Origin of the sequence: Hydrogenophaga sp. (genome assembly GCF_019635465.1) — a bacterium.
Classification (GTDB): Bacteria; Pseudomonadota; Gammaproteobacteria; order Burkholderiales; family Burkholderiaceae_C; genus Hydrogenophaga.
The window spans coordinates 1-56522 of sequence record NZ_JAHBZK010000011.1 but is presented as its reverse complement, the minus strand read 5'-3'; the positions used below and the strand labels follow the sequence as shown (position 1 = coordinate 56522).

52 protein-coding genes (1 of these 52 running past the window's edge) are annotated in these 56522 nt (G+C 68.2%); 34 read left to right on the top strand and 18 right to left on the bottom strand.

The features are described 5' to 3' along the window. From KF871_RS11595 to KF871_RS11560, 8 genes are all read left to right on the top strand, one after another. Positions 1-592, top strand: partial view of an intradiol ring-cleavage dioxygenase gene (locus tag KF871_RS11595; RefSeq protein WP_291142328.1) — the 3' portion only. It extends 284 nt beyond the left edge of the window; 592 of the gene's 876 nt are visible here — the last part of the coding sequence; the start codon falls outside the window, past its left edge; it ends in the stop codon at positions 590-592. A 26-nt stretch (positions 593-618) separates the two neighbouring features. Further along, entirely contained in the window at positions 619-1716 is a 1098-nt protein-coding gene (locus KF871_RS11590; protein ID WP_291142326.1) for a C4-dicarboxylate TRAP transporter substrate-binding protein, read from the top strand. Positions 1717-1861: 145 nt separating this feature from the next. After that, positions 1862-2428, top strand: a complete 567-nt coding sequence (locus KF871_RS11585; protein WP_291142323.1) for a TRAP transporter small permease subunit — start codon at positions 1862-1864, stop codon at positions 2426-2428. Further along, the gene (locus tag KF871_RS11580; RefSeq protein WP_291142320.1) at positions 2428-3747 is read left to right on the top strand and encodes a TRAP transporter large permease; all 1320 of its coding nucleotides are present in this window, start codon (positions 2428-2430) and stop codon (positions 3745-3747) included. The genes KF871_RS11585 and KF871_RS11580 overlap by 1 nt, the downstream gene beginning before the upstream one ends. Before the next feature lie 20 nt (positions 3748-3767). Beyond that, complete coding sequence (locus tag KF871_RS11575; protein WP_291142317.1) at positions 3768-4073, top strand: YciI family protein; 306 nt, start codon at positions 3768-3770, stop codon at positions 4071-4073. 2 nt (positions 4074-4075) lie between these two features. Beyond that, positions 4076-4378: a Dabb family protein gene (locus KF871_RS11570; protein ID WP_291142314.1), complete on the top strand. Its 303-nt coding sequence runs from the start codon at positions 4076-4078 to the stop codon at positions 4376-4378. 22 nt (positions 4379-4400) lie between these two features. Next, complete coding sequence (locus KF871_RS11565; protein ID WP_291142311.1) at positions 4401-5033, top strand: nuclear transport factor 2 family protein; 633 nt, start codon at positions 4401-4403, stop codon at positions 5031-5033. 59 nt (positions 5034-5092) lie between these two features. After that, positions 5093-5677: a malonic semialdehyde reductase gene (locus tag KF871_RS11560; RefSeq protein ID WP_291142308.1), complete on the top strand. Its 585-nt coding sequence runs from the start codon at positions 5093-5095 to the stop codon at positions 5675-5677. A gap of 51 nt (positions 5678-5728) precedes the next feature. Here KF871_RS11560 and KF871_RS11555 read toward each other — a convergent pair whose 3' ends face one another. Continuing rightward, positions 5729-6616, bottom strand: a complete 888-nt coding sequence (locus tag KF871_RS11555; RefSeq protein WP_291142305.1) for a LysR substrate-binding domain-containing protein — start codon at positions 6614-6616, stop codon at positions 5729-5731. 135 nt (positions 6617-6751) lie between these two features. Between KF871_RS11555 and KF871_RS11550 the strand changes: the two genes are divergently transcribed. From KF871_RS11550 to KF871_RS11520, 7 genes are all read left to right on the top strand, one after another. Further along, on the top strand, positions 6752-7648 hold the full coding sequence (locus KF871_RS11550; RefSeq protein ID WP_291142302.1) for a dioxygenase: 897 nt from the start codon (positions 6752-6754) through the stop codon (positions 7646-7648). Between the two features lie 40 nt (positions 7649-7688). Then, the gene (locus KF871_RS11545; RefSeq protein WP_291142299.1) at positions 7689-8507 is read left to right on the top strand and encodes a citryl-CoA lyase; all 819 of its coding nucleotides are present in this window, start codon (positions 7689-7691) and stop codon (positions 8505-8507) included. A gap of 13 nt (positions 8508-8520) precedes the next feature. Continuing rightward, on the top strand, positions 8521-9690 hold the full coding sequence (locus KF871_RS11540; protein ID WP_291142296.1) for a CoA transferase: 1170 nt from the start codon (positions 8521-8523) through the stop codon (positions 9688-9690). Then, positions 9687-10673, top strand: a complete 987-nt coding sequence (locus KF871_RS11535; protein WP_291142293.1) for a tripartite tricarboxylate transporter substrate binding protein — start codon at positions 9687-9689, stop codon at positions 10671-10673. The genes KF871_RS11540 and KF871_RS11535 overlap by 4 nt, the downstream gene beginning before the upstream one ends. A 55-nt stretch (positions 10674-10728) precedes the next feature. Continuing rightward, on the top strand, positions 10729-11814 hold the full coding sequence (locus tag KF871_RS11530; RefSeq protein ID WP_291142289.1) for a C4-dicarboxylate TRAP transporter substrate-binding protein: 1086 nt from the start codon (positions 10729-10731) through the stop codon (positions 11812-11814). A gap of 378 nt (positions 11815-12192) precedes the next feature. Next, positions 12193-12660, top strand: a complete 468-nt coding sequence (locus KF871_RS11525) for a hypothetical protein (protein ID WP_291142286.1) — start codon at positions 12193-12195, stop codon at positions 12658-12660. Positions 12661-12669: 9 nt separating this feature from the next. Next, a complete protein-coding gene (locus tag KF871_RS11520; protein WP_291142283.1) occupies positions 12670-15069 on the top strand; it encodes a hypothetical protein in 2400 nt (799 codons plus the stop codon). An 80-nt stretch (positions 15070-15149) separates the two neighbouring features. On the opposite strand, the gene KF871_RS11515 is transcribed toward KF871_RS11520, so the two are convergent. Together KF871_RS11515 and KF871_RS11510 are read right to left on the bottom strand one after the other, a co-directional pair. Beyond that, a complete protein-coding gene (locus tag KF871_RS11515; RefSeq protein ID WP_291142280.1) occupies positions 15150-16304 on the bottom strand; it encodes a hypothetical protein in 1155 nt (384 codons plus the stop codon). Between the two features lie 62 nt (positions 16305-16366). Then, positions 16367-16804 carry a YciI family protein gene (locus KF871_RS11510; protein ID WP_291142277.1) on the bottom strand — a complete coding sequence of 146 codons (438 nt, stop codon included), beginning with the start codon at positions 16802-16804 and terminating at the stop codon, positions 16367-16369. 146 nt (positions 16805-16950) lie between these two features. On the opposite strand from KF871_RS11510, the gene KF871_RS11505 reads away from it, so the two are divergent. The 7 genes from KF871_RS11505 to KF871_RS11475 all read left to right on the top strand — a co-directional run bounded on the left by KF871_RS11505 (position 16951) and on the right by KF871_RS11475 (position 23572). After that, positions 16951-18600 (top strand): acyl-CoA synthetase, encoded by a 1650-nt coding sequence (locus tag KF871_RS11505; RefSeq protein ID WP_291142274.1) that lies wholly within the window; start codon positions 16951-16953, stop codon positions 18598-18600. Between the two features lie 24 nt (positions 18601-18624). Beyond that, complete coding sequence (locus tag KF871_RS11500) at positions 18625-19428, top strand: enoyl-CoA hydratase (RefSeq protein WP_291142272.1); 804 nt, start codon at positions 18625-18627, stop codon at positions 19426-19428. Positions 19429-19551: 123 nt separating this feature from the next. Beyond that, positions 19552-20469, top strand: a complete 918-nt coding sequence (cysK, locus tag KF871_RS11495) for a cysteine synthase A (RefSeq protein WP_291142269.1) — start codon at positions 19552-19554, stop codon at positions 20467-20469. A gap of 32 nt (positions 20470-20501) precedes the next feature. Continuing rightward, positions 20502-20981: an SAM-dependent methyltransferase gene (locus tag KF871_RS11490; RefSeq protein WP_291142266.1), complete on the top strand. Its 480-nt coding sequence runs from the start codon at positions 20502-20504 to the stop codon at positions 20979-20981. Positions 20982-21001: 20 nt separating this feature from the next. Continuing rightward, the gene (locus KF871_RS11485; RefSeq protein ID WP_291142263.1) at positions 21002-21463 is read left to right on the top strand and encodes a CoA-binding protein; all 462 of its coding nucleotides are present in this window, start codon (positions 21002-21004) and stop codon (positions 21461-21463) included. Positions 21464-21476: 13 nt separating this feature from the next. Beyond that, positions 21477-22760, top strand: a complete 1284-nt coding sequence (locus tag KF871_RS11480; protein WP_291142260.1) for an O-acetylhomoserine aminocarboxypropyltransferase/cysteine synthase family protein — start codon at positions 21477-21479, stop codon at positions 22758-22760. A gap of 11 nt (positions 22761-22771) precedes the next feature. After that, positions 22772-23572: a hydratase gene (locus KF871_RS11475; RefSeq protein ID WP_291142257.1), complete on the top strand. Its 801-nt coding sequence runs from the start codon at positions 22772-22774 to the stop codon at positions 23570-23572. 13 nt (positions 23573-23585) lie between these two features. Here the strand turns inward: KF871_RS11475 and KF871_RS11470 are convergent, their stop codons facing one another. Further along, positions 23586-25448, bottom strand: a complete 1863-nt coding sequence (locus tag KF871_RS11470) for a hypothetical protein (RefSeq protein WP_291142254.1) — start codon at positions 25446-25448, stop codon at positions 23586-23588. A gap of 336 nt (positions 25449-25784) precedes the next feature. Here KF871_RS11470 and KF871_RS11465 point away from each other — a divergent pair, with 336 nt between their 5' ends. After that, positions 25785-26606, top strand: a complete 822-nt coding sequence (locus tag KF871_RS11465) for a CsgG/HfaB family protein (RefSeq protein ID WP_291142534.1) — start codon at positions 25785-25787, stop codon at positions 26604-26606. Positions 26607-26663: 57 nt separating this feature from the next. Here the strand turns inward: KF871_RS11465 and KF871_RS11460 are convergent, their stop codons facing one another. Both KF871_RS11460 and KF871_RS11455 read right to left on the bottom strand, forming a co-directional pair. Then, complete coding sequence (locus KF871_RS11460) at positions 26664-27284, bottom strand: LuxR C-terminal-related transcriptional regulator (protein WP_291142251.1); 621 nt, start codon at positions 27282-27284, stop codon at positions 26664-26666. 149 nt (positions 27285-27433) lie between these two features. Continuing rightward, a complete protein-coding gene (locus KF871_RS11455) occupies positions 27434-28135 on the bottom strand; it encodes a class I SAM-dependent methyltransferase (protein WP_291142248.1) in 702 nt (233 codons plus the stop codon). A 125-nt stretch (positions 28136-28260) separates the two neighbouring features. On the opposite strand from KF871_RS11455, the gene KF871_RS11450 reads away from it, so the two are divergent. Continuing rightward, the gene (locus KF871_RS11450) at positions 28261-29157 is read left to right on the top strand and encodes a LysR family transcriptional regulator (protein ID WP_291142245.1); all 897 of its coding nucleotides are present in this window, start codon (positions 28261-28263) and stop codon (positions 29155-29157) included. 153 nt (positions 29158-29310) lie between these two features. Here KF871_RS11450 and KF871_RS11445 read toward each other — a convergent pair whose 3' ends face one another. Next, a complete protein-coding gene (locus KF871_RS11445; RefSeq protein ID WP_291142242.1) occupies positions 29311-30099 on the bottom strand; it encodes a sigma-70 family RNA polymerase sigma factor in 789 nt (262 codons plus the stop codon). A 102-nt stretch (positions 30100-30201) separates the two neighbouring features. On the opposite strand from KF871_RS11445, the gene KF871_RS11440 reads away from it, so the two are divergent. Continuing rightward, positions 30202-30798, top strand: a complete 597-nt coding sequence (locus KF871_RS11440; protein WP_291142239.1) for an ATP-dependent Clp protease proteolytic subunit — start codon at positions 30202-30204, stop codon at positions 30796-30798. 139 nt (positions 30799-30937) lie between these two features. Here the strand turns inward: KF871_RS11440 and KF871_RS11435 are convergent, their stop codons facing one another. Then, positions 30938-31912 (bottom strand): YafY family protein, encoded by a 975-nt coding sequence (locus KF871_RS11435; protein ID WP_291142237.1) that lies wholly within the window; start codon positions 31910-31912, stop codon positions 30938-30940. Positions 31913-31997: 85 nt separating this feature from the next. Between KF871_RS11435 and KF871_RS11430 the strand changes: the two genes are divergently transcribed. From KF871_RS11430 to KF871_RS11420, 3 genes are all read left to right on the top strand, one after another. Continuing rightward, positions 31998-33263 carry an NIPSNAP family protein gene (locus tag KF871_RS11430; protein WP_291142234.1) on the top strand — a complete coding sequence of 422 codons (1266 nt, stop codon included), beginning with the start codon at positions 31998-32000 and terminating at the stop codon, positions 33261-33263. A gap of 91 nt (positions 33264-33354) precedes the next feature. Next, positions 33355-34767 (top strand): multicopper oxidase family protein, encoded by a 1413-nt coding sequence (locus KF871_RS11425; RefSeq protein ID WP_291142231.1) that lies wholly within the window; start codon positions 33355-33357, stop codon positions 34765-34767. Positions 34768-34854: 87 nt separating this feature from the next. Continuing rightward, complete coding sequence (locus KF871_RS11420) at positions 34855-35544, top strand: glutathione S-transferase N-terminal domain-containing protein (protein ID WP_291142228.1); 690 nt, start codon at positions 34855-34857, stop codon at positions 35542-35544. 38 nt (positions 35545-35582) lie between these two features. Here KF871_RS11420 and KF871_RS11415 read toward each other — a convergent pair whose 3' ends face one another. Both KF871_RS11415 and KF871_RS11410 read right to left on the bottom strand, forming a co-directional pair. Next, positions 35583-36647 (bottom strand): hypothetical protein, encoded by a 1065-nt coding sequence (locus tag KF871_RS11415; RefSeq protein WP_291142225.1) that lies wholly within the window; start codon positions 36645-36647, stop codon positions 35583-35585. 109 nt (positions 36648-36756) lie between these two features. After that, positions 36757-37155: an ACT domain-containing protein gene (locus KF871_RS11410; protein ID WP_291142222.1), complete on the bottom strand. Its 399-nt coding sequence runs from the start codon at positions 37153-37155 to the stop codon at positions 36757-36759. 110 nt (positions 37156-37265) lie between these two features. Between KF871_RS11410 and KF871_RS11405 the strand changes: the two genes are divergently transcribed. After that, positions 37266-37922 carry a hypothetical protein gene (locus KF871_RS11405; RefSeq protein WP_291142220.1) on the top strand — a complete coding sequence of 219 codons (657 nt, stop codon included), beginning with the start codon at positions 37266-37268 and terminating at the stop codon, positions 37920-37922. Between the two features lie 12 nt (positions 37923-37934). Here KF871_RS11405 and KF871_RS11400 read toward each other — a convergent pair whose 3' ends face one another. Further along, a complete protein-coding gene (locus tag KF871_RS11400; RefSeq protein WP_291142218.1) occupies positions 37935-38810 on the bottom strand; it encodes a pirin family protein in 876 nt (291 codons plus the stop codon). A 253-nt stretch (positions 38811-39063) separates the two neighbouring features. On the opposite strand from KF871_RS11400, the gene KF871_RS11395 reads away from it, so the two are divergent. Together KF871_RS11395 and KF871_RS11390 are read left to right on the top strand one after the other, a co-directional pair. Next, the gene (locus KF871_RS11395) at positions 39064-39756 is read left to right on the top strand and encodes a hypothetical protein (protein ID WP_291142215.1); all 693 of its coding nucleotides are present in this window, start codon (positions 39064-39066) and stop codon (positions 39754-39756) included. 68 nt (positions 39757-39824) lie between these two features. Next, positions 39825-41489, top strand: coding sequence for a mechanosensitive ion channel domain-containing protein (locus tag KF871_RS11390; protein WP_291142212.1), 1665 nt, complete (start codon positions 39825-39827; stop codon positions 41487-41489). Here the strand turns inward: KF871_RS11390 and KF871_RS11385 are convergent. The 6 genes from KF871_RS11385 to hpnC form a co-directional block, all read right to left on the bottom strand. After that, entirely contained in the window at positions 41459-42370 is a 912-nt protein-coding gene (locus KF871_RS11385) for an RNA polymerase sigma-70 factor (protein WP_291142209.1), read from the bottom strand. The two genes, KF871_RS11390 and KF871_RS11385, sit on opposite strands and share 31 nt — an antisense overlap. A gap of 11 nt (positions 42371-42381) precedes the next feature. After that, positions 42382-43185, bottom strand: coding sequence for an SDR family oxidoreductase (locus KF871_RS11380; protein WP_291142207.1), 804 nt, complete (start codon positions 43183-43185; stop codon positions 42382-42384). Between the two features lie 130 nt (positions 43186-43315). Beyond that, on the bottom strand, positions 43316-44482 hold the full coding sequence (locus KF871_RS11375) for a nitronate monooxygenase family protein (protein WP_291142531.1): 1167 nt from the start codon (positions 44480-44482) through the stop codon (positions 43316-43318). Between the two features lie 148 nt (positions 44483-44630). Continuing rightward, on the bottom strand, positions 44631-47789 hold the full coding sequence (locus KF871_RS11370) for an efflux RND transporter permease subunit (protein ID WP_291142205.1): 3159 nt from the start codon (positions 47787-47789) through the stop codon (positions 44631-44633). Between the two features lie 33 nt (positions 47790-47822). Beyond that, on the bottom strand, positions 47823-48866 hold the full coding sequence (locus KF871_RS11365) for an efflux RND transporter periplasmic adaptor subunit (RefSeq protein WP_291142202.1): 1044 nt from the start codon (positions 48864-48866) through the stop codon (positions 47823-47825). A 30-nt stretch (positions 48867-48896) separates the two neighbouring features. After that, a complete protein-coding gene (gene hpnC, locus KF871_RS11360) occupies positions 48897-49769 on the bottom strand; it encodes a squalene synthase HpnC (protein WP_291142199.1) in 873 nt (290 codons plus the stop codon). Between the two features lie 127 nt (positions 49770-49896). Between hpnC and KF871_RS11355 the strand changes: the two genes are divergently transcribed. The 3 genes from KF871_RS11355 to KF871_RS11345 all read left to right on the top strand — a co-directional run bounded on the left by KF871_RS11355 (position 49897) and on the right by KF871_RS11345 (position 55215). Further along, positions 49897-50994, top strand: a complete 1098-nt coding sequence (locus tag KF871_RS11355; RefSeq protein WP_291142196.1) for an efflux RND transporter periplasmic adaptor subunit — start codon at positions 49897-49899, stop codon at positions 50992-50994. Positions 50995-51002: 8 nt separating this feature from the next. Then, positions 51003-54140: an efflux RND transporter permease subunit gene (locus KF871_RS11350; RefSeq protein WP_291142193.1), complete on the top strand. Its 3138-nt coding sequence runs from the start codon at positions 51003-51005 to the stop codon at positions 54138-54140. 175 nt (positions 54141-54315) lie between these two features. Further along, entirely contained in the window at positions 54316-55215 is a 900-nt protein-coding gene (locus KF871_RS11345; RefSeq protein ID WP_291142190.1) for a LysR family transcriptional regulator, read from the top strand. Here the strand turns inward: KF871_RS11345 and KF871_RS11340 are convergent. After that, positions 55175-56494, bottom strand: a complete 1320-nt coding sequence (locus KF871_RS11340; RefSeq protein WP_291142187.1) for a D-amino acid dehydrogenase — start codon at positions 56492-56494, stop codon at positions 55175-55177. The two genes, KF871_RS11345 and KF871_RS11340, sit on opposite strands and share 41 nt — an antisense overlap. Positions 56495-56522 lie beyond the last annotated feature (28 nt).

Genomic DNA, 56522 nt, shown 5'->3' with positions numbered 1-56522 from the left:
CACCGAGGCCACGGTGTTCGGCCCCTTCCACGTGGAAGGCGCACCCGAAGTGCCGCACGGCGCCGATGTGGCCAATGGCGCGCCGGGCCAGCCCTGCGAGGTCAGTGGCCATGTGCGCGGCCCGGGTGGCGAGGCGGTGGCCGGTGCGGTCATCGACGTCTGGCAGGCCGACGCCGATGGTCTGTACGACGTGCAGCGCGAAGGACTCGATCACGCCCAGGGCCGTGCCGTGCTGCGCAGTGGTGCCGACGGCGGCTTTCACTTCAAGACCGTGGTGGCCGAGCCGTACCCCATTCCCGATGACGGGCCGGTGGGCGAGATGCTCAAGGCCACCAAGCGCCACCCGTGGCGCCCGGCCCACCTGCACTTTCGCATCCAGGCGCCGGGCTACCAGACGCTGGTGACGCACGTGTTCCGCAACGGCGACCCGTACCTGGATTCGGACGCCGTGTTCGGCGTGCGCAGTTCGCTGCTGGCCGACTGGGTGCAGCAGCCGGACGGCCGCATCACCCTCGACTTCGACTTTGTGCTGGCGCCCGCCGTGACCGCCAGCACCACAACGGGCAAACCCGTGGCAACCCAGTCGGCCTGAGCGCCGCAGACAACAGGAGACAACACATGACGATCCGCAAACGCGCCTTTGTGGCCACCGCGCTGGCCGCCGCGATGATGGCCGCCGGCCTGGGCACCGCCCACGCCGAGCAGACCTTCAAACTCACCATCGCGTCCAGCCACCCCACGGCATTGCCCTGGGTCGGCCTCATGAGCAGCCTGTTCGTGCCCGAAGTGAACAAGCGTGTGGAAGCCCTGGGCAAGGGCTACAAGATCGAGTGGAAGGAAGCCTACGGCGGCCAGCTCTACAAGATGAACGCCACGCTCACCAGCGTGTCGCAGGGCATCGCCGACATCGGCTGGGTGTTCGCCAACCTCGAAGCCGCCAAGATGCCGCTGACGCAATACGCCACCGTGGTGCCCTTTGCCACCGGCGACGTGCGCACCGTGCTGCAGGTGGCCAACGAGATGAACGAGAAGGTGCCCGCACTCAAGGCCGAGTGGGACAAGAACAACCTGGTGTTCCTGGGCGCCAGCGGTGTGGACACCTACCACCTGTTCACCAAGACGCCCATCAACACCTACGCCGATCTCAACGGCAAGAAGATCTCGGCCCCGGGTGCGGTGGGCGTGTGGCTGCGCGGCTCGGGCGCGGTGCCGGTGGACGGCTCGCTCACCAGCTACTACACCGACATCCAGACCGGTGTGAGCGAGGGCACGATTTCGATCTCCACCGGCATCCTGCCCAACAAGATCTACGAAGTCGCGCCCTATGTGACCACGGCCGACATCGGTGCCCTCTACAACGGCGGCATGGCCATGAACAAGGACAGCTTCAGCGCGCTGCCGCCCGAGGTGCAGAAGATCGTGAAGGAGGTGGGCCTGGAGTACTCGCGCGTGCTCGGCGACACGCTGATGCAGCGCTATGAAGCCGCGCTCAAGGCCATCGGCGAGCAAGGCGCCAAGCAGGCCGTGCCGGTCAAGATCGCGCCCATGGCCCCTGGCGAGCGCGAGAAGTGGGCCAGGACCATGCCCAACATCGCGGCCGACTGGGCCAAGGCCAATGCCTCGCGCGGGCCGGCGGCGCAGATAGTCAAGACCTACCTGGAAGAGCTGCGCAAGCGCGGTGCGAAGCCGCTGCGCGACTGGGACAAAGAGCTTTGATCTCCCCCCGCGCGGCCGCAGGCCGCACCCCCCTGGGAGGGGGGCGTTGCCAGAGGACCGGCAAAGCCGGATCCTCGGCAACCCCGGGTTGGCGGGCGTGTGAGCCCGCGGCTTCTTTTTCCTTCGCCTGCAAAGGGCTCGACCCATGAGCTACGAAACCAACACCGACCTCGATGCCGCGCCAGCGCCGACGGCACCGTCCAGCCCGTTCGGCCATCTGGTCGATGCGCTCAACGGCCTGGGCTCCATCGTGATTGCGCTGGTCATGGTGCTGATGTGCGCCGACGTGTTCATGCGCAATGCGTTCAACCAGCCCATCGACGGCGTGGCCGAGATGGTGGCAGCGTCCATCATCGTCATCGTCTTCCTGCAACTGCCCAGCACCTTGCGCCATGGGCGCATGAGCCGGGCCGACCTGTTCCTGGACCCCTTCATGCTCAAGCGTCCGCGCGCCGGCATGCGGCTGCGCGCGCTGTTCTCGGTGGCGGGCATCTTTGCCTGCGGCGTCATCGCCTACGCCACCTGGCCGCTGTTCGTGCGCGCGTGGAGCAACAACGAGTTCTTCGGCGTCGAGGGCGTGTTCACCTTTCCGACCTGGCCGATGCGCATTGTGGTGTTCGTGGGCGCTGCCCTGGCGGCGGTGCAGTACCTGCTGCTGGTCTGGCAGGACCTGCGCGACAGCGCGAAGCAACCCACGCAAGGAGGCCACTGATGTCCGACCTGACGCTGGGCTTCATGGCCATTGGGGTCATGCTGGTCTTCATCGTGCTGGGCATGCACATCGGCATCGCCCTGATCATCACCTCGTTCGCCTCGGTGCTGGTGATGCGCTCGCCCGAGATTGCGGCGCGCTTCGTGGGCGCGGCCGCCAACGACGCGATTCGCGACTACCTGTTCGGCGTGGTGCCGTTGTTCGTGCTCATGGGCATGTTCGTGAGCGTGAGCGGGGTGGGGCGCGACACCTTCGACGTCTTTCAGTGGTTGTTGCGGCGACTGCGCGGCGGGCTGGGCCTGGCCACGGTGGGCGCCAACGCGGTGTTCGCCGCCATCACCGGCATCTCGATCGCATCGGCCTCGGTGTTCACCAAGGTGGCCGTGCCCGAGATGATCCGCCATGGCTACACGCCGCGCTTCTCGGTCGGCGTGGTGGCGGGCTCCTCTGTCCTGGGCATGCTGATTCCGCCGTCGTTGTTGATGATCATCTACGGCGTCATTGCCGAGGAATCGATCGGTCGCATGTTCCTCGCGGGCGTGTTCCCCGGCCTGGTGCTGGCGGGCCTGTTCGCGCTGCTGATCCTGGTGTTCGCCTACCTGATGCCGGGCAAGATCTTTCAGGGCGGCGTGCAGCGCAGCGAAACCGATCACGACGCCGAGACCTGGGGCAGCGCTGCCATCAAGTTCGTGCCCATCCTGCTGCTGGTCACGCTGGTGCTGGGCGGGCTGTACAGCGGCTTCTTCACGCCGACCGAGGCTGGCGCCGTTGGTGCCGCCGGCTCGTTCGCGATTGCGCTGATCCGCCGCCGCCTGACCTGGCGCAAGCTGTGGAGCGTGCTGACCGAGACCGGCTACGTGTCGGTGGCGGTGCTGTTCCTCATCGCCGCCGCCTCGCTCTACAGCCGCATGCTGGCACTCACCGGCATGCCGGCGGCCATCACCACTGCCATCACCGAGATGGGTCTGGGCCCCTGGGGCTTTCTGGTGGCCTACCTGGCCATCGTGATTGCGCTGGGCTGCATCATCGATTCGGTCTCGATCATGTTGATCATGCTGCCCATCGTGCTGCCCATCGCCAGCAGCTTCGGCATGGACCTGATCTGGTTCGGCGTGCTGACCGTGCTGGCGGTGGAAATCGGTCTGCTCACACCGCCCTTCGGTGTGTCGGTCTACACGGTCAAGAGTGCGCTCAACAACCCGGCCATCACCATCCGCGACATCTTTGCCGGCACCTTCCCCTTCGTGCTGGTGATGGTGCTCACGCTGGTGGTGCTGGCCATCTTCCCGGGCCTGTCCACCTGGCTGGCCCGCATGTGAACCCAGGGAGTTGCTTCAACATGATTTACGTCTTTCACCTGCTCGACAAACCCGGTGGCCTTGAACTGCGCCAGCGCATGCGCCCCGAACACAAGGCCTACCTGGGTGCGGTTGCCGATCGCATCGCCTTTGCCGGCCCGCTGCTCACCGACGACGGCAAGACCATGATCGGCAGCGTGCTGGCGATCGACTTCGACAGCCGCGAAGCGGCCCTGGCCTGGCAGGCGGGCGAGCCCTTCAGCAAGGCCGGGCTCTACGCCAGCGTGGCGGTGCACGCCTTTCAGAACCTGTGGCCGCAGAAGGCCGGCTTCCCACCCGCCGCCTGACCATGATCAAGCACATCGTGATGTGGAACCTGCTGGGCGACTCGGCGGCCGAGAAGGCCGCCAATGCCGAGCGGCTCAAGCGCGCGTTCGAAGGCATGCGGGGCCGCGTTCCGGGCATGCGCACGCTGGAGATCGGCGTCGACATCAGCCGCATCGACTATGCCTGCGACGTGGTGCTGTACTCCGAGTTCGACTCCCGTCAGGCGCTGGACGACTACGCCAACCACCCCGAGCACCTGCGTGTGCGCCGCGAACTGGAAGGGCTGCGCATTGCGCGCCACCAGGTCGACTACGAAGTCGCCTGACCCGATGCAACAGGGAGCCACCATGAACGACAAGCAACTGGACGAATGGCTGATCCGCCGCATGGTGGAGCGCTGGGCCGTATGGCGCGACGCCGGCGACTGGGCCCGCTTTGCCACCGTGTGGCACCCCCAGGGCGTGATGATGGCGACCTGGTTCCAGGGGCCGTTTGCCGATTTCATTCGCGTCACACAGGAGGGCTGGGCCAAGGGCGTCAGCATCCTGCACTTCCTCGGTGGCTCGGCCATCGAGGTGGCCGGTGATCGTGCCATTGCGCAGACCAAGATGACGATCTCGCAGCGGGGCATGGTCGAAGGTGCCAACGGCCCGGTGCTGTGCGATGTGGTCTGCACGGGGCGCTTCTACGACTTCGTGCAACGCCACGAAGGCGAATGGAAGTTGTTGCACCGCCAGCCCATCTACGAGAAGGACCGCATCGACCCGGTGGACCCAGCGGCGGTGCTCTCGCTTGACCAGGCCGCACTGGCCGCCTTGCCCGAGGGTTATCGCCACCTGGCGTACATCCAGCAGCGCATTGGCTACACCGTGAAGATGGACATGCCCATGCTCAAGGGTCAGGAAGTGCAATCGCTGTACCGTCGCGGCGCGTCGTGGCTGGCCGGTGGTGCGCTGGAGCGCGAAATCCACCCGGCCTGAACCACCGACGCTTTTCTTTTTGCATCCCTGCCGAACGCCGGCACCAACCCCCAAGCACCATGACCATCGACGCCCAGGCTCTCGACCAGATCTTTCTCAAAGCACGCACCGCCAACGGCTTCATCGACAAGCCCGTTCCCGACGAGCTTCTGCGCCGTGTCTATGAGGTGGCCGCCCTCGGCCCCACCTCGATGAACACCCAACCCACGCGCTATGTGTTCCTGAACACCCCGGCCGCGCGCGAGCGCCTGTTGCCCGCCATGCTGCCGGGCAACCTGGAGAAGACGCGCACGGCGCCAGTCACGGTGATCGTGGCCACCGACACACGCTTCTACGAGTACATGCCCAAGGTGTGGCACCGCGAAGGCGCCAAGGAGAACTTCGAGGCCAATGCCGCCCTGGCCGGCGCCACGGCCACCCGCAACGGCACCCTGGGTGGGGCCTACTTCATCATCGCGGCGCGTGCGGTGGGGCTGGACTGCGGCCCCATGAGCGGCTTCGACATCGGCAAGGTCGACGCCGAGTTCTTCCCCGATGGGCGCTGGAAGACCAACTTCCTGATCAACCTGGGCTACGGCGACGACAGCAAGCTGTTTGATCGCAATGCGCGTCTGTCGTTTGACGAGGCCTGCCGGGTGCTCTGAGCGCCCATGACGATCGTGCGCCTCTCGATCACCCTGCGTCGAGGCGCACGCTCATCCACCATGGCCCCCCGCCGCGCGGCGGATCACCGAGGCCATGTACTTCACCGTGGCCGAGCGGTTGGCCCCTTTCTTCCACAGCAACCCGGGTGTGCGGATCGGCGCCGGGTCTTCGAGCGGGATGAGCCGCAGGTCGGGCGAGGGCGTGAACGCGGTCTCGGCAATGATGCCGGCCAGGTCGGTCTGGCGGATCAGCTCGATCATGGGCGCGATGGAGTTCAGCTCCGCCACCACCAGCGGTTGCGCGCCCGCCGCCTCGAAACAATCGTCGAGCAGACCGCGGGTGCTGAACTGCCTGGGCAGCAGCACCAGGCGTTTCTGGTGCAGCTCCACCATGCGCACGCGCCGGCGTTTGGCCAGCGGGTGGCTGGCCGCCACGCACAGCCGAAGCTCCTCGTTGTAGAGCGGCTCGAACCACAGCTCGGGCTTGTCGGTTGGCCGGTACGACACCCCCAGGTCAAGGTGGCCGCTGGAGATGCGGCGTGCAATCAGCTCGGCCGACAGTTCCTCCACGCTCACACGCACATTGGGGTGATGCGCCAGAAAGGCCGACACGCACATGGGCACCAGGCGGGTGTTGAAGCTGTGCGTGGCACCGATGTGCAGCTCGCCGGCAAAGGCTTCGCCAGGGTCGCTCAGGGCCTGCAGCCCGCGGTCGATCTGCTGCAGTGCCGGCACCAGGTGACTGCGCAGCAACTCACCGGCCTCGGTCAGCGTCACGCGCTTGCTGCTGCGGTCGAACAGCGTGAGGCTGAGCTCTTCCTCGAGCTGGCGGATCTGATGCGACAGCGTGGATTGCGTGACATGCAACCGCTCTGCGGCGCGGGTGAAGTTCAGCGTTTCGGCCAGGGTGTCGAAGTAGCGCAGGTGCCGCAGTTCCATTCGATTTCCTTGGTTTCATTCATCGATGGCATCGATCATAGCGGTCGAAATTCATCACTTCCATCGCGGTCTGCCTGTGCCTAGACTGCGCCCCGGATACCGACAACAGGCACATTGCCCACAGGAGACAACACCATGGCTCAGCTCGAAGCCGAAGACATCACCCAGGCCGTTCTGGATCGCATGACCGATTGCCAGGATGCCCGCTTCAAGCAGGTGATGACGGCGCTGGTCAAGCACGCCCACGCCTTCATTCGCGAGGTTGAAATCAGCGAAGAGGAGTGGATCAACGCGATCATGTTTCTCACCGCCACCGGCAAGATGTGCGACGACAAGCGCCAGGAGTTCATCCTGTTGTCCGACACGCTGGGCATCTCGATGCTGGTGGTCGCACTCAACCAGATCAAGGCCGCCAAGGCGTTCGCCAGCAGCGGCGGCGGCGCGCAGACGCCGACCGAGGCCACGGTGCAGGGCCCGTTCTACTGGGAAGGTTCGCCCGAGCTGCCGCTGGGCGCCGACATCGGCACCGACATGCCGGGTGAGCCGGCCTACTACCACGGCCGCGTCACCGACACCGAGGGCCAGCCCATCGCCAACTGCTGCCTGGACGTGTGGTCGGGCGATGGCGAAGGTGTCTACGACATGCAGATGGGCGACGACGCCGGCATGCGCCTGCGCGCACGCTTTCACACCGATGCCCAGGGCAACTACCGCTTCTGGTCGATCAAGCCCACCTACTACCCGGTGCCCGACGACGGGCCGGTGGGGCAGATGCTGCGCCGCATGGGCCGCCACCCCAACCGCCCGGGCCACATCCACATGAAGGTCTACGCGCCGGGCCACCAGAGCGTGACCACGCACCTGTTCGTGGCCGACAGCCCCTTCCTCGACTCGGACGCCGTCTTCGGCGTACGCAACAGCCTGATCGTGCCCTTCACACAGCACGCGCCGGGCAAGGCGCCCGACGGACGCGTGATGGACGCGCCGTACCACAGCGCGACCTACGACTTCCGGCTCGTACCCGCGGCGTGACGCCGGCCGACGCCTTCCTTCGCCTTCACCGGAGACCCCATTGAAAATCGGCAAGGCCACCGTGCCGCAGTCGGCCATCTGCGCCCACAACCCGGACACCATCGTGGTGCGCGGGCAGGACCTGTGTCAGGACCTGATCGGTCAGGTCAACTTCGCAGACTACTTCTACCTGCTGCTCACCGGGCGCAAGCCCGATGCGCCGGCCAGCGCGGTGCTCAACGCCACGCTGGTGGCGATTGCCGAACATGGCCTGGTGCCCAGCGTGCAGGCCGCGCGCATGACGCTGGCGGCCGCGCCCGATGCGCTGCAGGGCGCGGTGGCCGCGGGCATTCTGGGTTGTGGCTCGGTGATCCTGGGCGCGTCGGAGACGGCGGGCAGGCTGTTCGACGAGATTCATCGCGCGGCGCCATCGCATGGCGATGACCTGCAGGCGGCCGCGCGCGCCGTGGTGGGCGAATGGCGAGCCCGCAAGCAGGCGGTGCCGGGCTACGGCCACCCCGTGCACAAGGCGCGCGACCCGCGCGTGGACGCGCTGTTTCGTGTGTCCAGGCAGGCCGGTGGTGGGCAGCGTTTCGTGCAGATCGCCGAGGCGGTCGAAGCGGTGCTGCCCGAGGTGATCGGCAAGGACCTCAAGCTCAACGTGTCGGCCGCGATTCCCGCGGTGCTGCTGGGCGTGGGCTTTCCGCTCAACGCGCTCAAGGGCGTGCCGATGCTGGCGCGTTGCGCGGGCCTCATTGCGCACATGAGCGAGGAGCTGGAGCACCCGATCGGCTTTGCGCTGTCGTACCAGGCCACGCGCGAGCAGCGCTACACCGGTGTGGTTCCGGCCGGCTTCGTGCCCGACCAGCAGGTCGATTGACGAGGAGCGCGCCATGATCAATGTGCTCAAGGGTGTGCGGGTCGTCGAGCACGGCACCTTCATCACGGGCCCTGCGGCCTCGATGATCCTGGCCGACATGGGCGCCGAGGTGGTCAAGGTCGAACTGCCGGGCTCGGGCGATCCGTTTCGCGCCTTCAAGGGCGGCCTCTACAGCCCGCACTACCAGACCTACAACCGCAACAAACACAGCGTGGCGCTTGACACGCGCAAGGACGCCGACCGCGCCACCTTCGACAAACTCATCGAAGGCGCCGACGTCTATATCCAAAACTTCCGCCCCGGTTTTGCCGAGCAGATCCAGGCTGGCCAGGCGCGCCTGCAGGCGCTCAACCCTCGCCTGATCTATTGCGCCATCAGCGGCTTTGGCCAGGACGGCCCGGCCGCCAGCCGGCCCAGCTACGACACCGTGGCGCAGGCCGCCAGCGGTTACCTGCGCCTGTTGGTGAACCCGGCCAACCCGCGCGTGGTGGGCCCGGCCATTGCCGATGCCATGACCGGCTATTACGCGGCCTTCGGCATCCTGGGCGCGCTGCACGAGCGCCACGCCAGCGGTGTCGGGCGTCGGGTCGAGGTCTCGATGTTCGAGGCCATGGCGCACTTCAATCTGGATGCCTTCACCCACCTGTTCTCGGTGGGCGAGGTGATGGGCCCGTACAGCCGGCCCAGCGTGTCGCAGAGCTATGTGCTCGAGTGCGCCTGCGGCAACTGGATTGCGCTGCACATGTCCTCGCCCGAGAAGTTCTGGCAAGGCCTGGCGGTGGCCATGGACAAGCCCGACATCTTTGACGACGAGCGCTTTCGCGACCGCTTCGCGCGCATCGCGAACCAGGACGCACTCATCGTCGTGCTGCGCGACATCTTCAAGCAGCGCACGCGCACCGAGTGGTGCGATCGGCTGCTCGCGCAGGACGTGCCGCACGCGCCCATGTACCGAACCGACGAAGTGCCCGAGGACCCGCAGGCGAAGCACCTGCAGCTCTTCGTGGACACCGAGCACCCGACCATGGGCGCCTCGCGCACCGTGCGCTCACCCATCAGCTTCGACGGCGAACGCGCCCTGACGGTGACGCCGCCGCCCACGCTGGGCGAACACAACGCGCTCTACGCCAACGGCTGGCCGGCGCGCCCATCGACAACCCCACAAGAGGAGACCAACGCATGACCCTGCCCGAGAAGACCCACCGCCGCCACGCGCTGATCGCGCTGGGCCTGGCTGCCAGCGCCTGGATGCTGCCCGCCACCGCCCAGACCTGGCCCGACCGCCCCATCAAGTTGGTGGTGCCCTTCGGCGCCGCCACCACCACCGACATCATTTCGCGCGTGGTGGGCGAGGGCCTGCACCGCGAACTGGGCCAGTCCATCGTGGTGGACAACCGCGCTGGCGCGGGCGGCACCGTGGGCAGCGCGCAGGTGGCGCGCGGACAGGCCGACGGCTACCAGATCCTCATGGGCACGGTGGGCACGCACGCCATCAACGCCACCCTGTTCAAGAACCTGGGCTACGAGCCACTGAAGGACTTCGTGCCCATCGCCATGGTGGGCTACACACCCACGCTGCTGGTGGTGGCCGCTGACGGCCCGATCAAATCGCTGGCCGACCTCAAGGCCAAGGCCGCACAGGGGCAGGGCGTGACCTTCGCCTCGGCCGGCAACGGCACCTCGGGTCACCTGGCCGGCGAACTGCTCAAGGCCCGCCTGGGCGGGCAGATGCTGCACGTGCCCTACAAGTCGGGCGGCATGGCGCTCAACGACGTGATGACCAGCCGCGCCGACTTCATGTTCTATCACCCGGCCGCTGTGCTGCAGCACGTGCAGGGCGGCAAGCTGCGCGCGCTGGGCGCATCGGGCGCCAAGCGCAGCGCCGCCGCGCCCGACGTGCCCACCGTGGCCGAGCAGACCGGCAGCGATTTCGACCTCGTGGCCTGGTTCATGTTGTATGCGCCCTCGGGCACGCCCGCACCGGTGGTGGCCCGCTTGCGTCAGGCCGCGGCCGCCACGCTGGCCAACCCCGAGATCGCCGGCAAGCTGGCCGCGCAGGGGGTGGAGCAACGCCCCATGGACGCCGCGGCCATGGACGCCTTCGGCCGCGCCGAGATCGACAAATGGGCGGCGCTGGTCAAGCAGTCTGGCGCCCAGGTGGACTGAGGCTTCAGCACCTTTTCGCTTTCGTGTTCACAACCACCGACAACAGGAGACAAGCATGAAACGTTCGACCTTCGTCCGCCTCACCGCTGTTGCAGCGGCGGCCATGGCATTGCCACTGGCCGCTTCGGCCCAGCAGGTGATCAACCTCACCGTGGCGGCCAGCCACCCCACCACCATCCCCTGGGTGGGCTTCATCAAGGACGTGTTCATGCCCGAGGTGGACAAGCGTCTGGCCGCCGGCGGCAAATACAAGATCCAGTGGAAGGAAGCCTTCGGCGGCCAGCTCTACAAGGCCAACGCCACGCTGACCAGCGTGGAGCAGGGCATCACCGACATTGGCTGGGTGTTCAGCTACCTGGAGCCGGCCAAGATGCCGCTGTCGCAGTTGAGCGCGCACACGCCGTTCACCACCAGCGACACCCGCATCGTGCTCAGCGCGATGACCGAAATGATCGAAAAGAGCCCCGAGTTCAAGGCCGAGTGGGACAAGTACAACCTGGTCTTCCTGGGCGCCACCGGCTCTGACACCTATGACATCTGGACCAAGTTCCCGGTGAAGTCGATCGAGGATCTCAAGGGCAAGAAGATCTCGGCGCCCGGCATCCTGGGCCTGTGGCTGCGCGGCGTGGGCGCCACCCCGGTGGGCGGCGCGCTCACCACCTACTACACCGACATCCAGACCGGCGTGAGCGAAGGCGTGGTCTCGCTGGCCACCGGCATCCTGCCGGCCAAGGTCTACGAGGTGGCGCCTTACGTGACCAAGGTCAACATGGGCGTCGTGTTCTCCGGCGGCGTGGCCATCAACAAGGACAGCTGGAACAAGTTGCCGCCCGAGGTGCAGCAGGCCATGCGCGAAGCCGGCGTGGAGTACACCCGCCGCCATGGTGAGGATCTGGTTCAGCGCCACGAGATGGCCATGAACAAGATGGTCGAGCTTGGCAAGAGCCAGAACCCGCCGGTGACCGTCACGCCCATGTCCGAATCCGACCGCCGCAAGTGGATCGACGGCATGCCCGATCTGGCCGGCGAATGGGTCAAGAACAACGAGGCGCGTGGCGTGAAAGCCAAGGCCTTGCTGACCCAGTACATGGCGGCGGTGAAAGCGCGCGGCGCCAAACCCGAGCGCGATTGGGAAAAGTGATGTGACCGTTCGCTGATCGTCCGGGTCTTGCGCCCGGCAGCTCTTTGACAAGGTCCACGCGAGCCTCCGTGCGCGCGTGGACCTTGTTGCGTTGGGGTATCGCTCTCACCCCGTTCCCTGCGGGTTGCGGCCAAGAAGGGCCATGCGCTGCTTGGCAATGCCTCGATGGGTCACCGGCCCGTCCGCGTTTTGCGCATCGCGCATGGTCTTCTTTGATCCGCAGCGGACCCTGAACAAGCTGGGTGTGCACAGGCCCTAGTCCGTTGGACGTAGGGCGGAACCACCCGACGCGGGTGGCGACAGAGTCGTGTGCGTGGCCAGCGCCGAGTGAAGGGCACGCTGCGCGCGCCCCTATTCCATCTACGAAGGACGCACCCCATGAGCGACATCAATCTCGCCGACCTTTGCCGTGAAGCTTCCGCGGCACTGAACCAGAGCAACCCTGACGCACTCGCACAAGGCGAAATGATCGAAGTGGATGGCGTCGCCGTCGAACTGCACCAAGGCGAGGACATGCCGGTGCCTGTGCTGATCGCAGAGATCGGCGCGGTCGAAGCGGCCGATGAGGTGCAGGTGTTTCGCAACGTTCTGCGCGTGCAACTCATGACGGCCCAGGCACCGCTGCTGCGCTTTGGCTACCACCCGGTGCGAGAGACCCTGGTGATCACCCAGGTGCTCAAGTTCGGTACGGCCGCCACGGGTGAAGCGCTCGCCCAGTTGATTCGTGCCACCTGCCGGCAGGCCGCCGAATGGCGATCGAGCCTTCTGGCCGGCCAGGTCTCGGACCCATTTGGTCTGCTCCACAAAGACAACGCCCCGACCGAAGCGGCGGGCGTGCGTGCCTGAGGAGCAATCATGCAAAGAGTCAGCAACTTCATCAGAAGCTATACGCAGCCAGCCTCCAACTCGACCGCGAAATCCAACGGAAATGCCGCACGGAAGGCAGACGGGCAACCGACGGAGGATGTATTCACCGCGAACAGCCTGGGTCCTAGAACCACTTCTGCCGCGCATCTCAGTCCGCGAACCACCATCGTCGACCTTGAGTTCTTTGACGACGAAGAGTGTGTGATCGTGGATGCCAATCCTCAACCAGAGGTCCCCAAGACATCTGGCAAGAAGCCGGTAGGCGCGCCGGACGCGGGGGCGGAGCGCCCCTCTGAACCATTGGGCCGCAACAAGAGCGAAAAAGCGGAGCGCAAGGCCCCGCCAGCTGAGAACAAAAGTAAGCCAAAGGTAAACATCCGCATAGCGATGGATGATTCGAACGATATTTCCCAGGCGAGTGATTCGGATGAATCGTCGTCCGAAGTCATCGACCCGGTGTTATTGCCACAAATCCTGCTTGACGATCCAGCGGAGGAATCCAGTACGGAATACGATCGTCCGCCACCCATTACGCCGATGTATGACCAAATCATGGCGTCGCTGCCCAGCGGGTCACAGGTCGCCGGTGCTGTCTCGCAGGGCTTGGTCAACTATGCGACGGGGGTGGGGGCGTTCTCGGGCTCGTTCGCCATTGCCGGTTTGGCCGCCGCCATCTGTTCCACGTTCGGTGCGCCCGGCGCCGCTGCGGCCATGTACCCAACCGTCGCTGCCATCCTGCATGGCACCGTCGGGGAGGCGGTGGGTGGCATGGTGCGAGCCAACTGGGGAAGCGCCTACGGCTCTCCCTACGCCACCGCCTGGAACGCCTACAGCGACGCGCTGGCCGACCTGATCACGGCAACCATTGCGCAGGGCGCCGATTCCGAAGCTGCGGGCGATGCGCGCGAGCTAATGAACAAGCAGATCGTTGCCGTCTGGCGTCAGGAGAGAGGGCCCAACGGCGTGCCGAACTACCCTCGCGAAGAGCTGCGAAAGGAGGTGTTTAGCTACGCCACCATGGCCAAGGCCATGGGCGTGGCCTTTCTGGTCGATGAACTGCCTTTTGTCTGGTTTGCCTTGGCCTACACATTGGCCGGCAAAGCCAGCTTCTCGGTGCTGGAGTCGATTGCGCGAGCCGCGGGGGAGTGGGGCTCTGACCAGCGGCGTGCTGTGTCAATGGGAAGCTGGGGCATCCACCTGGCCTTTGGCGCAGGGATGGGCGGCTCCATGACCGCCGTGACCCAGAATGTATTGCGATCGGTGCTCCCCGGTGCCACCGAACCGGTGCGCGGACCCAATCGGAAGGCACATTTCGCTTTAAAGATCGCCAGTGAGAAGCGGACGATCGAGGAAATGGAGGTGGAAATCGGGAAACTGGATGCCTATATTGAGGAATTTAAAGCGATAGGCGTGCAAAGTGCTGAGGATGAGGTCACGCTGAATGTGTTTCAGGACTTTCGAGCGACATGCGAGGAGACAAAGGACAAGGCGAAGACGCGTCTGGACCTTGCGAAAAAGAATCAGGCAAAAAAACTGGTCGAGCGTGACAACAAAGCGTTTGTTTCCAACTTGACGACGATGATCACGGACCGTACCAAGCGATTCAATCAGGTCACCAAGGTGGTCGGCAACATGCTGTGTCTAACGCCATACGTGCGGGACGTGTTGGCCCTCAGTGAAGCCAACGGGGCACTGGCCAACGACCTTGTGAGCCACACGGCAACCACGGCCCAGATGCAGGCTGTGTCAACGATGAACCAAGCGGCTGGCCCCAAGCTGATTGCATATTGGTTCACCCGCTTGCCGGTACAGGCCGTGGCCAAGGTGTCCTACGGTGTGGGAGCCGGCGTGGTGCAATTGATTTTTGGCACCCCACAGCAGACCGCGGACACCTCGGTGGTGGTGCCTGCGGCGGTTGTGCCCGGGGACGCTGTGCCGGCGCAGTTGCTTGGCGAGAACGGTCAAGTCGATGAAGAAAACTCGACCAATACTTCTCAGCGCCAGATCGATCCGGAAGCCTTTAATGTCGCTCCCCATGTCAACGAAGAGAAGTCGACGAGTAGTGAGACATCGGAGATCACTGAATCGGGAAGTCGTGTCTCGACCGATGTGGGGGACTTTGAGAAGACGGAAGTGTCCACAGACGAAAACACCGAGGACGAGGGCGACGACGAGGCAGGCAGCAAGGCGCTCGACGACGTTGCGAGGACTTACAAGAATGCCGGGGCCGATCTGAACGCCTTGGCGACCAAAGTGAACCATCCCTACCTGGACCAATTCAACGAACGTTTCCAGCAGTTGATAAATCGCGACCGGGACGGAGACGAGGTCGCCCAACCAGAGGTCGAATCCATTCTCGATTCCGACTCAACCTCTGACTCCGACTGAGCCCATTCGCTCGGTCATCGGGGTGCCTGGCGAAAGCCGGGCGCCCCGCTGCGTTGAAGCCTGATCTGCCCTGGGGGGCGTCAGCGCCGCTCCAGGGGCTGGGGCAACTCGCCCTTGACCTGGGCCACCAGCGCGGCCTGGCGGTGAACGCCCGTTTTGCCGAACACGGTTTTGAGCCGGGTGCGCGCCGTGCCATAGGTGATGCCCAGGGTGTGGGCGGCCTCGCGAAGGCTCAACCCGTCGCACAGCACGCGCGTCAGTCGGGCCTCGGCGGGTGTGAGCTGGTAGAGCTGGCGCAGCGCATCGGCATCGGTCGATCCGCGCTGCCCGGCGGCAGGACCCATGGCCACGAGCACGCAGCGCCTGGCGCCATGCCAGGACGACAGCGGCAGCGTCCAGCCCGAGGCACGCAGCACCAGGGGCAGGCGCCGGTGCGAGCGCGGCAGCGTCAAGGTGCCGGGCACCGAGGCCGCGGTCTGTGAACCGGCCGCGTGGGCGCGCAGCCAGGCCAGGAACGGTGGACCATGTGGGCCATGCACCGGCGCCACGTGCCCCTGCCGCCAGTGCAGTCCGTCGCAGCGCGCCAGCTGATCCAGCGCCGCGCGATTGCCATGCAGCAGACGGCTGTGCTCGTCCAGCAACATCAGCGCGTCGCCCACATGGTCCAGGGCCTGGGCCAGGCCGTCGCGCTGGGTTTGCAGCCCCTCCATGTGCTGCCGCACGCGCAGCGCACGCACAAAGTGCACGCTCAGCTGTTCGAACAGGCGCACCTCGCGCGGGTTGAATCGCGGCAGATCGGGCGCGCGCAACAAGGTCACGTTGGCAATGGCGTGGCGCTCGGATGTGAGCGTGTTGCCGATGCTGTGGTGAAAGCCCTGCGGGCGCAGCCACTCGTTGTAGTAGCTGCTGCGGTAGAGCACACCGCGCTGGCGGGTGAAGCGCTCCAGCCGTTCGTTGGTGCGCACCATGCCCAACTGGTGCAGCGAGGTGGAGTGCACGTTCCAGGGATTGTCGGGCGCGAAGTAGAACTGGTTGAAGCAACCCAGCCAGGCGGGCGCGACGCCTGCGAGGTGTGCTTCGCCCACCTCGCGTGTGCCGAAGTTCAACACGTAGAAAGTTTCGGCCTCGGTGCGGAAGGCAGCCTTCAGGTGGGCCAGCACGGCGGGCCAATGGGTCGCGTCCAGCGCCGCGTCGTAGATCGCGTCGGTGAGGGCTTCAACCGCTGAGGCTTGCATGCGCCTGCTTGTAGCAGCCCATGCTGTGCCGCACAAGAAGCGCCGCACCCGCGCGCGGGGTCTCAGGGCGTGCCGGTGCCGCCGCCGATGTGCTCGCGCAGGCGATCCTCCTGGGCGCGAATCTCGGGCGTGTAGGCCTCGCCGAAGTCTTCGGCTTCGAACACCCGGCGGATTTCGAGCATGGATTCGGCGCCCCGCGTGGGTTTGGGGCAGCGCCGTGCCCAGGCCACCGCCTCCTCGAGTGAGGCGCACTCCCACAGCCAGAAGCCGGCGATGAGCTCCTTGCTCTCGGCGAACGGGCCGTCAACCACCCGCGTGCCTTTGCCGTCGAACACCACGCGGGCGCCGCGCGAGGTGGGGTGCAGGCCTTCACCGGCGCGCATCACGCCGGCCGCGGCCAGTGCCTCGTTGAACCGCATCATCTCGGCCATGTCGGCCTCGGTGGGCATCTCGCCGGCTTCGGTGTGCGCATCGGCGTGCACCATGACCATGAATCGCATGGGAGTCTCCTGAGTGAATCGGCGCCAGCCATTCTGGCGCCTTCAACCACCACGACGGGCGAGGGCAAAGGCGATCGACCGGTACTTGCGCCGCTTATCGGGTAAGCCCGGCCCCTGCGGGCCAAGGCCCTGACTACGATGCCGCCATGAACATCTATGACGCGCACCTGGCCCGCAACCCGGCCAACCACGTGGCCCTGTCGCCGGTGAGCTTTGTCGAGCGCACGGCCGAGGTCTTTGGCGACATGCCGGCGGTGATTCATGGCGCGCGGCGCTACAGCTGGGCGCAGGTCCGCGAGCGCTCGGCCCGGCTGGCGGCGGCCTTGCGCGCGCTCGGGGTGGGCCCCGGCGACACGGTGAGCACGTTGCTGCCCAACACGCCCGAGATGGTGGAGGCGCACTACGCGGTGCCGGCGCTGGGCGCGGTGATCAACACGCTCAACACCCGGCTCGATGCGCCGCTGCTGGCCTGGCAGATGAACCACTGCGAGGCCCGGGTGCTGCTGACCGACCGCGAGCTGGCACCGGTGGCGGCCAAGGCGCTGGCCGCCCTGCGCGAGATGGGCCGCGAGCTGGTGGTGATCGACGTGTGCGACAGCGAATACGACGGCCCGGGCGACCGCGTGGGCGCGCACGAGTACGAGGCCCTGCTGGCGTCGCACGCACCGCTGGACCACCTGGACGGTCCCACCGACGAGTGGGACGCCATTGCGGTGAGCTACACCAGTGGCACCACCGGCGACCCCAAGGGCGTGGTCACCCACCACCGTGGCGCCTACCTCAACGCGGTGAGCAACGTGGTCACCTGGACCATGCCGCAGTTCTCACGCTACCTGTGGACGCTGCCCATGTTCCATTGCAACGGCTGGTGCTTTCCGTGGACGGTGGCCATGCAGGCCGGTGTGCATGTGTGCCTGCGCAAGGTGGAGCCGATCGCCATCCTGAGCGCCATGCGCGATCACGGCGTGGACCACTACTGCGCCGCACCCATCGTGCACAACGGCCTGATTTCGGCGGTGGCCGATCGCCCCGAGCTCAAGGACGGCATTGGCGCGGTGCGCGGCATGGTGGCCGGCGCGGCGCCACCCGCGGCCATGATCGAAGGCATGGCCCGCATGGGCTTTGCCATCACCCACGTCTACGGGCTGACCGAGGTCTACGGCCCGGCCGCCGTGGCGGTGGCGCGCCCGGCCTGGGCGACGGCCGATCTGGGCGAGCAGGTGCGGCTCAACGGCCGCCAGGGCGTGCGCTACGCACTGCAGGAAGGCATGACGGTGATGGACCCCGAGACCATGACCGAGGTGCCCGCCGATAGCCAGACCATGGGCGAGATCATGTTCCGCGGCAACATCGTCATGAAGGGCTACCTGAAGAACCCGGTGGCCACCGACAAGGCCTTTGAAGGTGGCTGGTTCCACACCGGCGACCTCGCGGTGCTCGAGCCCGACCGCTACGCCAAGATCAAGGACCGCAGCAAGGACATCATCATCAGCGGCGGCGAAAACATCAGTTCCATCGAGGTGGAAGACGCGCTCTACCGCCACCCGGCCGTGATGGCCTGCGCGGTGGTGGCACAACCGCACCCCAAGTGGGGCGAAACGCCGCTGGCGTACGTGGAGCTGCGGCCCGGCGCACAGACCACCGAGGCCGAGCTGATTGCCCATTGCCGTGGCCTGCTGGCCGGCTACAAGGTGCCGAAGGCGGTACGCTTCGAGCCCATTCCCAAGACCAGCACCGGCAAGATCCAGAAGTTCGAGCTGCGCCAGCGTGCCCGCAGCAGCTCGGCCATCGAATGAACGGACGAACGGAGACACCCCCCCATGAATGACCGCCTTCACCCTGACGCAACTGACACCGACGCACCGGTGCGCTACGCGCGCGATCCACGCGGCGTTGTCACGCTCACGCTCAACCGCCCCGCGTCGTTCAACGCGCTCAGCGAAGAGATGCTGGCCGCCTTGCAGGCAGCCGTCGACCAAGTGGCTGCCGACGAAAACGCGCGTGTGGTGGTGATGGCGGCCGAAGGCAAGGCCTTCTGCGCCGGCCACGACCTCAAGCAGATGCGCGCCGAGCCTTCGCTCGACTACTACCAGCGCCTGTTCGCCCAGTGCGGGCGCTTCATGATGGCCTTGCAGGCGCTGCCGGTGCCGGTGATTGCCCAGGTGCAGGGCATTGCCACGGCGGCCGGCTGCCAACTGGTGGCCATGTGCGACCTGGCCGTGGCCGTGCGCGAGGCGAAGTTCGCTGTCAGCGGCGTCAACCTGGGGCTGTTCTGCAGCACGCCCAGCGTCGCGCTCAGCCGCAACCTGGGGCGCAAGGCGGCCTTCGAGATGCTGGTGACCGGCGCCTTCATCAGCGCCGACGAAGCGCGCGAGAAAGGCCTGCTCAACCGCGTGGTGGAAGCCAGCGAACTGCAGGCCGAGGTGGCGCGGCTGGTGGACAGCATCCTGGCCAAGCCGCGCGTGGCCATCGCCGCCGGCAAGGGGCTGTTCTACCGCCAGCTCGACGTGGGCATCGCCGCCGCCTACGACGACGCGGCGCAGACCATGGCCTGCAACATGATGGACCCGAGCGCGCTTGAAGGCGTGCAGGCCTTCATCGACAAACGCAAGCCCAACTGGTGAGCGCCGGGCGCTCGCTGCAGTGCCCCTGCCACCGACTGGTGTAGCAGGCGCGGCGTATAACCGCGCGATCGTATTGAGCACACCGGCATCGACCCCATAGCCCACAACACCCGAGGAGTTCCCATGAAAGTCGACAACATCCTGCAGACCATCGGCAACACGCCGCACCTGCGCATCAACCGCCTGTTCGGGCCGGCCGAGGTGTGGATCAAGCTCGAGCGCGCCAACCCCGGCGGCTCCATCAAGGACCGCATTGCGCTGAGCATGGTCGAGGCCGCCGAGCGCGACGGCCGCCTCAAGCCCGGTGGCACCATCGTCGAGCCCACCTCGGGCAACACCGGCATCGGCCTGGCCATGGTGGCCGCGGTCAAGGGCTACAGCTGCGTGCTGGTAATGCCCGACAGCATGAGCATCGAGCGCCGCCGCCTGATGCTGGCCTATGGCGCCCAACTGGTGCTCACGCCCAAGGAGAAGGGCATGAAGGGCAGCATCGCGCGCGCCGAAGAGATCGCCGCCAGCACCCCGGGCGCCTGGATTCCGCAGCAGTTCGAGAACCCGGCCAACATCGAGGCGCACGTGCGGACCACCGCCGAAGAGATCGCGCGCGATTTTCCGCAGGGGCTGGACGTGCTCATCACCGGCGTGGGCACCGGTGGCCACATCAGTGGCGTGGCGCAGGTGCTCAAGGCGCGCTGGCCCGGCCTCAAGGTGTTTGCGGTCGAACCCGCGCTGAGCCAGGTCATCTCGGGCGGCACCCACCAGCCGCACCCCATCCAGGGCATCGGCGCAGGGTTCATCCCTGCCAACCTCAAGATCGACCTGCTCGACGGCACCATTGCCGTGGACGCCGAAGACGCGCGCGAGATGGCGCGCCGCAGCGCGCGCGAAGAGGGCGTGCTGGTGGGCATCTCCAGCGGCGCCACGCTGGCCGCCATCAAGCAGAAACTGCCCGAGCTGCCCGCCGGCAGCCGCGTGCTCGGCTTCAACTACGACACCGGCGAGCGCTACCTATCGGTCGACGGCTTTCTGCCGACCGAGTGAAGCCGGTTGGGTGATCGCTGATTGATCCGCGCGTGAGCAACACCCCGGCCGCTCCTGTCTGCTTCACGCCCATTGGCGTGGTGCGGGGTGGGCGGGCCGAGACCACCAAGGATGGCTGGGGCCCCAACCGCTCGCGCATCGAGCTGACCGACCCCCGCCTGGGTGCCGACAGCCTGCTCGGGCTCGATGCCGTGTCGCACATCGAGGTGGTGTTCCTCTTCCACGTCGATGCCGACGAGCCGGTGGAAACCGGTGCGCGCCACCCGCGCAACCGCAGCGACTGGCCGCGCGTGGGCATCTTTGCGCAGCGCGGCCGCATGCGGCCCAACCGCATTGGTGTGAGCGTGTGCCGTGTGCTTGCTGTCGACGGCGCTGCGCTGGCGGTCGAAGGCCTCGACGCGGTGGACGGCACACCGGTGCTCGACATCAAGCCGGTCTGGCGCGGCACGCTGCCGCGCGGTGAGCTGCGCGAACCCGCCTGGGCGAGCGAGCTGATGGCCAACTACTGGTAGCCAGGTTCATTGAACTGCCCATGCAAGACGACATCCCCACCCTGCGACGCATCCTCAAGCAGTGCCGCACCATTGCCGTGGTCGGCCTCTCGGCCGAATGGCACCGCCCGAGTTTCTTCGCCGCCAAGTACCTGCAGGACCACGGCTACCGTGTGGTGCCGGTCAACCCCAAGTACCCGCAGATCCTGGGCGAGACCAGCTATGCGCGGCTGGAAGACATTCCGTTCCCGGTCGACATGGTCGACGTCTTTCGCAAGGAGGCCGACATCCCGCCGATTGCGCAGAGCGCTGTGGCCATCGGCGCCAAGTGCTTCTGGCAGCAACTGGGCCTGCGCAGCGAAGCGGCCGACCGCACCGTCACCGCCGCCGGCATGGACAGCGTGTGGGACCGTTGCGTGAAGATCGAACACGCGCGTTTGTTCGGCGGGCTCAACTGGGCTGGCGTGAACACCCGCATCATCTCGGCCCACCGGCCTCAGTGAAGGGGAGCACCGCATGGCCGACCGCCGCTTCCACCCCGAGACCCTGGCCATCCACGCCGGGCAGATCCCCGACAGCAGCACCGGCTCGCGCGCGCTGCCGATCTACCAGACGACCAGCTTCGTCTTCGACAGCGCCGACCACGCGGCCAGCCTGTTCAACCTGCAGACCTTCGGCAATGTGTACTCGCGCCTGAGCAACCCCACGGTGGCCACGCTCGAAGAACGCGTGGCCGCGTTGGAGAACGCCCGCGCCGCCGTGGCCTGCGCCAGCGGCATGGCCGCCGAAACGCTGGCGCTGACCACGCTGTTGCAGGCCGGCGACCACGTGGTGGCGGCCGGCGCGCTCTACGGTGGCAGCGTCACCATGTTCGCGGTCAACCTGCGCAAGTTCGGCATCGAGACCAGCTTCGTTGACGCCACCAGGCCCGAGGCCTTTGCTGCCGCCATCCGCCCCGAGACGCGCGCCATCTACGCCGAGACCCTGGGCAACCCCAGCATGGTGGTGCTCGACATCGCCGCCATTGCCGAGGTGGCCCATGCGCACGGCCTGCCACTCATCGTGGACAACACCGTGCCCAGCCCCTACCTGTGCAACCCGACCGACTTCGGCGCCGACATCGTCATCCACAGCGCCACCAAGTACCTAGCCGGCCACGGCACCACGCTGGGCGGCGTGGTGGTGGAGAGCGGCAAGTTCCCCTGGGACAACGGCAAATTCCCCGGCATGACCGAACCCTCGCCGGGCTACCACGGCGTCAAGTTCTACGAAACCTTTGGCGACTTCGGCTTCACCATGCGCTGCCGCATGGAAGGCCTGCGCGTCTTCGGCGCGGCGCTCGCGCCCACCAGCGCCTGGCAGATCCTGCAGGGCGTGGAGACCCTGCCGCTGCGCATGGAGCGCCATTGCAGCAACGCGCTGGCGCTGGCCAGGTACCTGCAGAGCGACCCGCGCGTGAGCTGGGTGAACTACCCCGGCCTGCCCGAGCACCCGCAGCACGAACTCATGAAACGCCAGATGCGCGGCGCCTCGGGCCTGCTGGCGTTCGGCGTGAAGGGCAACGCCGAGGCCGGCGTGCGCTTCATCGAAAGCGCGCAGTTCATGAGCCATCTGGTCAACATCGGCGACACGCGCACCCTCATCAGCCACCCCGCCAGCACCACCCACCGCCAACTCGACGAGACCCAGCAGATCGCCGCCGGCGTGCTGCCCGACATGATCCGCATCTCGGTCGGGCTGGAGCACATCGACGACATCCTTTGGGATGTGGATCAGGCGCTGGCGCGCGCCGTGGCTTGAGGGCGCGCCGCATGGAGCGCAACCAAACCGAAGCCGCCCGACTGTTGTGGGCCGCGCGCCAGCAAGGCGACGTCATTGACGCGCTGCCCGACGCGCTGCGCCCGCACACCGAGGCGCAGGGCCACGCCATCCAGGCCGCGCTGCCGGCGGTGGCGAACGACAGCGTGGTGGGCTGGAAGATCGCCGCCACCAGCGAGGCCGGGCAGGCGCACATTCAGGTGGACGGCCCGCTGGCCGGCCGCATCCTCGGTGGCTTCGTGCACCCCATGGGCAGCACGCTCTCGCTGCAGGGCAACCGCATGCGTGTGGTCGAGCCGGAGTTCGCCTTCCGCCTGGGTGCCGACCTGCCGCCGCGCGAGGTGCCCTACACACAGCAAGAGGTGCTGGCCGCGGTGGCTTCGCTGCACCCTGCGTTTGAACTGCCCGACTCGCGCTACGCCGAGTTCACCCGCGCCGGCAAAGCGCAGTTGATTGCCGACGACGCCTGCGCCGGGCGCTTCCTCTTCGGGGCGGCTGCGCCGCCCGCGTGGCGCGAGATGGACCTCGCCGCCCACCCGGTGCACGCCACCGTGACCGGTGCCGACGGGCAAGCCCGATGCACGCGCGAAGGCGCGGGCAGGGCGCTGCTGGGCGACCCCCTGACCGCGCTCACCTGGCTGGCCAACGCGCTGTCGACACTGGGCGTGGGATTCAAGGCCGGTGACTGGGCGTCGTGCGGCACCTGCATGGTGCCCTTGCAGGTGACCGCCGGAGACCGCGTCGTCGCGGACTACGGGGTCTTCGGGGCGATCGAGGTCAGCGTGTCGACCTGATCGCCGCCGCCATTCAGCGCAGCAGGTTGCTCCAGAGGCTGTTGCGCACGTCCGATGTGGCCGAGTCGTTTTGCGCCCAGGTGGCCAGGCCTTGCCCATTGGTGTTGAACGACACCGCCAGGCCCGTCTTGATGCCGCCAGGCTGGGTTTCCAGCAGTGACTGCGCACCCCAGGGCTGGCCCCAGTTCAGGCGCCGCGCGTACACGCTGATCTCGGGCGAGGTCGGGTTGGGCCACTGGTTGACCGCCACATAGACCAGCGTGGCACGGCCCTGGCTGTCGATGCCGAGTTCGCGGTCCAGCGCGTAGGGCGTCGCCTCGACCGGCGCGCCCAGGCCCACGCCGGGTTCGAAGGTCATGGTCTTGATGGCGTAGATGCCGCTTTGCCACGCGGCCACCGCGCGGCCGTCGGGCGCCATGGCCAGGCGGATGCGCAAGGGCACGCTGGCCAGGGCACCGGTGTCGTGGGCACTGGGGGCGGCCCAGCCGGTGGTGGGGTTGAACGCGCTGACCCACACCGATGCGCCCTGGCGCCAGATGGCCAACGCGTTGCCCGCGGCGTCCATGGCCACGCGGGGCGGGCTGTCCACCACCACGTCGTCCAGGCTGTTGTCGATCGTCACCGGCGCCTGCCACCCGGAGATCGGGTCGAACCGCGCGGCCTTCATGCTGTGGTTGCTGTCGCCGGGGTTGCGCTCGGCCCAGATGGCCATGGCGCTGCCGTTGCTGCTGCGGGCGATGTCGGCCACGTCGGTGTCGAGCGAGCCGCTGGTGTCGATGAGGACCCAGGCGCCCCATTGCCCGTTCGCCTGCAAGCTGATGTTGTAGACGTCGCTGCCCACCGTCACCAGGCTGAGATTGCCCGCGCTGTCCACGACGCCGGCGCTGAGCGAGCCGGAGCCCGTGGGCTTGTTCGGCGCAATGCTGGCAGCACCCCAACCACTGGCCACGGTGTAGCGGCGCGCGTCCATGTTGGGCCGCACCCAGGTGGCCGCGCCCTGGTCGTTGAGAAAGAGCTTGCCCCCCACCAGTTGCCGGTTGCTGAAGTCGGACAGGTCCGTGACCTGCACGATCGGCTGCCAACCCTGGCCGGCCAGGTACAGGCGCGAGTAGACCTTGCTGACGGTGCCATTGGGTTGCCCATCGGGTTGTTGCCAGATCACCATGGCGTTGCCGTTGGGTGACACGGCGTTGACCTGGTAGACCAAGCCGCTCGCGGTGACGTTGAAGTCGTTGCTGGCCTCGACCAGCTCGGCCATGCCCCAGGTGGGCGTTGCGGTGATGGCAGCAAAGCTGGCCAGCACGTTGCGGTCCTGCGTGAGCGACACGCTGCAGGTGGTTGACGCGCCCGCGCACGCGCCACCCCAGCCGGTGAAGGTCTGACCCGCGTCCGGCGCGGCGGTCAGCGACACGGCCGTGCCCGAGGCGTACTGCGCCGCACAGGTGGCACCACAGTTGATGCCCGCAGGTTGCGACGTGACGCGCCCGCCACCGTTGACCGAGACCTGCAGCGAATGGTTGGTGGCGCCGTTGACAGGCACAAAGGCCGCAGCAACGGACTGCGCCTGCGACATCGTCACCGTGCAGGTGGTGGTGGCACCGCTGCATGCGCCGCCCCATCCCGAGAACGAGTGGCCCTGCGCCGGTTGGGCGCCGAGGCTGACGCGCGCATTGGCGTCGAAGCTGGCCGTGCACGCCGCGCCGCAATTGATGCCCGAGGGCAGCGATGTCACCGTGCCGGTGCCCGATGTGGTGACGGTAAGGTTCCAGCGTTGCGGGGTGGGCGCTGGCGTCGGCTCAGTGCCGGCGGAACCCCCGCCACCGCCACAGGCCACCAGGGCCAGCGAGGCGCCCGCCGCCAGACACAGCGCCAGCAAGGATGAAGTGACAGCGCGATGCCGCTGGCCACCATGGGAAAAATGATCTCGTCGCACGCGTAAGTCCTCTCGACTGTGAAAAGTGCGGCGGATGCTAGGAACGCGCGCGCGGCTCGCCTATAGACCTTTGGTGCATCTCCTCGACGAAAACGCAGCCGACCCAGGCGCCAAGCGCGCGCGGGCCAGGGCACCTGCACCTAAGGTCTATTGCCGCTGTTCGACGGCCTACCTACGCTCGCCGCCTTTGAACTGCAAATGGAGTGCAAGGTGAACCTACGATTCACGAGCGTGTCGGCCCTGCTGGTGTCGGCGAGCCTGTTGACGGGCTGCGAGTCCATGCCCACGGTGGGCTCGTTGACGTCCATGAACCTGGGTGGCGGGTCCAACAACGCAACCACTGGCGGCGCCAGTGGCAGCGCCGCTGCCAACGCGAGCGACCAGCTCGAACGGTGCGAGTCCCCGCTGGGCACGCTGGCCCTGGTCGAGAACCAGAGCGCGGGTTGGTACACCGTGCTGCGCAACGAGTACCGCCTGCCGCCCACTGCTAATCTGCTCAGGTTGATGGTTCAGCAATCCAACTGCTTTGTGGTGGTGGAGCGCAGCGCGGCGGGCCTTCAGTCGATGGACCGCGAGCGCGCATTGGCCGAAAGCGGCAACACCCGCTCGGGCAGCAACATGGGCCGGGGCCAGATGGTCGCGGCGGACTACTCGCTCTCGCCCGAAGTGCTGTTCTCGAACTCGAACGCGGGCGGTGCCAGCCTTGGCCTGGCGTCCCTGCTTGGCAGCAAGGGCGATTCACTCGCACGCGTGGCGGGGGGTCTGCAGAACAAGGAGGCCACGGCCATGTTGTCTCTGGTGGACAACCGCTCTGGCGTTCAGGTGGCGGTGTCCGAGGGCAGCGCCTCGAAGACGGATTTCAACTTTGCCGCCCTCATGAGGGGCTCGGGCAATGCGGGCAACGCGGGTGCGTACTCCCGGACCGAGCAGGGCAAGGTCATTGCGGCGGCGTTTGCGGACGCCTACAACAACATGGTGCGCGCAGCGCGCCAGTACCAACCGCAGCGCGTCAAGGGGCAGGGCCTGGGTGGCGGTGGGCGCTTGTCGGTGGATGGCGCGCCTGCGCCCAGCCGGACAACCGCACCAGCGCCGGGTCGGTGACCCTTCGCGGGCCGTCGCGCGACGGCTTTGGTGCCGGCCACCTTGCCCAGGCCGGCGTCAGAGCAAGCCGTGCTCTCTGGCCCGCAGCAGCAGGTGCGTGCGGTTGTGGGCCTGCAGGCGATCGAGCAAGGCGGCCACGTGCAGCTTGACCGTGCGCTCCGCGATGCCCAGCTGGCTGGCGATGCGCTTGTTGGGCAGGCCGCGCGACACCAGGTCCAGCACCTCACGCTGGCGCGAGGTGGGAACCAGACTCGACGGCGCCGCCATCTGAGCGTCGCATTCGTGGGGGAAACATTCGTGAGGGAAGTGCGTGCCGCCGGCCCGCACGGCCTTCAGTGCCGAGAGCATGCCGTCGACCGAGAGCGACTTGCCGACGAAGCCCGCAGCGCCCGCCTGCCTGGCACGCAACTGCAGCGCGCGGTTTTCCTCGCTGGACATCAGCACCCGCACCAGCCAGGGGTGGGTGGCGCCGATGCGCGCCAGCACCTCGACGCCGTCCGGCTTGCCCGGTCGATGGTCCACCAACACCAGCTCGACATCGGGTTGCGCGGCGATCTGGGCGAAGGCATCGGCCAGGCACCGCGCGGATGCCACCTCGATGCCGGGCTCGCGTTCGCCCAGGGCATGGGCCAGGCCCGCGGCGAAGATGGGTTGGTCATCGATCAGGAGAAGCTTCATGCGGGGACTCCACGCGGTGCGTCGGTGTTGATCTGCTTGAAGGTTTGTGGACAGGAAATGGGGTACGGGTGGCGTGAACCGGCCCGACCGGGCGAACGAACGCCCAGCCTGGTTCGGCAACCAGGTCTGCGAACGAAGGAGGGGGAAGCTCAGGCCGGCTTGCGGGCGGCGGTGAAGAGGCGGATGTCCTTGCCCTGGCGGGTGCCATGGCGTTCCACCGCCAGCACTTCCAGGCCCAGGCGTTGCATGGCCGCCAGCAGCGCCGGTGCCTTGAAGCACAGCACGGGCGGCGCCTTGCCCACGGCGCGCATCAGCGGCAGGGCCAGGCGAGTGATCAAGGGGTTCATCTCGCCCACGCAGGGGGTCTTGGCCAGCAGCAGTCCGCCCGGCCGCAAGGTCTGTACCGCCATGGCCAGTGCCTGGTCCAGATCGTCGACCAGGTGCAGCAGGTTGAAGGCCATCACCACGTCCTGGCTGCCGGGTGCCGCCACCGCCGTGTCGGCGTCGGCCACCTCGAAGCTCAACTGCGGCAGCGGATCGACCACCAGCTTGTCGCGCGCAATGTCGATCATCTCGGCCGACACGTCGGTCGCCCGCAGCCGGTGGGTGAAGGGCGCCAGGTGCAACGCGGTGGTGCCGGTGCCGCAGCCGATTTCGAGCACCTCGTCACTGATCTTCAAGAAGCCCTGGACCCGCCTCAACGTGGCCTCGTAGCCCGCCGGGTCCGCAATGGGGTCGGCCGCGTACTTGGTTGCAATGCGGTCCCAGAACCGGGCCTTGCGAGCGGAAACGGCGGCCTGCCCCGTGGCGGGTGCGGCATGGGCCGAGGAGGACAGTGAAGGAGTGGACATAAGAGGCAGGTGGCTGGCGCCGGCAGTCATCGTCCAGCGACGGACCGGATGCTATCTATGCATGACACCGAAGGGAATTGCCTTAAATTGCAGACAACTCATGCATCCACGCATAGATCAAGCCCATGAACACACTCGACTGGAACCAGCTGCGCGCGTTCCTGGAAACCGCCGAAACCGGCTCGCTGTCGGCCGCCGCCCGCAAGCTGGGGCTGACCCAGTCCACCCTGAGCCGCCAGGTCGCGGCCATCGAACTCAGCATGGGTGTGACGCTGTTCGAGCGCCTGGGCAGGTCCATGGTGCTCACGCCCACCGGGCTGGACCTGCTGGAACATGCCCGCGCGATGGGCACCGCCGCCGAGGCCATGAGCCTGGTGGCCACCGGTCGCTCACAGGCAGCGGGCGGCGTGGTGTCGGTCTCTGCCACCGACATGGTGGCCGCCAGCCTGCTGCCCCCGCTGGTGCAGCGGCTGCGCGAACAGGTGCCGGGCATCGCGATCGAGGTGATCGCCACCAATGCGCTGAGCGACTTGCAGCGCCGCGAAGCCGACATTGCCATCCGGCACGTCAAGCCCGAGCAACCGGACCTGATCGCCCGGCTGGTGCGCGATGCCCATGCGCACTTCTATGCGTCTGAAGACTGGGTCAAGGCCCACGGCCACCCGCGCACGGGCGAGGAGGCGGAGCACCTGCCCTTCGTGGGTTCCGACCGCAACGGCCAGTACCTGGGCTTCCTGCGCCACCATGGCCTGCCCGTGAGCGAAGCCAACTTCAGCTGCTATGCCGATCACTCCGTCGTGCACTGGCGCCTGGTGCGCGAGGGCCTGGGCATCGGCGCCATGATGGACGAGATCGCGCAGGCCACGCCGGGCATCGTGCGCGTGCTCGACGACGTGCCACCCGTGCGCTTTCCGATCTGGCTGGTGTCGCACCGCGAGCTGCGCACCTCGCGGCGGATCCGGGTTGTGTTCGAGGCGCTGGCGCAGGGCTTGACGGGTGAGGGCGAGCCCACTCAGCGTTGAGGGGTGCCTGTCGCGAGGTTGGACGGTGGCTCCCGGCCGTGCTGGCAATTCATGTGTGCCAACACCTGGCGATGGTGGGTGACTTGCGGTTGCTCGGGGCTGAATACGGCGTTTCGGTTTCTCCATCCCCAGCGCTTGATTCCGCAGAGACCATCAGCCGGTCACGTCATCAAGCTCGCGCCTTGCGCAAATCCCCAATGGCACAACGCAAAGCCTCACCCCGTCCAGGCTGAGGATCAGCCCAAGTTGCCCACCCATCTGCACAAGGCCACCGATGCTTGTGGAGGGCATCGTCGCATGACCCGACGCGGCCATTCTGGTCGGTGCACCTGCGAACGCCCGAATGGGTGGCTCTCGCAACATGCCCCAAAGAATGCCTGGATCACACGTGCGCAACGAATGCAGATAGGCGCGAATGACTTGCTCGTTTCCCCCATCTGTTTCCGGGCTCGCGTCATCTTTCTGGCGCAGCCGTCGAAGCGCGCGTTTCAGCTGTTGTCGGTTTGCCGCTTCCGATCGACCGGCACCCCGGGCTATTTCGGCGTGCTCCACATCGAACACCTCGTGCAACAGCAGAGCGGCACCTTCGACGGGCGTCAGTAGTCTGGCGAGGCGACGCACAACCTGGGCGGCCTCCTGCTCCAGCGACGCATCCTCTTCGGCCGAAGGCGCCTCCCACCTGTGCGTCTCATCGAATGCCAGCTGGGTTGTCCACTGTGTCATCCATTCGCGTCGCCGCCATCGGTCAATGGCCAGATTGCGCACCACGGTGCGCAGCCAGGCTTGTGTGGTGTTGAGCGTCAAGCCATCCGCCTCGAGAGCGCGGACATAGGCATCCTGGACAACGTCCTCGGCTTCGAAAGACCCGACCAGGCGGGTGGCTGCACGCAGCAGGCTGCGGCGGTCGGCGTCGAGGAGTTTGGGTGGATCGACTTCTTCCATCGGGGCATGGTGCCATAGCGCGCGCTGGGTAATCGGGGTTCCGGATGTCACGCGAGTGGCTTCTCGTTCGTCATGGCAGTTCCGTACCCTGTCCATTTCCTCATGAACACTTCAGAGACTCCCCTTCCAACGCCTGCTTTTGCCCCACACGCCAGCTACCTGGATGAGAAGAGCTTCAAGGCGCGCACGCTCCTGATCTTCGGCACCATCACCGACGCTTTGGCGGCCGACGTCACCCGGCGCCTCATTGCGCTGGACGCGGACAGCGCCGCACCGATCGACGTTCTGGTCAGTTCCCCTGGTGGCCACCTCGAGTCGGGGGATGCCATCCACGACATCGCGCGATTCATCTCGGCGCCTGTGAACATGATCGGAACAGGTTGGGTGGGCAGTGCCGCCACGCACCTGTATCTGGCGGCCCCGCTGGCACGGCGCGTCTGCCTGCCCAACACGCGCTTCCTGATCCACCAGCCCAGTGGGGGGTCGGCCGGCCCCGCCAGCGACATCGCGATCCAGGCCCGAGAGATGGTGAAGGCCCGTGAACGCATCGCCAGCACCATTGCGCGCCAGACCGGCAGGCCCTTGGCGCAGGTGCTGTCCGACATCGAACGCGACCGCTGGATGTCGGCCGAAGAGGCCGTGACATACGGCCTGGTGTCCAGGATCATCGAACACAAGACACAGTTGGTGGTCGACTGACGACGATTTGCCCTGGTGACTGTGGAACGGGAGCGTCGTCTCCGTCGGGCTTTGACCGCGCTTCGACCTGCGTGTTTCCTGTGCCAGACCGTGCAGTCAAGCTGGGCGCGACCGACAGCGTTCGCTCTGGTCTTGCTCTTCACCCATCCCGGTGCCTCCCTTGCACCACGTCGGCGAGCCTGGCCACTTCCTTGCGCAGGGCCTTGGGCTCGATGGCGATCGCTTCGCCGCCGTAGCTCAGGATCTGGCGGGCACCGTGCTCAATCGATTCAATGCCCAGGGAGACGCATTGCCAGTCGGGTGGTGTGCTTGCGCCGGCTGGCGGGTGGGGCAGGGGTGTGACGCGCTGGCGCGCGTGCAGCAGCCAGCTCATGGCACGGGGTGAGACCAGGACGGTGGCCTCCATGGGGCGCAGGTCGGCTTCAAAGCGCCGGGCCGATTCTGCCCAGAAGCCGGCGAGGTTGAAGCCACGCGGTCGTTTGAAAGTCGCCTTGGTCACGCTCACCGACTGCATGCTGGCCAAGCGGTAAGTGCGTACCTCTGGCTGGCCGGTCTGGCGCGCAGCCAGGTACCAGGCGCCGGCCTTGAGCACCAGGCCCAGGGGTTCGAGTTCGCGGTGCGCACGGCCGCGCCAACTGGAGTAGTCGACCTGGATGCGCTGGTTGCGCCACACGGCGGCGGCGACGTCGCGCAGGTGCGGCGCGGCGTCGGTGGTGCGGTACCAGTCGATGGGGTCGATGTGCAGCCGCTCGGCCACGGTGGCAGCGCTGGTGCGTTGCGGCGTGGGCACGCTGGCCACGAGCTTGAGGCGGGCCGACGTGGCCGCCTTGCCGAGCCCGAGTTCGGTGGCGGGGCCGGGCATGCCGGCCAGCAGCAGGGCGCTGGCTTCGTCTTCGGTCATGCCGGTGAGTTGCGTCGTCCAGCCCGGGCGCAGCTGAAGGCCACCCTGGCGGCCGCGCTCACCCCAGATGGGGACACCGGCTGCCGAGAGGTGGTCGATGTCGCGCAGCACGGTGCGCTCCGATACCTCGAGCTCGCGCGCCAGGGCGCTGGCGGTGCTGCGACCGCGGGTCTGCAACACCATGAGGATCGAGAGCAGGCGGCTGGCTTTCATTGGGGGCAGGTTCAAATCACGACATGCGGTGTCATGTTATCGCCTGCAGCATCGGGGCACCGAATCAAGTCCAGGACAAGCGACCATGAAAACCTCCCAATTGAACCCGCTACACGCCGCACACGACTTCGATTTCCTCGTGGGCAACTGGCGCACCCGCCAGCGCCGCCTCGTCCGCCGCCTGCAAGGCTGCGACCAGTGGGAACACTTCGATGCCGTGTCGACCGTGCAGCAACTGCCGGGTGGTGTCATCAACTTCGACACGCTGGCGGCCGAAGCCTGGCGGCCCGGGTGGCTCGGCACGTCGCTGCGGGTGTTCAACCCGCTTACCGGTCTGTGGAGCATCTACTGGGTGACCAACGACGGTGCCAGCATGGACGCCACCACCGGTGCGCTGGCACCGCCGGTGGTGGGTCGCTTCGTGGGCGACGAGGGCGTGTTCGATGGCGAGGATGTGTTCGAAGGTCGACCCATCCGCGTGCGTTTTCTGTGGCAGCGCCTGGGCGCCGACCGGGCGCGTTGGCAGCAGGCGTTCTCTGACGACGGAGGCCAGAGCTGGGAGGTCAACTGGGTGATGGACTTCGAGCGCGCACCGGCGCCGCCAGCGGCGTTGCCCACCGCGCCCGTACCCGATGGTGCGTGCGAGGTGATTGAGCTTCGCCGATACGCCTTGCACGCCGGCCAGCGCGACACGCTGATCGATCTGTTCGACCGCGAGTTCGTCGAGACGCAGGAGGCGCACGGGATGTCGGTGATGGGCCAGTTCCGCGATCTCGACGCCGCCGAGCGCTTTGTGTGGCTGCGCGGTTTTGCCGACATGGACGCCCGACCCAAAGGCCTGGGCGCGTTCTACGGCGGGCCCGTCTGGGCACAGCACCGCGACGCCGCGAACGCGACGATGGCGGCATTCGACGACGTGCTGCTGTTGCGCCCGGCATGGGCGGGTGCCGGTGTGTCGATGGCGGGGCGCGAGCGCGCCGCGGGCATCGTGCGAACGGCCTTGCCGGGCCTGCTGGACCTGAGTGTGGTCCCCCTGCGAGAGGCGGCCCCGGCCGAGCTGCTGCGCTTTTGCCGCGAGGTCATGACCCCCTGCCTGCAGCGCGCCGGTGCGCAGGTCCTGGGTTGGTACGTGACCGAGAGCCGCCCCAACAACTTCGCGCAACTGCCGGTTCGCGAGGGCGAGTGGTTCCTGGTCGGGCTGGCTCTGTTTGCCAGCGAGGCGGCTCACCAGGCGTTCGTTGCGGGCGGTGCCTGGGCAAGGGAGGTCGCGCCGACCCTGGCAGGTTGGCTGTGCGGGCCGGTGCAGGCCCATCGCCTGGTGGCTACGGCGCGTTCGGCCATCCATCTCTGAGCGGGCTGTCGGCCCTTTGGTGGCAATGGCAGACAGGGCGGTGCGATCGGCGCATCATGGCGCTCCTTCCCTGTCTGGCTGCATCCGCACCGTGCGACGCCGCGAACTCCTTCAATACCTGGGCGCCTCGCCTGTGCTTGCGCTGGGTGGGCTGGCGCATGCATCGGCCACGCGCACGCTCACGGCGGGGTCGGCAGCATTGCCGGTGGCCGGCGAGGCCGCGCTGCCGGTGTGGGCCTACGACGCGCAACTGCCTGGCCCGGTGATGCGGTTCAAGCGCGGTGAGTGGGTCGACGTCGATCTGCACAACCGCCTGCCCGAGGCGACCACGGTGCACTGGCACGGCATCCGCCTGCCCAACGCCATGGACGGCGTGCCGCACCTCACCCAGCCGCCGGTCGCATCGGGCGAGCGGTTTCACTACCGCTTTCGCCTGCCCGATGCCGGCACCTATTGGTACCACCCGCACCTGGGCACGGCCGAGCAGCTCGAGCGCGGGCTGGCCGGTGCGCTGGTGGTCGATGACGACTCGCCGCCGCCGGTGGACGACGACCTGGTCTGGCTGCTCGACGATTGGCGACTGGACGCGCAGGGGCGCATCGCCGAGGACTTCTACCGCTTTCACGACGTGGCGCACGCGGGCCGCCTGGGGCAGCGCATCACCGTCAACGGTCGGGTCGATACCGAACTGCCCCTGCGCGTGGGGCAACGGGTGCGGCTGCGGCTGATCAACGCGGCCAACGCGCGCATCTTTGCGCTGCAGCCCGAGGCGGGTGTGGACGCCTGGCTGATCGGGCGTGACGGCATGCCCACGCCAGCGGCGCTGGTGTGGGACGCGCCGCTGCTGCTCGGGCCTGGCATGCGTGCGGATGTGGTGATCGATGCGCGTCAGGCGGGTCGCTTCGCCATCCAGCAACTTGGCGGGCGCGAGGCTGGCGCGCTGGCCACGGTGGTGGTGAGCGGGTCGGGGCAGGCCGCGGCGCGCGCGGCACCGGAGCCTTCGGGCTTTGAGCCGCCACCTGCGCCCGACCTAGCGTCTGCAGCGGTGCACACACTGCGCCTGGGCGGCGGCGCCCGCAGCCGCGATGGCTGGCCAGAGGACAGCGAGGCAGATCGCCAGGCCCGCCAACAACGTCGACAGGCCGGCGCCAAAGAGGCCGACCCGGCCTGGACCATCAACGGCGTGGCCCACACCGGCGACCACCACGCGCACCATGCGCCCGCGTTTGGCGTGACGCAGGGTCAATCGGTGCGGCTGATCTTCGAGAACCCCACCGCCTGGTGGCACCCCTTGCACCTGCACGGCCACCACATGCGGGTGCTGGCGCGCAACGGCACCCCACTGGCCGACGCCACGGCCTGGCGCGACACCGTGCTGCTGTCGCCAGGGGACCGCGTCGAGGTCGCCTTCGTCGCCGACAACCCGGGTCGCTGGCTGATCCACTGCCATGTGCTGGAGCACCACGCGGGCGGCATGGGCACCACGTTCGAGGTGGCGGGCTGAGCGGGCGCAAGACCCCACGCCTGCGCCGGGCCGACAGCGTGCCCAGAATGTCGCGATTGCCCGATAGACCCTCCCTGGAGACAACACATGATCCGCTTCCACTACAACCTCGCCCCCAATCCGATGAAGGTGGCGCTCTGTCTGGAGGAGATGGGGCTGCCCTACGAGCCGGTGCCGGTGGATACGCGCAAGGGAGAGCAGCACCTGCCGGCGTTCACGGCGATCAATCCCAATGCCAAATGCCCGGCCATCGAGGACGGCGACGTGAAGGTGTTCGACAGCAACGCCATCCTGCTGTACCTGGCCGAGAAGACCGGGCAGTTCCTGCCGCCCGACACGCCGGCTGGCCGCGCCGAGCTGTACTCGTGGCTGATGTTCGTGGCCACCGGCATCGGTCCGTACTCGGGCCAGTGCGTGCACTTCCGGCACGTGGCGCCCGAGCCCAAGGAGTACGCCGTCAACCGCTACGACTACGAGGCCTGGCGGCATTGGATGATCGTGGACGAACACCTGGCCACGCGCACGTGGATGCTGGGCGACACCTACACCATCGTCGACATGGCGCTGTGGGGTTGGGCGCGCATGGTGCCCTATGTGTCGGGCAACTCGGATGCCTGGGCGCAGCTGCCGAACTTCAAGCGCTGGTTCGACGCCATGCAGCTGCGCCCCGCCGTGCAACGGGCCGAGGCGCTCAAGACGCGCCACACCTTCAAGGCCGAACTCGACGACGCCGCGCGCAAGGCGCTGTACCCACAGAACGAACGGTTGCGCGCCTGAGGCCTGGGAGTACGCGGGCGGACCGCCAGCGCGCGGGCTCAGCCTTTCGCGCAGCTGTTGGGCACGCGCTCGAAATGGCCAAAGAGGTCGACCCGGCGGTCTGCGGCGTTGGTGCCGGCCGCGCCGGGCGCCTTGCCGGTTGCGTACGGTGCACGCGGTGGTGCAGTGAGCAGCACCGGTGCAAGTTCGAGCACGGCCTGGCCACACAGGCCAACTGACTGCAAGGCGCTCGCCACGGCCTGCGAGCGCGCCTGCGCCAGCGAGGCGTTGCTGCCGTAGCGGCGCCGCGCCTCGGGTCCCAGCGGGGTGGGGTCGTGCGAGCCCACCAGAAACACCGGCGCCCAGCGCGCACCCTCGGGCACCGAGAGCCCGCACAGGCAGTCGCTTGCGGCGGGCGGCAGCTCTGCGCGGCCCGGGGCAAAACCCTTCAACTGCACCAACCGGATCGGCGGCACGGTGAGGCGTTCACCGGTGGGGGGTGGTGGCGGCGCGGGCGGTGCAGGTGGTGCAGGCGGTGCAGGTGGTGCAGGCGGTGCAGGTGGTGCAGGTGGTGCAGGTGGTGCAGGTGGTGCAGGTGGTGCAGGTGGTGGTACCGGGCACACGCAGGTCAGGCACGCGTTGTGGCCGCGCGGGCAGTCGGCGTTGTCGGCCGCGTTGCGGCGTTCGCGTTGCTCGGCCAGGCCTGCGATGAGTGCCGACGCCACGGTGCCGATGGCGGCGATCGCTGTGATCGCCGTGATCACCCAACTGGTGCTGCCGTTCTTCTTGCCATCGACACCACTATGCCGGCCGATGGGCACGAACGCCAGCGTGACAATGAGCAATCCGCCGGCCACCAGCCACCAGTTCAGTGTCGGCAGGTTGACCACCTCGACCCGGAAGGTCGTGTCCCTGAAGTCGACGTAGATCAGGAGCAGGCCGCCCATGGCCATGGCCACCCCGGCCAGCATCTGCACGCGCTCGGGCACCCGTTGCGCTGCGATGCGGTAGGCCTCGAACGAGTCCAGCCGCGCGCGCCACAGTCGCAAACCCAAGGTCAGCGCGCCATCCAGGGCGAGCAGGCTGCCACCAATCCATAGCAGTGCCGCGGCCAGCATCGTCATGGCATCACCTCCCTGCGCATGGCCTGTTGAGTGGCGCATCTTGCGCGTTTGCCCGAGGTTCTCCAACCACCGGCTGGCGGGAGCGGTGCGCCTGAGGGTGACAGGGCGATCAGGCCGACGCTGAGAGTTCGGCCAGCGCGCGCAGCGCGTCGTCGAGCCGCCCGGCCGGCACAAACACATGGTCGTGGTGGAAGGCCGAGACCACGTTGCAGGCAATGCCTTGCGCGGCGAGTGCGGCGCTGATGCGCGCCATGAAGCCCACCGCATCCAGCGCGGAGTGAATGGTCAGCGTGACCAAGCGCGAGGCGAACTGGTGCGGCAGGTTCAAGGCCTGCGCCTGGGCCTGCGGCACGATGGCGGTGAGACCTTCGGCTTCGACAAAGCTGCCCACGGGGGACAGGCCCGGTGCCAGCACTCCGTCGGCAAAGCAGCAGAACACGAACACCTCGGGGTGCACCGATGGCTGCATCTGGCGCAGCAACGTGGGCAGGTGGGTTTCGGCCGGCATGGCGCGATTCTGGCAGTGGTGTGGCGCGGCGCCCGCGCTTAAGAGAATTTGAAGAGTGGGTTGCGGCGGTCGGCGACACCATGGCGTGCCTCAACGCGACAGCCACGCCCATGAAACCCCGTTTGCTTCCCGAGCGGCCCCACGTCGGCCCGCTCAAATCCATCGACACGGCGCGCACCACACAGACGCGCACGCCGCACGGTCAGATCGTGCTGACCATCGAACACGAGACGATCAAGGGCGTCACGCCTCCCATGCTGCAATGGTGGTTCGAGCACATCGGCGACACCATGGAGCACCAGGGGAAAAGCTATCCGCGCTATCTGCTTTGGCACCCGCGCGACCACATTCATTGGGCGCTGGCGCGGCCTTCGCCGCTGGGCGGCGCGCGGCAGGGGGCGTCCTTTCGCATCGTCGAGGCCTTTGGCGCCAACCCCGCCTACCTGGTCGACTCGGTCGAGTACGTTGAGAAGCTCGACGAAGAGGGCATCTCGCTGGTGCGGCGAGAGCTCGGCATGGAGATATTCCGCCTGGAGCACCGCTTCGGTCAGGTTCCCGGGGGCGCCAGTTACCGATCCCGCATGGCGGTGGGGGTCGCGTCCGGCTGGGCTGGGCGCTGGTTCAACCGGCTGGTGCTGCCGCGTTTGTTCACCGACGCCATGGGCGCGGCCTGGCTCACACACAACGTGGAAGAGGTGGGGCTGTTCGAGCACCTGCTGCCGCCGCTGTACCCGGCGGTGCAGATGGGGGCAGGTGCAGGCGCCTGAACGCGGTGCGCCTCAGGCGCTTTCGGTCATCTGCCCGAAGCGGCCTTCCTGGAAGTCGTGGAAGGCCTGGATGATTTCGTCGCGGCTGTTCATCACGAAGGGGCCGTGGCCCACCACGGGCTCGTTGATGGGCTCGCCACCCAGAAACAGCAGCTTGGCATCGCTGTTGGCCTCGATGTGCAGTTGATCGCCGTCGCGGGCGAACTGCACCAGCTGGGCGTCGCGCGCGATGGCTTCGCCGTTGACCTGCACCGTGCCGCGCAGCACCACCAGCGCGGCGGTGTGGCCCGCGATCAGCGGCAGCGTCACGTCGGCGCCGGCCTGCAGCCGGATGTCCCACACGTCCATGGGCGTGTGGGTCTGCGCCGGGCCGCTGTGACCGTCGAACTGCCCGGCGATTACGCGCAACTGCCCGGCGTTGCCGGGCAGCGCCACAGCGGGAATCTGCGCATCGACGATGGTCTGGTAGCCGGGCGCGATCATCTTGCTGCGCGCCGGCAGGTTGACCCAAAGCTGCACCATCTCGAGCAGACCGCCCTGTTGGGTGAACGCAGGTGAGTGGAATTCCTCGTGCAGGATGCCCGAGGCCGCTGTCATCCATTGCACGTCGCCGGGACCGATGGTGCCGCCGGCGCCGGTGGAGTCGCGGTGCGCGACCTCGCCTTCGTAGACGATGGTCACCGTCTCGAAGCCGCGGTGGGGGTGCACGCCCACGCCACGCGCGCGCTCTGCGGGCGGGAAGCGCGCCGGGCCGGCGTAGTCGAGCAGCAGAAACGGGCTGAGCTGCGCGCCGTGGTCGCCGTAGCTGAACAGCGAGCGCACCGGAAAGCCGTCGCCCACCCAGTGCGGGTGCGGCGCGTTGTGGACGGCTTGAACGGCTTTGAGCATGGTCTTCTCCAGAAACGCGACCCCAACTGAGCGGGGCCGACGCGAAGCTTAGGGCGCTTGCGCAGACGCTGACGGGTGAAGGGCCTTTGCGGCCCGGCCGTGTGCGATCCGCAGCACGGCATTGACCGCGATCAATGTCCTCGGGCGTCGCGGGCGCCACACTGCCGCGTCGCTGGCCCGCCGGGCCACACGGAGGTCTTACATGGGTGCCAGGGGCAATGGTTCAAGGGTTGGCTCGCGTCGGGTGGCGTGGGTGCTGTGCACTCTGCTGGGTGCGCTGGGGTCGGCGGCGCAAGCGGGCGATCCGGTGACGGATGCCATGGTGCAGGCTTATGTGCCCTACCGGCAGGCGCTGTTCCAGACCAACGCCCAATCGCAAGCCGAGTCGGGGGCCGCGCTGACGCGCGCGCGCACCGCATGGGCGCAGCTGACGCAGCGCTTTGGCGGCCAGCCCACCTTGCCCTACGAGCGCGACGCCGGCTTCGCCCAGGACCTGAAGGCGGTCGACGGCCTGTACGCAGCCGCCGCCGAGCAGGTGGCGCGCGGGCAATTGCCCGAGGCCCACGAAACGCTGGAGCAGGTGCGCGATGTGCTGGCGGCACTGCGCCAGCGCAACGGTGTGATCGTCTACAGCGACCACATGAACGCCTACCACGCGGCCATGGAGCACCTGCTGACCGAGGGCAAGGCCCTCGTCGGTCAGCGCGATGGCTGGGCGCCGCTGGCCGAGCAGGTGGGCGTGCTGGACTTCCTGGCGCAGCGCTTGCAAAGCGAAGCGACGGCCGAGCTGAGGGCCGACCCGGCGTTCGGCCCGGCCCTGCAGGCGGTGCTGGATTCCGTGGCGCAGTTGCGCACCGCGGTGCGCGCGCAGCAGGCCGACGCCGCGCTGGCCGCGATTGCCAAAGTCAAGGCGCCTTACAGCAAGCTGTTTTTGCGGTTCGGGTGAGCCGAGACGCCGCACAATGCGGCGCTGCGCCCGCCTGCCGTCGGCAGGGGCCCTGCACGGAGGACAGCATGCCGGCTCGCTCGCGTAGATCACCGGGGTTGAGGGTTCTCGGGCGCCTTGCCCTGTGGCTGGGGGCGCTGGTCCTGCCATCTGCGGTGCTGGCGCAGGAGCCGCCCGCCACCGTGCCCGAGCCGCAAGTTGCGCCCGAGGCCGCCGAGCTGGTCTGGGGCAATCGCCACATCGTCACGTTTCGTTCTGCGCTGCTCGGTGACTCGCCGGCGGACCGGGTGCGGCTGGCCGAACTGGCGCTGGCATCGGCCCTGGCGCGCAAGGCCGACGCCTTGCCCGCGCGCACCTCGGCAGGGGCGTCGGTGCGGTTTGAGCTGGACGGTGTGCCGCTGTTCTATCTGGTGGCCGCCGATCTGGACTCGCCCCGTGGCGAGAGCGCGCTGGACGGCCACTCCGTCGACGTGCTCAACCGGCTGCGCCTGGCGATCGACGAACACCGCGAAGCGAACGATCTGGGTGCGCGCTGGCGTGCGGCGGGCAAGGCGCTGGCGGCGACGGCGGTGACGGCCTTCATCCTGTGGTTGCTCTGGCGCGCGCGTCGCCTGGCGGTGGTGCACCTGTGGGAGCGATTGAAGTCGCCCGCCAGCCTGCGTGGCGGATGGTTGTCGGGCTACGCCGAGGCGGCTGCTTCGGTCGGGCGTCTGGGCATGACGGCGCTGGCCTGGCTATTGAGCGCGTTCGCAATCGAGGCCTGGGTGAGCTATGTGCTGCACCAGTTTCCGTTCACCCGCCCCTGGGGCGAGCGCTCCACCACCTGGTTGCTGGGGGTGATCGAGCAGTTCGCGCTGGCCATTGCTGCGGCCGTGCCGGGCCTGGTGGTGGCCGTTTTCATCTTCCTGCTGGCGCGGGTGGCGGTGCGGGCCAACGCGGCGCTGCTGCGGCGTGTGCAGCGCGGCGAGGTGCAGTTGCCATGGCTGGACGCCGACACCGTGGTACCCACGCGGCGACTGACCACGGTGGCCATCTGGTTGTTTGCGCTGGCCATGGCCTACCCCTACCTGCCCGGCGCGCACAGCGAGGCCTTCAAGGGCGTGACGGTGCTGGCCGGTCTGATGCTGTCGCTGGGCGCGTCCAGCGTGGTGGGCCAGGCGCTGTCGGGCATGAGCCTGATGTATTCGCGCTCCGTGCGCGTGGGCGAGTACGTCCGGGTAGGCGAGACCGAAGGCACGGTCACGGCGCTGGGCTTGTTCACCACCAAGATCCACACCGGCCTGGGCGAAGAGGTCAGCCTGCCCAACGCCGTGATGTTTGCGCAGCCGATCCGCAACTACTCGCGTCTGGTGCCCGAGGGGCATTTCGTGCTGCATACCTGCGTCACGATCGGCTACGCCACGCCCTGGCGCCAGGTGCACGCGCTGCTGCTCGAAGCGGCGCGTCGCACGCCGGCGGTGGCCAGTGAGCCGGCGCCCTATGTGGTGCAGACCGCGCTGTCGGACTTCTATGTGGAGTACCGCCTGTGCGCGCAAAGCAGCAAGGAGTCACCAGGGCGGCGCATCGAGGCCATGAACCAGTTGCACGCCCATGTGCAGGACGTGTTCAACGAGAACGGCGTTCAGATCATGTCGCCGCACTACATGGCCGACCCACCCGTTGCCCAGGTGGTGCCGCCCGGGCCCTGGTCATCGCGCGGTGATCAGCCGCTGACACCGCCGCCGTCGGCCTGAAGCGGCGTGCCGCGCTGCGCCGCGATGGCGGCCAGCTTGTGCGGGTTGCGCTGGGCGTGGATGCGCACGATGCGCTCGCCGTCGAACTCGATGGCCTGCACGGATTCCAGCGCGCCATCGATGTGCCGCAGCAGTCCCCATTCGCCGTTGATGCGCACGACCTCGATCTGCAGCGCACCCGGATAGCGCAGGCTGGTGGCGAGGTAGAGCTGGGCGATGCGCTGGCCACCGAGCATCGGCACGCCAAAGCTCGGCACCACACCGCCACCATCGCCGATGAGTTGGGCGTCTTCGGCCAGCATCTGTTTCAGGGCGCCAAAGTCGCCGCGCGTGGCGGCGTCGGCGAAGCCCTGCAGCAGCTTCTGCCGGTGCGCGTCATCGACGCGTTGGCGCGGTCGTGACTCGCGCACCTGAGTTCGTGCGCGGTGCACCAGTTGCCGGCAGGCGGCCTCGCTGCGTTGCAGGGTTTGCGCCACCTCGTCGTAGGGCAGGTCGAAGACCTCGCGCAGCAAGAAGGCGGCACGCGCCTCCGGGCTGAGCCGCTCCAGCGCGGTGAGCAGCGCGAAGGACACCTCATCGGCGCGTTCGAGCATCTGCTCGGGCGTGGCGGGCGCGTCGCCCAGTTCGGGCTCCGGCAGCCACATGCCGACGTAGTCTTCGCGCCGCGCCTTGAGCGCGCGCAGGCGGTCGATGGCCAGGCGGGTGGTGACCGACACCAGCCAGGCCTCGTCGTTGTCGATCGCCGAGGCGTCGGCCGCGTGCCAGCGCAGCCAGGCGTCCTGCACCACGTCGTCGGCCTCGGCCTGTGTGCCGAGCATGCGGTAGCCGATGCCGTGCAGCCGGCGGCGCAAGCGGGCGAAGGTGGCGGTGCGGTGGTCCATGGTTTGGCGGGTCAGCGCGCCATCATGCCGCCAGTGTCCGTGGCCTGTGTCTGCGGCAGGTTGTCCCTGCCGCTCTGGCGTTCGTGCCAGGCAGGCCAGGTAGTGGGCGCCAGCCAGGCGTCGGGGCCGGGCAGCAAGGTGCTGGCTTGCAGCACGGCGCCGAAGTAGGGCGCTGCGTCGTCGGTGACCACGCGGCGGGCGTCGCCACGCAGCGCCAGGGCCTGGCGCATCAGCGCGTCCATGCCCATGGGCTGGGGCCCGGCAATCTCGCACACGCCGTTGAGGGGCGCGTTCTGCGCCACGCCGGCCAGCGCCAGCGCCACGTCATCGGCCGCAATTGTCTGGATGCCGGCGCTGGTGGCGTGCACCACGCCATCGCGCGTGGCTGCGTCGGCGATGGCGCCGACGAATTCGTGGAATTGCGTGGCCCGCACGATGGTGTGCGGCAGGGCGCTGGCGCGAATGAGCGCCTCCTGTGCCAGCTTTGCGCGGAAGTAGCCGTTGCCCGGCGGGCGATCGATGCCGACGATGGACAGGGCGACGTAGTGCCGCACGCCGGCGGCGGTGGCTGCGCGGATGAGTTGTCGGGTGGACGTCTGAAAGAAATCCAGCACCGCCTGGTCGGCGAAGTCGGGCGAGTTGCTCACGTCGACCAGCACCTGCGCGCCTTGAAGCGCTTCAGGCAGGCCCTGGCCGGTGAGCGTGTTGACGCCGGTGCTGGGTGCGGCGGCCACGACCGTGTGGCCGGCCAGGCGCAGGCGTTGGGCAAGCCGGCTACCGATGAGGCCGGTGCCGCCGATGAGGGTGATGTGCATGGGAGTCCTTCGTGTTGCGGTGGGGAAGCCCCGCCGCGCAATCCGATCGGGGTCATCTGCCAGCAAGACGACGGAGGGACCGTACCTGTGACGGCCTTGGCGACGAACGGTGGGATGTGCGGTCGCGGGTTCAGCCGAGCGTGGGCGCCGCGTCGGGCAGGGCGCCGCCCACCATCCAGCGCAGCAGCTCGCTCACGGGCCGGATGCGGTCGCCAAAGGGCAGGGCACCCGCGCCACGGAAGAACAGGCCGCGCTGCAGGTCGCCTTCCATGGCGTGCCCCAGTTGCTGGTCGATGCAGAACTGGCCCATGTCGGCCACGCCGTCTCGCAGGCCGCAGTGGGCCAGGCAGTCAAAGCCCATGTTGCAGCGGCGCTTGGGGTGGGCGACGGATTGCAGCTTGGGCAGCACGCGCAGGTACTTGTCCAGCCAGGGGGTGCGCACGGCGCGCGCTGGCAGGCCGGCGACGCTGACGAACTCGACAATGTCCTCCGGTCGGGCGCCGGCCAGCACCTGCTTGAAGGCGGTGTGGGCGTCGCACTCGTCGGTGACGGCGAAGGCCGTGCCCATCTGCACCGCGTCGGCACCCAGGCGCTGCATGCGCAAGACGTCCTGCGGGCCCTGCATGCCGCCGGCGGCGATCAGCGCCACCTGGCCTTCGGCGCCCATGGTGCGCAGTTGCTCGCGCACGGCGGGCAGCACCTGCTCGAAGTCGAAGCGCGTATCGCCCAGGTCGGCCACGCGGGCAGCGCCCAGGTGGCCACCGGCCAGGCGCGGGTGCTCGATCACGATGGCGTCGGGCAGCCGGCCTTTCTTCTCCCACTTGCGCAGCAGCAGTTGCACGCCGCGCGCGTCGGACAGGATGGGGATGAGGGCGGTGTGCGGGTGCTCGCGGGCCAGATCGGGCAGGTCGAGCGGCAGGCCGGCACCAACCACGATCGCGTCGACGCCGCAGGCCAGCGATTCGCGCACATAGGCGTCGTAGGCCGAGACGGCTTTCATGATGTTGACCGCCAGCAGGCCGCGACCACCCGAGAGCGCGCGGGCCTTGGCCACCTCGCGGCGCAGCGCCTCGAAGTTGGCGGCGTCGATGCGGGCGCGGGTGTGGTCGTCGATGGGCAAGGGGTCGGTCTGTGCCATGAGGTCGGGGTACTGCCGGCGCAGCTCCAGTGCCGAGAGCACGCCCATGGCGCCCAGTCCGGCCACAGTGCCCGCCAGGCGCGCGCCCGAAATGCCCACGCCCATGCCGCCTTGCACCACCGGCAGCAGCGTGCGTCCTTTCAGCAGCAATGGGCGCATGCCGCTGGCCTGTGCCTGCTGCAGCAGCGCGTCGGCCTGGGCCGCAGGGCTGACCGGGGTGGGTTCGGCGGGCGTGAGTGTGGGGGGCAATGCGTCGACCATGGGGGCGCAGCCTAGCCCCGGGCATGGATCGGCGCTTTGCGCTGCGTCAGCTTCCGTGCGCGGCGAGGGTGGCGTTCGTCGGTTTGTGCCAGCGTCGGTTCTTTTGGCGCATGAAGGCCAGGTAGAGCAGCGGCACCATGAACAGCGTCAGCACCGTCGAGAACGCCAGCCCCCAGACGATGCTGGCCGCCACCGGCCCCCACAGCAGGCTCTGGCCGCCCAGGCCGAAGGCCAGTGAGAACAGGCCGCCGATGGTGGTCGTGGTGGTGATGAGGATGGGCACCACGCGCCGGCGCCCCGCCTGCACGATGGCGTGGATGGTGCTCATGCCCTCGGCCTGGCGCGCGTTGGCCGCGTCGATGAGCACGATGGCCGAATTGACCGCAATGCCGGTGAGCGCGATCACGCCATAGAGCGTGTACAGGGACAACGGATTGCCCGAGATGGCCAGCCCGAAGGCCACACCGGTGAAGGCCAGCGGCACGGTCACCAGGATCATCAGCGGCTGCCAGTAGCTGCGGAATTGCGCCGCCAGGATCAGGTAGATCAGGCCGACACCGAGCATGAACAGCACCTGCATGGCTGCCAGGCTCTCCTCGATGTCTTCGAGCTCGCCGGAGAAATCCAGATCGACGCCAGGGTGGCGCGTGCGCATCTGCTCCCACTCGGCCTTGACCATGTCGTTGGCCACGGTGGTGTCGGTGATTTCCTTGTCGAGGTTGGCTTCGACCGTGATGGTGCGGCGCAGGTTGTAGTGTTTGATGAAGCCGCGCCCGGGTTCGACCTCGGCGCGCACCAGCGTGCCCAGCCGGGTGGTCTGGCCATTGGGCAGGGCCACGGGTTCGTCGAGCAGGCTGGCGGGGTCGATGCGCAGCGCCGCGCCGTCGCGCAGGGCCTGGTCGGAGCGCACGCGCAGCTCGATCTTGTCGCCGCCGTCGCGGGTGAAGGCCACCACCTCGCCGTCCACGGCCAGGCGCACCAGGCGCGCCACGCGCGCGGCGTCCAGCCCGGCGTGGCGCACCGCGTCGTGGTCCACGCGCAGCTGCAGCTGCGGTCGGCCGGCGACGTTGTCGTCCTGCACGTCGGTGGCGCCGGGGATGCGCCGCACCACCGCCTTGAGCTCGGCCACCGCGGCCTCGATGCGGGCGTAGTCGTCGCCGCGCACCTTGACGTTGATCGGCTTGCCTGCGGGCGGTCCGCCCGACAGCACCGTGAAGCTCTTGGCGCCCGGCCCGGGCAGGTTGGTGATGGCCTCGCGCATTTGCTCGACCACCTCGGTCACCTCGCGAGACCCTTGCGTGCGCGGGTTGAGCGAGACAAAGACCTGGCCGTACTGGTCGCCAAAGACCATGTCGGTTTCGGTGAACTTGATGCCGGCAAAGCTGCTGACCTCGCGCGCCTCGCCGTCATTGCCCACACCCTTCAGCTGGGCACGCACCGCCTGCTCTACCTTGCGCGCCTCGGCCATGGTGTCTTCGAGCGCGGCGGTGGCCGGCATGTCCACGTTGACGTAGAAGGCGCGGATCGGATCGAAGGCAAAGAACTGCACCCGGATCAGCCCGCTGGCCAGCAGCGCCACCGCGGCAACCACGCACAGGGTGCCCAGGGCGGCGAAGCGCCTGGGCCGGCGCAGCACATAGGCCAGCGCCTGGCCATAGCGCAGCCGGGTGGCGCGGTTGAAGCGGTTGCGCCAGCGCTGCACCCGCCCCGGGTTGTCAAAGCGCACGCCAATGGCGGCCACGTGCACCGGCATCATCCAGAACGCCTCGATCAGCGAAATGGTCAGGGCCAGCGTGACCACGAACGGGATCACGAACATGAACTTGCCCACGATGCCCGGCAGCAGCATCAAGGGCAGAAAGGCCGCGAGCGTGGTGGCCACCGAGGCGAGCACCGGCTTCCACACCTCGGCGATCGCATCCAGGCTGGCGGCCAGCGCGGCCTGGCCGCGCTCCATGCGGTAGTAGATGGCCTCGACCACCACCACCGCGTCGTCCACCAGCATGCCCAGCGCAATCACCACCCCCAGCAGCACCGACACGTTGACCGTGTGGCCCATGCTGCCCAGCAGGGCAAAGGTGGCCAGCAGCGAGAACGGAATGCCCACGGCCACCAGCAGGCCGATGCGCCAGCCCAGGAACACCCAGCACACCGCCAGCACCAGGCCCACGCCGAGCAGGGCGTTGGTTTCCATGACGCCAATGGCCTCGCGCGTGGGCACGGTCTGGTCGTCGGTGAGCATCAGCTTGAGACCGTCGGGGGCCAGCACCGCGTTCTCGCGCTCGATGAAGGCTTTGAGCGTGTCCACCAGCGTCAGCGTGTTGGTGCCGCTCTTCTTGGTCACGCTCAGCGAGATGGCGGCCTGTCCATTGAGCGAGGCCAGTTGCTGCGCCGGTGCGCGGGCGCGTTCGATGCGCGCCACGTCGCCCAGGCGCACGCTGGTGCCGGGGTTGACCGAGGACGCGACTGGCAGCAGCGCCAGTGCTTGGGGGTCGGTGAGCACGCCCTTGACGGCCACCGCCCAGGCGCCGCTTTGGGTGCGCAGCGTGCCACCGGTGGTGTCGCGCCACCATTGCGAGAGCGTGTCGGCCACGTCGCTGGCCAGCACCCCGCGCGCGGCCAGCGCCTGCGGGTTGGGGCTGACCAGCACCTCCGGGTCGCGCAGGCCGGCGGTGGTGACCTGGTCGACGCCGCCGATGCGTTCCAGGTCGGTTTGCAGGCGACGGGCGTGGCGGCGCAGGGTTTCGTCGTCGGCCTGGCCGACCAGCATCAGCGCCGCGGTGGGAAAGCCGTTGCTGGTGGTGATCTCCAGGATCACCGGGTCTTCGGCGTCGCGCGGCAGTTCGGCGGCGGTTTTGTTCTGGATCTCGCGGCGCAGGTCGTTCATGCGCTTGTCGAAGGTGCGCTCGTCGATCTCGCGAAAGCGCACCAGCATGCTGACCACGTTCTCGCGCGAGTTGCTGATGACGAAGCGCACGTCCTGCACGCCCTGGATGGCGTCTTCCAGCGGGTTGGTGATGAGGCGCTCCACGTCTTCGGCGGCGGCGCCGGGCAGCGTGGCGGTGATCGCGACCCAGTTGAAGTTGATCTCCGGGTCTTGTTCGCGCGGCATGGTGTTGTAGCTGACCAGGCCGAGCAGGCAGACCACCACGAAGGCGATGTTGGCCAGCGGGTGGTTGGTGATGAGGGCGCGCAGGAAGGACATGGCGGTTGAGCGTTCGGCGTTCGGCGCTTTGCCTCAGCGCGCGACGCTGACGGGGCTGCCGTTTTGCAGCTGGGCCTGGCCTTTGGAGACCAGGCTCGCCGAGTCGCTCAGGCCGGTTGGCACAGGGGTGGCACGGCCTTCCTGTGCGCCGGGGGCGGGCACGAAGCGGGCCTTGCCGCCGTCGGCCACGAAGACGCCGAGCTCGCCGTTGCGACGCACCAGCAGGTCGGGCGGCAGGTGCGCTCGCGGGTCGCTCCAGCGCAGGGTGCCGCTGGTGCCGGGCGGCGGCGCGTCGGCCGGCGTGCGAAAGCCCAGCCGGGCCGGCACGGTGCGCGCGGGCGCGGTCACGGCGGTGCCGATGCGCTTGAGTGCCAGGGGGTGCTGGCCGCGCGCGTCGACGAAGCGCGCATCGCCGCTCTGGCGCAGGCTGGTGGCATCGGCGGTGGTCAGCGTCGCCTCGACCTCGTCGTGACCGGTCTCGACCAGCAGGTACAGCTCGGTGCCGGGCGAGACGGTCTCGCCGGTCTGCGCGCTGCGCGCCTTGACCACCGCGTCAAACGGCGCGCGCAGGGTGGTTTTGCTCAGCGCGTGGCGGGCGCTGGCCAGTTCCACCTGGGCGGAGCGCACGGCGGCGCGGGTGCGGGCCAGGTCGGTCTCGCGCTGGGTGAGCGCCTCGCGCGAGAGGAAGTTCTGCGCCACCAGCGCGCGGGCGCGTTCGAGTTGCGAGGCGGCCAGGGCCTGGTCGGCCTCGGCCGCGGCCAAGGCGGCCTGGGCGCGCTGGCGCGCCAGCTCGGCGTCGCGCGGGTCCAGCTGCACCAGCACCTGGCCGCGGCGCACGCTCTGGCCCAGGTCGACGTGCCAGCGTTGCACGGTGCCGCTGACCTCGGCCGCCAGGCGCGACTGGTTGCGCGCCACCACGCTGGCGGGCGCCTCGCGCGCCGGACGCACGACCAGCTGGCTCAATGGCGTCAGCGTCACCGCGACGGGTGCCGGCGCAGGTGCGGTCTGGGCGGCGCAGGTCAGGGCGGCGGCGGTCAGGGTGGCAAAGAGGGCGAGGCGTGACAGCGATCGGTGCATGGTGCTTGTGTTTGTCGTCGAGAGAAAGAATCACATCCACAGGGCGCGCCACAGCAGCACCGGCAGGTCGGCCTTGCCGACGCTGACCCGTTGCGCCCAGCTGCGGTGGTGGATGTCGGCAATGTGGTCGAGCACGCGCAGCCCGCCCTGCACGACCAGGCGCAGCTCCCAGCCGGCGCGCCCGGCGACCTGGTGGACCAGCGGCGCGCCCATTTGCATCAGCCCGCGCGCATGGGCGCACAGCTCGGCCACCACCGCGTGGCGGTGCAGGTCGGCGGCCGACGAGCCTGGCAGGAAGTCGGCCACCTGCGCGCCGTGGCGGCGCAGCACGTCGCTGGGCAGGTACACCCGCTGGCGCGGCAGGTCCACGCTCAGGTCCTGCCAGAAGTTGATGAGCTGCAGGGCCGAGCAGATCTGGTCGCTGCGCTCAAGCGCCAAGGGGTCGCGCACCCCCCACAGCTGCAGCAGCAGGCGCCCCACCGGGTTGGCGGACAGGGCGCAGTAGCGCAGCAACTCGGCCAGATCGGCATAGCGGTGGTCGCCGTCGGTGTGGCGTACGTCTTGCTCGAACGCGCTGATGAGGTCGTGCAGCAGGGCGGGGTCGAGCCCGTGGCGGTGCACCGCCAGTGCCAGCGGCCCGAACACGCGGGGCCAGTGCGGGGTGGGTTCGCTGCGCAGCGCGGCATCCAGTTCGGTGCGGTAGGCGGACAGCGCCGCCAGGCGTTCACTGGCGCTGGCGTCGCCTTCGTCGGCGATGTCGTCGGCCAGGCGGGCAAAGCGGTAGATGGCGGCGATGGCCGGGCGCAGGTGGGCCGGGCACAGCCACGAGGCCACGGGGAAGTTCTCGTAGTGGTCGACCGACGCGCCGAAGGCCCCCGACCCGCCGGCCGTGACGGGCGCCACGGGCGCGGCCGCAACACCCGGCTGACCGGTCGACGCCGATTCGCTGGTTTGCTCTAGAATTTCGCTTACTAACCGGTCAGTCATTAATTTTTTGAGCACCTTCCGGTGCCTCGTTCAGGTGCAGACCATGAAACCGACGCATTTTGTCCTCGTTGTGACCACCCTGGCGCTGGCCGCCTGCTCGGGCAAGACCCCGCCACCCGAACCGGTGCGCGCCGTCAAGCTGATGACCGTGGGGGCCGACACGCTGCAGGCAACCAACGAATACGCGGGCGAGGTGCGCGCCCAGGTCGAGTCCCGGCTGGGCTTTCGGGTCGGCGGCAAGCTGACCGAGCGGCCGGTGGACATCGGCCAGCACGTCAAGGCCGGCCAGTTGCTGGCCCGCCTGGATGGCCAGGATCTGGCCTTGTCGAGCCAGGCCGCCCAGGCAGCGGTGGCCGCAGCGCGCACCCAGCGCGACCTGGCCAAGGCCGATCTGGAGCGTTTCAAGGGGCTGAGGACGCAGGGTTTTGTGAGCGGCGCGGAGATCGATCGCCGCCAGGCCACGCTGGACGCCGCCGAGGCGAGCCTGCGACAGGCGGTGGCCCAGAGTTCGGTGCAGGGCAACCAGGCGGGCTACGCGCGGCTGGTGGCCGACGCGGCCGGTGTGGTGACCGCCGTGCAGGCCGAGGAAGGCCAGGTCGTGAGCGCCGGCAGTCCGGTGGTGGTGGTGGCACAGGATGGTGCGCGCGACGTGGTGTTTGCGGTGCCCGAGGACCGGCTGGCGCTCGTCAGGCCGGGCACCACCGCCGACGTACGGCCCTGGACGGGTGGCCACCACGGGGGTGCCGAGCCACCGGTGCAAGGGACGGTGCGTGAGGTGGCGGCCAGTGCCGATGCCGCCACACGCACCTACCAGGTCAAGCTGGCCTTGCCGGCCGGCACGGCCTGGCCGCTGGGCGCCACCGCGTACGTGAGCCTGCGCACGCCCGCCACGGGCGTGGCGGCGATCACGTTGCCCACCAGCGCCATCGTGCGCTCGGCCGAAGGCGACCGCAGCGGCAGCATGGTGTGGATCTACGACGCCGCCAGCAGCACGGTGCAGGCGCGCCAGGTGGAGGTGGCCGGTGCGGACGGCAACCGCGTGGTGATTGCCGCCGGCCTCAAGCCGGGTGACGAGGTGGTGGCCGCCGGCGCCCACGTGCTCAATGCGGGCCAGAAGGTCACGCGCTTCGCAGCCCAGTGAGCAGCACCATGCAGAACACGCACGAACCGCGCGCGGGCTGGGCCTCGCGCTTCAACATCTCGCGCTGGGCGCTCGATCACCCCGCCTTCACCCGCTACCTGATGGTGGTGCTGATGGTGTTCGGCATCGCCTCGTATTTCCAGCTCGGCCAGGACGAAGACCCGCCGTTCACCTTCCGTGCGATGGTGGTGCGCACCTTTTGGCCAGGCGCAACGGCCGAGCAGGTGGCCGAGCAGGTGGCCGATCGCATCGAACGCACGCTGCAGGAAGTGCCCTACGCCGACAAAATCCGCACCTACACCAAGCCGGGCGAGTCGCTCACGATCTTTCAGATCAAGGACTCCTCACCGCCGACCGAGGTGCAGCACGTCTGGTACACGGTGCGCAAGAAGCTGGGCGATGTGCGCGGGCAACTGCCGTCGGGCGTGCTCGGGCCGTTCTACAACGACGAGTTCGGCGATGTGTACGGCGTGATTTACGCGTTGCAGGGGCAGGGCTTCAGCGACGCCGAGCGCAAGGACGTGGCCGAGGACGTGCGCCAGCAATTGCTGCGTGTGAAGGACGTGGCCAAGGTCGAGCTCTTCGGTGTGCAGGACCAGAAGATCTTCATCGAAGTCTCGCAAAAGCGCCTGGCCACGCTGGGCCTGGACTTCAACGCCGTGCTCGACCAGCTGGGCCAGCAGAACGCGGTGGCGTCGGCGGGCGCAGTGCAGACGCCACTGGACGTGGTGCAGGTGCGGGTGGATGGCAGCTTCAACTCGGTGGACGATCTGCGCGCCATGCCGATCCGCGCCAACGGCCGCACCATCCGCCTGGGCGACATCGCCGAGATCGTGCGTGGCACCGTCGACCCGGCCCAGGTGCTGGTGCGCCACGACGGCCAGGACAGCATTGCGCTGGGGATCTCCATGGCCAAGGGCGGCGACATCATCGCGCTGGGCAAGGCCTTGAACACGGCCGTGGGGCAGATCCAGACGGCGCTGCCAGCGGGCATGTCGCTGGTGCAGGTGCAGGACCAGCCGGCCGCGGTGGCGCGTTCGGTCAACGAGTTCGTGAAGGTGCTGATCGAGGCGGTGGTGATCGTGCTGGTGGTGAGCTTTCTCGCGCTCGGCCTGCACCGCCGCCCGGGGGGCACCGGCTTGCGCCGCTACCTGCTCGACGTGCGCCCCGGCCTGGTGGTGTTCATCACCATCCCGCTGGTGCTGGCCATCACCTTTCTGGTGATGAACCATTACAACATCGGCCTGCACAAGATCTCGCTGGGCTCGCTGATCATTGCGCTGGGCCTGCTGGTGGACGACGCCATCATTGCCGTCGAGATGATGGTGCGCAAGCTCGAAGAGGGCTACGACATGGTGCGCGCGGCGACCTTCACCTGGGACGCCACCGCCATGCCCATGCTCACCGGCACGCTGATCACGGCCACCGGCTTTCTACCGATCGGGCTGGCGCAGTCGACCACGGGCGAATACACCTTCGCCATCTTTGCGGTCACGGTCATCGCGTTGCTCATCTCGTGGGTGGTGGCGGTGATGTTCGTGCCCTACCTGGGCGTGAAGCTGCTCAAGATCAAACCCAAGGCCGAAGGCGAACCGCACGAGGTGTTCGACGGGCCGTTCTACGTGCGCTTTCGCCGCCTGGTGGACTGGTGCGTGGAGCACCGCTGGCTCACCATCGGTGCGACCGTTCTGACCTTTGCGCTCGGCATCGTCGGTATGGGCAAGGTGCAGCAGCAGTTCTTCCCGGACTCGAGCCGGCCGGAAATCATGGTGGACATCTGGTTGCCCGAGGGCAGCAGCATCGCGGCCATGGACGAGGTGTCCAAGCGCGTGGAGCAGCGCTTCATGCGCGAGCCGGGCGTGCAGGCGGTGTCGACCTGGGTGGGTTCGGGTGTGCCGCGTTTCTATTTGCCGCTGGACCAGATCTTTCCGCAAAGCAACGTGTCGCAGTTCATCGTGCTGCCCGAGAGCCTGCAGGCGCGCGAGCGCATCCGCCGCGAGCTGCCGGCCTTGCTGGCGAGTGAGTTCCCCGAGGTGCGTGGTCGTGTGAAGCTGCTGCCCAACGGGCCGCCGGTGCCGTATCCGGTGCAGTTCCGCGTGGTCGGCAGCGACCCGAAGGTGCTGCGTGGCCTGGCCGACGAGGTGCGCCATACGCTGGCCGCCAACCCCAACACGCGTGGCGTGAACGACAACTGGAACGAGTCGGTCAAGCAGATCCGCCTCGAGGTTGACCAGGCCAAGGCGCGCGCACTCGGCGTCACCAGCGCCAGCATTGCCCAGGCTTCGCGCACCACGCTGGTGGGCTCCACCGTGGGGCAGTACCGCGAAGGCGACGAGCTGATCGACATCGTGCTGCGCCAGCCGCTCAGCGAGCGCGACGCGCTCACCGACCTGTCCAACGGCTACCTGCCGACGGCGTCGGGTCAGCCGATCCCGCTCACGCAGATCGTCAAGGTCAGCTTCGGCTGGGAGCTTGGCGTGATGTGGCGCGAGAACCGCGAGTACGCGATCACCGTGCAGAGCGATGTGGTCGAGGGCATTCAGGGCGCGACCGTGACCGCGCAGCTGCAGCCCGAACTCAAGGCCATCGAGGCGCGCTGGGCGTCCGAAGGCAAGCTGGGCTACCGCATCCAGGTGGCGGGCGCGGTGGAGGAGAGCAGCAAGGGTTCGGCCTCGATCGCCGCTGGCGTGCCGCTGATGCTGTTCATCGTGTTCACGCTGCTGATGATCCAGCTACAAAGCTTCAGCCGCTCGATGCTGGTGTTCCTGACCGGGCCGATGGGCATGGCCGGCGTGGCCGGTGCCTTGCTGGTGCTCAACCGGCCCTTCGGCTTCGTCGCCTTGCTCGGCGTGATTGCGTTGATGGGCATGATCCAGCGCAACTCGGTGATCCTGATCGATCAGATCGAGCAGGACCGCGAGCGCGGCGTGCCGACCTGGGACGCCATCGTCGAAGCCGCAGTGCGCCGCATGCGTCCGATCGTGCTGACGGCGGCCGCAGCGGTGCTGGCGATGATTCCGCTTTCGCGCAGCGTGTTCTGGGGCCCGATGGCGGTGGCCATCATGGGCGGCCTGATCGTGGCGACGGTGCTCACGCTGCTGGCGCTGCCGGCGATGTACGCGGCCTGGTTCAGGGTGAAAAGGTAGCACCCCCGCCGCGCTGCGCGCGACCCCCTCAAGGGGCGACACCAGCGGCCCGGCGAAGCCGGTTCCGCGGTGTCTCTCGATCGGGCGAGCACATTTGGTGGTATCAACGCCCAACGCCCAACGCCCAACGCCCAACGCCCAACGCCCAACGCCCAACGCCCAACGCCCAACGAGCATGCGCCTGCGCCACATCGAAGTCTTCAACGCCGTGATGCTCACTGGCAGCGTGAGCGCCGCGGCGCGCATGATCAACGTCACCCAGCCCGCAGTCAGCCGCACGCTGCAACACGCCGAGATCCAGCTCGGCTTTGCGCTGTTCCAGCGTGCGGGCGGGCGACTGGTGCCCACGGCCGAGGCGCAAACCCTGTACCCGCACATCGAGCGGCTTTTCGCCCAGCTCGACGAGGTGCAGCGTCTGGCCAGCAGTCTCAAGGCAGGGCGCAACCAGGGTGAGTTGCGCGTGCTGACCGTGCTCGGCCTGAGCTACGAGGTGCTGGCCCGGGCCATGCGGCTGTTTCGCGAGAAGCACCCGAACGTGCTCGTCCACCACCAGGCGCTTCATTCGGCGCAGATCGTCTCGGCCCTGGTGCTGCAGGAGGCCGATTTAGGCTTTGTCTTCAGTGCGGCCTCGCACCCTGCGCTGACGCAGGAGCGGCTGGCCGAGCGGCGGGTGGTGGCGGTGGTGCCCAAGGGTGTGCTGGCCGCCAAGGCGCTCAAGGCGGGGCACATCACCTGGCCGCAACTGGCCCGAATGCCGGTGGTGGCGCTGGACCGCGAAGACCCGCTGGGCCTGCAACTGGCGCACACCATGCGCGACCACGGTGTGGGGCTGAGCCCGGTGATGACCGTGCAGACCTACCACGTGGCCTTGTCCCTGGCCCACCACGGCGTGGGCGTGGCACTGGTGGAGAGCTGCACCGCGGCCTCGGCCGATCCGACGCGTGTGGACGTGCTGCCGATCGAGCCGGCCATCCCCACCACGGTGCACATGCTGCGCCCTACCGGGCGCGCGCATTCGGTGGTGGCCCGCGGCTTTACGCGCTGCCTGCAACAGGCGCTGCAACAGATCGCCTGATCGGCACCGGACGTTGGGCGCCCTCGGGGCACCCCTGCAATTGCGTCGAGATGCGCTGTGCGCTGCCGGCTGCCAGGGTGAAGCCCAGGGCGCCGTGGCCGGCGTTGAACAGCAGATTGGTGGGCGCGCCCGTCACGCGGCCCAGGATGGGCACGCCCGTGGGCGTGGCCGGCCGCAACCCGGCCCACGGCTGCGCGCTGGCACTGTGCATGGCCTGCGGAAACACCTCGGCTGCGGCGCGCTGCAGCTGCGCCACGCGCCGGGCTTCGATTCGGGTGTCGTGCCCAGCCAGCTCGGCCAGGCCGGCAATGCGCAAGCGCTGACCGATGCGGGCGAACACCACTTTGCGCTGTGCGTCGGTCACGCTCACGGTTGGCGCCAGCCCCGGTGCGTCGGGCACGCCCAGCGTGAGGCTGTAGCCCTTGAGCGGGTACACCGGCACGCGCACGCCCAGCCCGCGTGCGAAGGCGCTCACCCCGGTCCCGATGGCGGCGACGAAGCTGTCGGCCTCGACCCAGTCGCTGCCGACCTGAACCGCGTCAAGGCGATTGCCGCTGCGTCGGACCGCGCCCACGGATGAGCCGATTGAGAAGCGAACGCCGCGCGCCTGAAGAACCGCATGCAGCGCTTCGCACAGGCGGGCGCAGTCGGCGGCGCATTCGCCTGGGGTGTGAATGCCGCCGACGTAGCGCGACGCGCTGGCGGCCAGTGCCGGCTCGATGCGCAGGCATTCGGCCACCGACAAGGCCTGTTGTTCGGGACCGCCCAGACGCTCCTGCAGCATCAGCTGACGCCGGGCCGACGCGAAGGCGGCTTCGCTGCCGTACATGACGAGCTTGCCGCTGGCCTGGTGGTCGCAATCGACCTGGGTGTCGGCCAGCAGGCGGGCCATGGCCTCGCGACTCTCGCTGGCGAGTGCCAGCAACTGGGCCGTGCTGCGCGCCGATACGTCGGCGCGGCAGGCGGCCAGAAATTGCAGGCCCCAGGCCCACTGGGCCGGGTCCAGCCGCAAGCGCATGGAAAACGGTGAGTCGCTGGCGAACAGCAGCTTGGGCAGTTGCGCCCAGATCGACGGATCGGCCAGGGGCTGCACGTAGGCGTAGCTCAGCTGCGCGCCATTGCCAAAGCTGGCGCCGCTGCCGGGCGCGGCGCGGTCGATGACCGTGACCTCGAAGCCGTCGCGCTGCAGTTGCCAGGCGGTGGCAAGACCGACGATGCCCGCGCCCAGCACGGCGACGTGGCGAGAAGGCGGGATGGTCAGGGCGGGTGGGTTCTGCATGGTGATCGACTCTAGGGTTAACCCTGGC

Excerpts from the sequence above, each read along its gene's own strand:
- KF871_RS11590 (WP_291142326.1), top strand. The coding sequence starts at position 619 with ATGACGATCCGCAAACGCGCCTTTGTGGCCACCGCGCTGGCCGCCGCG.
- KF871_RS11585 (WP_291142323.1), top strand. The coding sequence starts at position 1,862 with ATGAGCTACGAAACCAACACCGACCTCGATGCCGCGCCAGCGCCGACG.
- KF871_RS11580 (WP_291142320.1), top strand. The coding sequence starts at position 2,428 with ATGTCCGACCTGACGCTGGGCTTCATGGCCATTGGGGTCATGCTGGTC.
- KF871_RS11575 (WP_291142317.1), top strand. The coding sequence starts at position 3,768 with ATGATTTACGTCTTTCACCTGCTCGACAAACCCGGTGGCCTTGAACTG.
- KF871_RS11570 (WP_291142314.1), top strand. The coding sequence starts at position 4,076 with ATGATCAAGCACATCGTGATGTGGAACCTGCTGGGCGACTCGGCGGCC.
- KF871_RS11565 (WP_291142311.1), top strand. The coding sequence starts at position 4,401 with ATGAACGACAAGCAACTGGACGAATGGCTGATCCGCCGCATGGTGGAG.
- KF871_RS11560 (WP_291142308.1), top strand. The coding sequence starts at position 5,093 with ATGACCATCGACGCCCAGGCTCTCGACCAGATCTTTCTCAAAGCACGC.
- KF871_RS11555 (WP_291142305.1), bottom strand. The coding sequence starts at position 6,616 with ATGGAACTGCGGCACCTGCGCTACTTCGACACCCTGGCCGAAACGCTG.
- KF871_RS11550 (WP_291142302.1), top strand. The coding sequence starts at position 6,752 with ATGGCTCAGCTCGAAGCCGAAGACATCACCCAGGCCGTTCTGGATCGC.
- KF871_RS11540 (WP_291142296.1), top strand. The coding sequence starts at position 8,521 with ATGATCAATGTGCTCAAGGGTGTGCGGGTCGTCGAGCACGGCACCTTC.
- KF871_RS11535 (WP_291142293.1), top strand. The coding sequence starts at position 9,687 with ATGACCCTGCCCGAGAAGACCCACCGCCGCCACGCGCTGATCGCGCTG.
- KF871_RS11530 (WP_291142289.1), top strand. The coding sequence starts at position 10,729 with ATGAAACGTTCGACCTTCGTCCGCCTCACCGCTGTTGCAGCGGCGGCC.
- KF871_RS11525 (WP_291142286.1), top strand. The coding sequence starts at position 12,193 with ATGAGCGACATCAATCTCGCCGACCTTTGCCGTGAAGCTTCCGCGGCA.
- KF871_RS11520 (WP_291142283.1), top strand. The coding sequence starts at position 12,670 with ATGCAAAGAGTCAGCAACTTCATCAGAAGCTATACGCAGCCAGCCTCC.
- KF871_RS11515 (WP_291142280.1), bottom strand. The coding sequence starts at position 16,304 with ATGCAAGCCTCAGCGGTTGAAGCCCTCACCGACGCGATCTACGACGCG.
- KF871_RS11510 (WP_291142277.1), bottom strand. The coding sequence starts at position 16,804 with ATGCGATTCATGGTCATGGTGCACGCCGATGCGCACACCGAAGCCGGC.
- KF871_RS11505 (WP_291142274.1), top strand. The coding sequence starts at position 16,951 with ATGAACATCTATGACGCGCACCTGGCCCGCAACCCGGCCAACCACGTG.
- KF871_RS11500 (WP_291142272.1), top strand. The coding sequence starts at position 18,625 with ATGAATGACCGCCTTCACCCTGACGCAACTGACACCGACGCACCGGTG.
- cysK (WP_291142269.1), top strand. The coding sequence starts at position 19,552 with ATGAAAGTCGACAACATCCTGCAGACCATCGGCAACACGCCGCACCTG.
- KF871_RS11485 (WP_291142263.1), top strand. The coding sequence starts at position 21,002 with ATGCAAGACGACATCCCCACCCTGCGACGCATCCTCAAGCAGTGCCGC.
- KF871_RS11480 (WP_291142260.1), top strand. The coding sequence starts at position 21,477 with ATGGCCGACCGCCGCTTCCACCCCGAGACCCTGGCCATCCACGCCGGG.
- KF871_RS11475 (WP_291142257.1), top strand. The coding sequence starts at position 22,772 with ATGGAGCGCAACCAAACCGAAGCCGCCCGACTGTTGTGGGCCGCGCGC.
- KF871_RS11465 (WP_291142534.1), top strand. The coding sequence starts at position 25,785 with ATGCCCACGGTGGGCTCGTTGACGTCCATGAACCTGGGTGGCGGGTCC.
- KF871_RS11460 (WP_291142251.1), bottom strand. The coding sequence starts at position 27,284 with ATGAAGCTTCTCCTGATCGATGACCAACCCATCTTCGCCGCGGGCCTG.
- KF871_RS11455 (WP_291142248.1), bottom strand. The coding sequence starts at position 28,135 with ATGTCCACTCCTTCACTGTCCTCCTCGGCCCATGCCGCACCCGCCACG.
- KF871_RS11450 (WP_291142245.1), top strand. The coding sequence starts at position 28,261 with ATGAACACACTCGACTGGAACCAGCTGCGCGCGTTCCTGGAAACCGCC.
- KF871_RS11445 (WP_291142242.1), bottom strand. The coding sequence starts at position 30,099 with ATGGAAGAAGTCGATCCACCCAAACTCCTCGACGCCGACCGCCGCAGC.
- KF871_RS11440 (WP_291142239.1), top strand. The coding sequence starts at position 30,202 with ATGAACACTTCAGAGACTCCCCTTCCAACGCCTGCTTTTGCCCCACAC.
- KF871_RS11435 (WP_291142237.1), bottom strand. The coding sequence starts at position 31,912 with ATGAAAGCCAGCCGCCTGCTCTCGATCCTCATGGTGTTGCAGACCCGC.
- KF871_RS11430 (WP_291142234.1), top strand. The coding sequence starts at position 31,998 with ATGAAAACCTCCCAATTGAACCCGCTACACGCCGCACACGACTTCGAT.
- KF871_RS11420 (WP_291142228.1), top strand. The coding sequence starts at position 34,855 with ATGATCCGCTTCCACTACAACCTCGCCCCCAATCCGATGAAGGTGGCG.
- KF871_RS11415 (WP_291142225.1), bottom strand. The coding sequence starts at position 36,647 with ATGACGATGCTGGCCGCGGCACTGCTATGGATTGGTGGCAGCCTGCTC.
- KF871_RS11410 (WP_291142222.1), bottom strand. The coding sequence starts at position 37,155 with ATGCCGGCCGAAACCCACCTGCCCACGTTGCTGCGCCAGATGCAGCCA.
- KF871_RS11405 (WP_291142220.1), top strand. The coding sequence starts at position 37,266 with ATGAAACCCCGTTTGCTTCCCGAGCGGCCCCACGTCGGCCCGCTCAAA.
- KF871_RS11400 (WP_291142218.1), bottom strand. The coding sequence starts at position 38,810 with ATGCTCAAAGCCGTTCAAGCCGTCCACAACGCGCCGCACCCGCACTGG.
- KF871_RS11390 (WP_291142212.1), top strand. The coding sequence starts at position 39,825 with ATGCCGGCTCGCTCGCGTAGATCACCGGGGTTGAGGGTTCTCGGGCGC.
- KF871_RS11385 (WP_291142209.1), bottom strand. The coding sequence starts at position 42,370 with ATGGACCACCGCACCGCCACCTTCGCCCGCTTGCGCCGCCGGCTGCAC.
- KF871_RS11380 (WP_291142207.1), bottom strand. The coding sequence starts at position 43,185 with ATGCACATCACCCTCATCGGCGGCACCGGCCTCATCGGTAGCCGGCTT.
- KF871_RS11375 (WP_291142531.1), bottom strand. The coding sequence starts at position 44,482 with ATGCGCCCATTGCTGCTGAAAGGACGCACGCTGCTGCCGGTGGTGCAA.
- KF871_RS11370 (WP_291142205.1), bottom strand. The coding sequence starts at position 47,789 with ATGTCCTTCCTGCGCGCCCTCATCACCAACCACCCGCTGGCCAACATC.
- KF871_RS11365 (WP_291142202.1), bottom strand. The coding sequence starts at position 48,866 with ATGCACCGATCGCTGTCACGCCTCGCCCTCTTTGCCACCCTGACCGCC.
- KF871_RS11355 (WP_291142196.1), top strand. The coding sequence starts at position 49,897 with ATGAAACCGACGCATTTTGTCCTCGTTGTGACCACCCTGGCGCTGGCC.
- KF871_RS11350 (WP_291142193.1), top strand. The coding sequence starts at position 51,003 with ATGCAGAACACGCACGAACCGCGCGCGGGCTGGGCCTCGCGCTTCAAC.
- KF871_RS11345 (WP_291142190.1), top strand. The coding sequence starts at position 54,316 with ATGCGCCTGCGCCACATCGAAGTCTTCAACGCCGTGATGCTCACTGGC.
- KF871_RS11340 (WP_291142187.1), bottom strand. The coding sequence starts at position 56,494 with ATGCAGAACCCACCCGCCCTGACCATCCCGCCTTCTCGCCACGTCGCC.